The organism is Janthinobacterium sp. BJB401, from assembly GCF_013372745.1.
In the GTDB taxonomy this organism is placed as follows: Bacteria; Pseudomonadota; Gammaproteobacteria; order Burkholderiales; family Burkholderiaceae_D; genus Janthinobacterium; species Janthinobacterium rivuli.
The window spans coordinates 1-54,708 of record NZ_JABXFH010000010.1 but is presented as its reverse complement, the minus strand read 5'-3'; the positions used below and the strand labels follow the sequence as shown (position 1 = coordinate 54,708).

58 protein-coding genes, 1 tRNA gene and 1 other RNA gene (1 of these 60 only partly in view) are annotated in these 54,708 nt (G+C 60.4%); 38 read left to right on the top strand and 22 right to left on the bottom strand.

Annotation, left to right across the window (positions count from 1 at the left end; all coding sequences use genetic code 11):
* The 7 genes from HWE17_RS09235 to HWE17_RS09205 form a co-directional block, all read left to right on the top strand.
* A protein-coding gene (locus HWE17_RS09235) for a tail protein X (RefSeq protein ID WP_035825631.1) crosses the window boundary here: on the top strand, nt 1-208 show its 3' portion. Its footprint begins 2 nt before the window's first position; 208 of the gene's 210 nt are visible here — the last part of the coding sequence; its start codon straddles the left edge of the window (only 1 of its three bases is visible, at nt 1); the stop codon is at nt 206-208.
* Between the two features lie 65 nt (nt 209-273).
* Nucleotides 274-645: a hypothetical protein gene (locus HWE17_RS09230; RefSeq protein ID WP_035820867.1), complete on the top strand. Its 372-nt coding sequence runs from the start codon at nt 274-276 to the stop codon at nt 643-645.
* 8 nt (nt 646-653) lie between these two features.
* The gene (locus tag HWE17_RS09225; protein ID WP_200880315.1) at nt 654-1,205 is read left to right on the top strand and encodes a glycoside hydrolase family 108 protein; all 552 of its coding nucleotides are present in this window, start codon (nt 654-656) and stop codon (nt 1,203-1,205) included.
* Nucleotides 1,202-1,714 (top strand): lysis system i-spanin subunit Rz, encoded by a 513-nt coding sequence (locus HWE17_RS09220; RefSeq protein ID WP_035825629.1) that lies wholly within the window; start codon nt 1,202-1,204, stop codon nt 1,712-1,714. The genes HWE17_RS09225 and HWE17_RS09220 overlap by 4 nt, the downstream gene beginning before the upstream one ends.
* Nucleotides 1,698-2,186 carry a phage tail protein gene (locus HWE17_RS09215; RefSeq protein ID WP_035825628.1) on the top strand — a complete coding sequence of 163 codons (489 nt, stop codon included), beginning with the start codon at nt 1,698-1,700 and terminating at the stop codon, nt 2,184-2,186. The genes HWE17_RS09220 and HWE17_RS09215 overlap by 17 nt, the downstream gene beginning before the upstream one ends.
* Complete coding sequence (locus tag HWE17_RS09210; protein ID WP_035825627.1) at nt 2,183-2,650, top strand: phage virion morphogenesis protein; 468 nt, start codon at nt 2,183-2,185, stop codon at nt 2,648-2,650. The genes HWE17_RS09215 and HWE17_RS09210 overlap by 4 nt, the downstream gene beginning before the upstream one ends.
* A 259-nt stretch (nt 2,651-2,909) precedes the next feature.
* Complete coding sequence (locus HWE17_RS09205; protein ID WP_152598866.1) at nt 2,910-3,215, top strand: hypothetical protein; 306 nt, start codon at nt 2,910-2,912, stop codon at nt 3,213-3,215.
* A gap of 25 nt (nt 3,216-3,240) precedes the next feature.
* Here the strand turns inward: HWE17_RS09205 and HWE17_RS09200 are convergent, their stop codons facing one another.
* On the bottom strand, nt 3,241-4,179 hold the full coding sequence (locus tag HWE17_RS09200; protein WP_152598865.1) for a hypothetical protein: 939 nt from the start codon (nt 4,177-4,179) through the stop codon (nt 3,241-3,243).
* Nucleotides 4,180-4,591: 412 nt separating this feature from the next.
* Here HWE17_RS09200 and HWE17_RS09195 point away from each other — a divergent pair, with 412 nt between their 5' ends.
* From HWE17_RS09195 to HWE17_RS09135, 13 genes are all read left to right on the top strand, one after another.
* Nucleotides 4,592-5,236 (top strand): phage baseplate assembly protein V, encoded by a 645-nt coding sequence (locus HWE17_RS09195; RefSeq protein WP_035825625.1) that lies wholly within the window; start codon nt 4,592-4,594, stop codon nt 5,234-5,236.
* Nucleotides 5,233-5,577, top strand: coding sequence for a GPW/gp25 family protein (locus HWE17_RS09190; protein WP_035825622.1), 345 nt, complete (start codon nt 5,233-5,235; stop codon nt 5,575-5,577). Before HWE17_RS09195 ends, HWE17_RS09190 begins: the two co-directional genes overlap by 4 nt.
* A complete protein-coding gene (locus HWE17_RS09185; RefSeq protein WP_176388570.1) occupies nt 5,574-6,485 on the top strand; it encodes a baseplate J/gp47 family protein in 912 nt (303 codons plus the stop codon). The genes HWE17_RS09190 and HWE17_RS09185 overlap by 4 nt, the downstream gene beginning before the upstream one ends.
* Nucleotides 6,478-7,098: a phage tail protein I gene (locus HWE17_RS09180; protein WP_176388569.1), complete on the top strand. Its 621-nt coding sequence runs from the start codon at nt 6,478-6,480 to the stop codon at nt 7,096-7,098. The genes HWE17_RS09185 and HWE17_RS09180 overlap by 8 nt, the downstream gene beginning before the upstream one ends.
* Nucleotides 7,095-8,972: a phage tail protein gene (locus HWE17_RS09175; protein ID WP_176388568.1), complete on the top strand. Its 1,878-nt coding sequence runs from the start codon at nt 7,095-7,097 to the stop codon at nt 8,970-8,972. Before HWE17_RS09180 ends, HWE17_RS09175 begins: the two co-directional genes overlap by 4 nt.
* Nucleotides 8,973-8,981: 9 nt before the next feature.
* Entirely contained in the window at nt 8,982-9,467 is a 486-nt protein-coding gene (locus HWE17_RS09170) for a hypothetical protein (protein WP_176388567.1), read from the top strand.
* A 42-nt stretch (nt 9,468-9,509) separates the two neighbouring features.
* The gene (locus tag HWE17_RS09165) at nt 9,510-10,685 is read left to right on the top strand and encodes a phage tail sheath protein (RefSeq protein WP_176388566.1); all 1,176 of its coding nucleotides are present in this window, start codon (nt 9,510-9,512) and stop codon (nt 10,683-10,685) included.
* A gap of 56 nt (nt 10,686-10,741) precedes the next feature.
* On the top strand, nt 10,742-11,251 hold the full coding sequence (locus HWE17_RS09160) for a phage major tail tube protein (protein ID WP_070313746.1): 510 nt from the start codon (nt 10,742-10,744) through the stop codon (nt 11,249-11,251).
* Nucleotides 11,252-11,289: 38 nt separating this feature from the next.
* Nucleotides 11,290-11,598, top strand: coding sequence for a phage tail assembly protein (locus HWE17_RS09155; RefSeq protein WP_070313745.1), 309 nt, complete (start codon nt 11,290-11,292; stop codon nt 11,596-11,598).
* An 8-nt stretch (nt 11,599-11,606) separates the two neighbouring features.
* A complete protein-coding gene (locus HWE17_RS09150; protein ID WP_071653863.1) occupies nt 11,607-11,720 on the top strand; it encodes a GpE family phage tail protein in 114 nt (37 codons plus the stop codon).
* A 75-nt stretch (nt 11,721-11,795) separates the two neighbouring features.
* On the top strand, nt 11,796-14,807 hold the full coding sequence (locus HWE17_RS09145) for a phage tail tape measure protein (protein WP_176388565.1): 3,012 nt from the start codon (nt 11,796-11,798) through the stop codon (nt 14,805-14,807).
* A gap of 15 nt (nt 14,808-14,822) precedes the next feature.
* Nucleotides 14,823-15,431 (top strand): phage tail protein, encoded by a 609-nt coding sequence (locus tag HWE17_RS09140; protein WP_176388564.1) that lies wholly within the window; start codon nt 14,823-14,825, stop codon nt 15,429-15,431.
* Nucleotides 15,428-16,699 carry a phage late control D family protein gene (locus HWE17_RS09135; protein WP_176388563.1) on the top strand — a complete coding sequence of 424 codons (1,272 nt, stop codon included), beginning with the start codon at nt 15,428-15,430 and terminating at the stop codon, nt 16,697-16,699. Before HWE17_RS09140 ends, HWE17_RS09135 begins: the two co-directional genes overlap by 4 nt.
* Before the next feature lie 60 nt (nt 16,700-16,759).
* Here the strand turns inward: HWE17_RS09135 and HWE17_RS09130 are convergent, their stop codons facing one another.
* From HWE17_RS09130 to HWE17_RS09115, 4 genes are all read right to left on the bottom strand, one after another.
* Nucleotides 16,760-17,755 (bottom strand): DUF4062 domain-containing protein, encoded by a 996-nt coding sequence (locus tag HWE17_RS09130; protein WP_176388562.1) that lies wholly within the window; start codon nt 17,753-17,755, stop codon nt 16,760-16,762.
* Nucleotides 17,756-18,276: 521 nt separating this feature from the next.
* The gene (locus HWE17_RS09125; protein WP_176388561.1) at nt 18,277-19,473 is read right to left on the bottom strand and encodes a RelA/SpoT domain-containing protein; all 1,197 of its coding nucleotides are present in this window, start codon (nt 19,471-19,473) and stop codon (nt 18,277-18,279) included.
* Between the two features lie 268 nt (nt 19,474-19,741).
* Nucleotides 19,742-20,212 (bottom strand): hypothetical protein, encoded by a 471-nt coding sequence (locus tag HWE17_RS09120; protein WP_176388560.1) that lies wholly within the window; start codon nt 20,210-20,212, stop codon nt 19,742-19,744.
* 461 nt (nt 20,213-20,673) lie between these two features.
* The gene (locus HWE17_RS09115; RefSeq protein WP_176388559.1) at nt 20,674-21,126 is read right to left on the bottom strand and encodes a helix-turn-helix domain-containing protein; all 453 of its coding nucleotides are present in this window, start codon (nt 21,124-21,126) and stop codon (nt 20,674-20,676) included.
* A 73-nt stretch (nt 21,127-21,199) separates the two neighbouring features.
* Between HWE17_RS09115 and HWE17_RS09110 the strand changes: the two genes are divergently transcribed.
* The 9 genes from HWE17_RS09110 (at nt 21,200) to HWE17_RS09070 (ending at nt 25,300) form a co-directional block, all read left to right on the top strand.
* Complete coding sequence (locus HWE17_RS09110) at nt 21,200-21,403, top strand: hypothetical protein (protein ID WP_176388558.1); 204 nt, start codon at nt 21,200-21,202, stop codon at nt 21,401-21,403.
* Nucleotides 21,404-21,413: 10 nt separating this feature from the next.
* Nucleotides 21,414-21,617 (top strand): hypothetical protein, encoded by a 204-nt coding sequence (locus tag HWE17_RS09105; RefSeq protein WP_035820909.1) that lies wholly within the window; start codon nt 21,414-21,416, stop codon nt 21,615-21,617.
* A 37-nt stretch (nt 21,618-21,654) separates the two neighbouring features.
* On the top strand, nt 21,655-21,843 hold the full coding sequence (locus HWE17_RS09100; RefSeq protein ID WP_046682347.1) for a hypothetical protein: 189 nt from the start codon (nt 21,655-21,657) through the stop codon (nt 21,841-21,843).
* Nucleotides 21,840-22,103: an ogr/Delta-like zinc finger family protein gene (locus tag HWE17_RS09095; RefSeq protein WP_070300963.1), complete on the top strand. Its 264-nt coding sequence runs from the start codon at nt 21,840-21,842 to the stop codon at nt 22,101-22,103. The genes HWE17_RS09100 and HWE17_RS09095 overlap by 4 nt, the downstream gene beginning before the upstream one ends.
* A 121-nt stretch (nt 22,104-22,224) precedes the next feature.
* Nucleotides 22,225-22,644, top strand: a complete 420-nt coding sequence (locus tag HWE17_RS09090) for a hypothetical protein (RefSeq protein WP_176388557.1) — start codon at nt 22,225-22,227, stop codon at nt 22,642-22,644.
* Between the two features lie 101 nt (nt 22,645-22,745).
* A complete protein-coding gene (locus HWE17_RS28635; RefSeq protein ID WP_255206175.1) occupies nt 22,746-23,099 on the top strand; it encodes a hypothetical protein in 354 nt (117 codons plus the stop codon).
* Nucleotides 23,089-24,927: a replication endonuclease gene (locus HWE17_RS09080; protein WP_176388556.1), complete on the top strand. Its 1,839-nt coding sequence runs from the start codon at nt 23,089-23,091 to the stop codon at nt 24,925-24,927. Before HWE17_RS28635 ends, HWE17_RS09080 begins: the two co-directional genes overlap by 11 nt.
* Nucleotides 24,924-25,070 (top strand): hypothetical protein, encoded by a 147-nt coding sequence (locus HWE17_RS09075; protein ID WP_176388555.1) that lies wholly within the window; start codon nt 24,924-24,926, stop codon nt 25,068-25,070. Before HWE17_RS09080 ends, HWE17_RS09075 begins: the two co-directional genes overlap by 4 nt.
* Nucleotides 25,070-25,300 carry a hypothetical protein gene (locus HWE17_RS09070; protein WP_176388554.1) on the top strand — a complete coding sequence of 77 codons (231 nt, stop codon included), beginning with the start codon at nt 25,070-25,072 and terminating at the stop codon, nt 25,298-25,300. Before HWE17_RS09075 ends, HWE17_RS09070 begins: the two co-directional genes overlap by 1 nt.
* Before the next feature lie 162 nt (nt 25,301-25,462).
* Here the strand turns inward: HWE17_RS09070 and HWE17_RS09065 are convergent, their stop codons facing one another.
* Nucleotides 25,463-25,807, bottom strand: coding sequence for a hypothetical protein (locus HWE17_RS09065; RefSeq protein WP_176388553.1), 345 nt, complete (start codon nt 25,805-25,807; stop codon nt 25,463-25,465).
* 29 nt (nt 25,808-25,836) lie between these two features.
* Here HWE17_RS09065 and HWE17_RS09060 point away from each other — a divergent pair, with 29 nt between their 5' ends.
* Genes HWE17_RS09060 through HWE17_RS09050 form a run of 3 tightly spaced genes read left to right on the top strand, consistent with a single transcriptional unit; the run spans nt 25,837 to nt 27,370 of the window.
* Nucleotides 25,837-26,049, top strand: coding sequence for a hypothetical protein (locus HWE17_RS09060; protein WP_176388552.1), 213 nt, complete (start codon nt 25,837-25,839; stop codon nt 26,047-26,049).
* Complete coding sequence (locus HWE17_RS09055; RefSeq protein WP_046682344.1) at nt 26,042-26,293, top strand: DUF4224 domain-containing protein; 252 nt, start codon at nt 26,042-26,044, stop codon at nt 26,291-26,293. The genes HWE17_RS09060 and HWE17_RS09055 overlap by 8 nt, the downstream gene beginning before the upstream one ends.
* A gap of 18 nt (nt 26,294-26,311) precedes the next feature.
* Nucleotides 26,312-27,370 (top strand): tyrosine-type recombinase/integrase, encoded by a 1,059-nt coding sequence (locus tag HWE17_RS09050; protein WP_176388551.1) that lies wholly within the window; start codon nt 26,312-26,314, stop codon nt 27,368-27,370.
* 129 nt (nt 27,371-27,499) lie between these two features.
* On the opposite strand, the gene HWE17_RS09045 is transcribed toward HWE17_RS09050, so the two are convergent.
* The 5 genes from HWE17_RS09045 to HWE17_RS09025 form a co-directional block, all read right to left on the bottom strand.
* A tRNA-Ser gene (locus HWE17_RS09045) sits at nt 27,500-27,589 on the bottom strand.
* Nucleotides 27,590-27,736: 147 nt separating this feature from the next.
* Entirely contained in the window at nt 27,737-29,782 is a 2,046-nt protein-coding gene (locus HWE17_RS09040; protein ID WP_176388550.1) for a bifunctional diguanylate cyclase/phosphodiesterase, read from the bottom strand.
* Nucleotide 29,783: 1 nt separating this feature from the next.
* Nucleotides 29,784-30,908, bottom strand: coding sequence for an EAL and HDOD domain-containing protein (locus HWE17_RS09035; RefSeq protein WP_369681716.1), 1,125 nt, complete (start codon nt 30,906-30,908; stop codon nt 29,784-29,786).
* A 264-nt stretch (nt 30,909-31,172) separates the two neighbouring features.
* Nucleotides 31,173-31,802 (bottom strand): response regulator transcription factor, encoded by a 630-nt coding sequence (locus tag HWE17_RS09030; RefSeq protein ID WP_035826133.1) that lies wholly within the window; start codon nt 31,800-31,802, stop codon nt 31,173-31,175.
* Between the two features lie 6 nt (nt 31,803-31,808).
* Nucleotides 31,809-33,182, bottom strand: coding sequence for a cache domain-containing protein (locus tag HWE17_RS09025; protein WP_176388548.1), 1,374 nt, complete (start codon nt 33,180-33,182; stop codon nt 31,809-31,811).
* Between the two features lie 245 nt (nt 33,183-33,427).
* On the opposite strand from HWE17_RS09025, the gene HWE17_RS09020 reads away from it, so the two are divergent.
* From HWE17_RS09020 to HWE17_RS09005, 4 genes are all read left to right on the top strand, one after another.
* Nucleotides 33,428-35,488 carry a carbon starvation CstA family protein gene (locus tag HWE17_RS09020; RefSeq protein ID WP_176388547.1) on the top strand — a complete coding sequence of 687 codons (2,061 nt, stop codon included), beginning with the start codon at nt 33,428-33,430 and terminating at the stop codon, nt 35,486-35,488.
* Nucleotides 35,488-35,688: a YbdD/YjiX family protein gene (locus HWE17_RS09015; protein ID WP_010396213.1), complete on the top strand. Its 201-nt coding sequence runs from the start codon at nt 35,488-35,490 to the stop codon at nt 35,686-35,688. Before HWE17_RS09020 ends, HWE17_RS09015 begins: the two co-directional genes overlap by 1 nt.
* A 245-nt stretch (nt 35,689-35,933) precedes the next feature.
* Complete coding sequence (locus HWE17_RS09010; protein ID WP_176388546.1) at nt 35,934-38,789, top strand: response regulator; 2,856 nt, start codon at nt 35,934-35,936, stop codon at nt 38,787-38,789.
* A gap of 1 nt (nt 38,790) precedes the next feature.
* Entirely contained in the window at nt 38,791-40,950 is a 2,160-nt protein-coding gene (locus HWE17_RS09005) for a bifunctional diguanylate cyclase/phosphodiesterase (protein WP_176388545.1), read from the top strand.
* Here the strand turns inward: HWE17_RS09005 and HWE17_RS09000 are convergent.
* The 7 genes from HWE17_RS09000 to ubiD form a co-directional block, all read right to left on the bottom strand.
* Entirely contained in the window at nt 40,919-42,052 is a 1,134-nt protein-coding gene (locus tag HWE17_RS09000) for an esterase-like activity of phytase family protein (RefSeq protein ID WP_176388544.1), read from the bottom strand. The two genes, HWE17_RS09005 and HWE17_RS09000, sit on opposite strands and share 32 nt — an antisense overlap.
* A 144-nt stretch (nt 42,053-42,196) precedes the next feature.
* Nucleotides 42,197-43,417: a CaiB/BaiF CoA-transferase family protein gene (locus HWE17_RS08995; protein WP_176388543.1), complete on the bottom strand. Its 1,221-nt coding sequence runs from the start codon at nt 43,415-43,417 to the stop codon at nt 42,197-42,199.
* A gap of 10 nt (nt 43,418-43,427) precedes the next feature.
* Nucleotides 43,428-44,018: a recombination mediator RecR gene (recR, locus tag HWE17_RS08990; RefSeq protein ID WP_034786598.1), complete on the bottom strand. Its 591-nt coding sequence runs from the start codon at nt 44,016-44,018 to the stop codon at nt 43,428-43,430.
* A 47-nt stretch (nt 44,019-44,065) separates the two neighbouring features.
* Complete coding sequence (locus HWE17_RS08985; RefSeq protein ID WP_034759121.1) at nt 44,066-44,392, bottom strand: YbaB/EbfC family nucleoid-associated protein; 327 nt, start codon at nt 44,390-44,392, stop codon at nt 44,066-44,068.
* A gap of 42 nt (nt 44,393-44,434) precedes the next feature.
* Nucleotides 44,435-46,753, bottom strand: a complete 2,319-nt coding sequence (gene dnaX / locus HWE17_RS08980) for a DNA polymerase III subunit gamma/tau (RefSeq protein ID WP_176388542.1) — start codon at nt 46,751-46,753, stop codon at nt 44,435-44,437.
* Between the two features lie 238 nt (nt 46,754-46,991).
* Nucleotides 46,992-47,090: signal recognition particle sRNA small type (gene ffs / locus HWE17_RS08975), an RNA gene on the bottom strand.
* 123 nt (nt 47,091-47,213) lie between these two features.
* Nucleotides 47,214-48,698: a 4-hydroxy-3-polyprenylbenzoate decarboxylase gene (gene ubiD, locus HWE17_RS08970; RefSeq protein ID WP_035826120.1), complete on the bottom strand. Its 1,485-nt coding sequence runs from the start codon at nt 48,696-48,698 to the stop codon at nt 47,214-47,216.
* A 586-nt stretch (nt 48,699-49,284) separates the two neighbouring features.
* Between ubiD and HWE17_RS08965 the strand changes: the two genes are divergently transcribed.
* The gene (locus HWE17_RS08965) at nt 49,285-50,094 is read left to right on the top strand and encodes a lytic transglycosylase domain-containing protein (RefSeq protein ID WP_255206174.1); all 810 of its coding nucleotides are present in this window, start codon (nt 49,285-49,287) and stop codon (nt 50,092-50,094) included.
* A 134-nt stretch (nt 50,095-50,228) separates the two neighbouring features.
* On the opposite strand, the gene nusB is transcribed toward HWE17_RS08965, so the two are convergent.
* The 3 genes from nusB to ribBA form a co-directional block, all read right to left on the bottom strand.
* Nucleotides 50,229-50,699, bottom strand: a complete 471-nt coding sequence (nusB, locus tag HWE17_RS08960; RefSeq protein ID WP_034759129.1) for a transcription antitermination factor NusB — start codon at nt 50,697-50,699, stop codon at nt 50,229-50,231.
* 91 nt (nt 50,700-50,790) lie between these two features.
* Nucleotides 50,791-51,273, bottom strand: coding sequence for a 6,7-dimethyl-8-ribityllumazine synthase (gene ribH / locus HWE17_RS08955; protein WP_034759563.1), 483 nt, complete (start codon nt 51,271-51,273; stop codon nt 50,791-50,793).
* Between the two features lie 66 nt (nt 51,274-51,339).
* Nucleotides 51,340-52,455 (bottom strand): bifunctional 3,4-dihydroxy-2-butanone-4-phosphate synthase/GTP cyclohydrolase II, encoded by a 1,116-nt coding sequence (ribBA, locus tag HWE17_RS08950; protein ID WP_035826115.1) that lies wholly within the window; start codon nt 52,453-52,455, stop codon nt 51,340-51,342.
* Between the two features lie 349 nt (nt 52,456-52,804).
* Here ribBA and HWE17_RS08945 point away from each other — a divergent pair, with 349 nt between their 5' ends.
* Nucleotides 52,805-53,230 (top strand): OsmC family protein, encoded by a 426-nt coding sequence (locus tag HWE17_RS08945; protein ID WP_176388540.1) that lies wholly within the window; start codon nt 52,805-52,807, stop codon nt 53,228-53,230.
* On the opposite strand, the gene HWE17_RS08940 is transcribed toward HWE17_RS08945, so the two are convergent.
* Nucleotides 53,227-54,645: a hypothetical protein gene (locus HWE17_RS08940; RefSeq protein WP_176388539.1), complete on the bottom strand. Its 1,419-nt coding sequence runs from the start codon at nt 54,643-54,645 to the stop codon at nt 53,227-53,229. The two genes, HWE17_RS08945 and HWE17_RS08940, sit on opposite strands and share 4 nt — an antisense overlap.
* Nucleotides 54,646-54,708 lie beyond the last annotated feature (63 nt).

Below are 54,708 nucleotides of genomic sequence, written 5' to 3'. Positions count from 1 at the left end.
GCAGGTGCGCACGCGGCAGCACGACACGGTAGACGCCCTGGTGTGGCGCTACCTGGGCGACGGCGCGGGATACGTCGAGCACACCCTGGAAATGAATCCCGCGCTGGCGCGCCACGGCGCCGTGCTGCCGGCGGGCCTGGTCGTCACCCTGCCCGAGCCGACGCCCAGCACGGGCCAGCTTGCTGACATCGTGCAGCTATGGGACTGATCCTGGCATTCACCCTTTTATCCATCATGAAAAATCTATCTAACTTTACCCCGGAGAATCAAGCAATGTCCGCAGAATCGTTTGGTGGTTTCGCCACCCTGGTCAAACTGTACGGCTTCAAGGCCGCGCTGGGCATGGTCGGCGCCGCCATGCTGTACATCGTGCTGCCGCCGTTGAACAGCGACGGCACCTTCAACAAGGGCGAATTCGTCGCCCGCCTGGCCTGCGCGGGCGTATTCTCGTGCCTGCTGGGCGGCACCGTGTACCAGCTCCTGTGCGCCCAGCTCCCCGCCATCGGCGCCATGGTCAACGCGTCCGCCATCGATCTGATCGTCGGCGCCCCCGGCTGGTGGGTATCGCGCGCCGTGGCCCTGTGGTTCCAGCGCCGCAGCGACAAGGACATCGCCGAGCTGGTCAAAGACGCGAAGGAGCATTGATGGTCACCATGGAAAACCCACTCATCGCGCGCATCATCGACGCCATCTTGCGCGCCGAAGGCGGTTATGTGAACGACACGCAAGACAAAGGCGGCGAAACCAATTACGGCATCACCGTGGCCGTGGCGCGCGCCAACGGCTACACGGGGCCGATGCGCGACCTGCCCGTGGCGGTGGCGCGCGCCATCTACACGGCGCGCTACATCACGGAACCCAAGTTCGACCAGGTGCTGGCTCTGCATGCCGGCATCGGCGCCGAACTGATCGACACGGGCGTGAACATGGGGCCGCACCGCGCGGCCGAGTTCCTGCAGCGCTGGCTGAACGGTTTCAATGACACGGGCGCACGCTATCCCATCCTGGTTGTCGATGGCCACCTGGGCGAACAGTCCCTAGGCGCGCTGGCCGCCTTCCTGAAATGGCGCGGCCAGGACGGCGCGGCCGTGCTGCTGCGCGCCTTGAACGGATTGCAGGCGGCGCGCTACCTGGAAATCACGGAAGCCAACAAGACCCAGCGCCGTTTCCTGTTCGGCTGGATCAAGGAACGGGTGGCCATGTGACCGCGACCACATGGCGCCCGCTGGCCGCCTGCCTGCTGTGCGGCGCCCTGGCGGGCTGGATGGCGCAGGGCTGGCGCAAGGACGCCAGCATCGCCGAACTGCAACGGCAGGCGGCCACCAGCAAGACCACCGCCGCCACCGCACTGGCCCAGGCCACGGCCCGCGTGCTCTCGCTGGAGCGCGCGGCCGGCGCCGCCCTGGCGCAGCGCGCCGACCACCTCACCCAGGAGCAAACCCATGCGAAAACTGAACGCGACCATTTCAATGCTGACGTGCGCAGCGGCGCTGTGCGCCTGTCAATCCCCATCGCCGGCGGCCAGTGCGCCGCAACTGCAGATACCTCCGCTGCCGCAGGCCATCGCCACCAAGCGCGCGCCGAACTTGACCCGGCGACTGCGGCAGCTCTTGACGCCATTGCCGGCGACGGCGACGACGCCACCCGCCAGCTGAACGCCTGCATCGACGCCTACAACACCGTGCGAGACACCTACCATGTACAAACCGAATAGCCTGCGCCAGCACTTAGCCGCCGCCATCCCCGACCTGCAGCGCGACCCCGACCGCCTGCTGGTTTTCGCCGACGAGGGCAACGTGGTGGCATCGGCCACCGCCTCCCTCTCCTTCGAATACCGCTTCAAGCTCAACCTGATCGTCACCGATTACGCGGGCGACGCCGACGCCATCATGGTGGCCCTGATCGCCTGGCTGAAAGTCCACCAGCTCGACCTGATGGCCAACGAGGAAACGCGCAAGCACGGCATCGCCTTCGAAGTCGATTTCAACAACCATGAAACGGTCGATATCTCGATCAAGCTGGACCTGACCGAACGCGTGGCCGTCAAGACCGGCGAGGCCGGCCGCCTGGACATCAAACACCTGGCCGAGATACAGCACATGCCGGCCTACGCGGACGAGTTCTGGAAGCTGTATAACGGCGACACCCTGCTGGCCGAATGGCGCACGCCCGAGGCCACGCCATGAGCGGCGACCTGCACGCGCTGGAAGCCTGGGCCGGCGCGCTGCTGGCCAAGCTGCAGCCAGCCCAGCGCCGCGCCATCAATCACAAGGTGGCCATCGACCTGCGCCGTAGCCAGGCGCAGCGCATCAAGGCCCAGCAGGGGCCGGATGGCACAGCCTACCCGGCGCGCAAGCGGCGCAAGGAATTCAAGGGGAAGAATGGACGGATCAAGCGGCAGAAGGCGGCCATGTTCGCCAAGATTCGTACCGCCAAACACCTGAAAGTAAAAGCGACCGGCGACCAGATAGAGGTCGGCTTTTTTGGCTGGGTGGCGCGTGTGGCGCATGTGCATCAGTTTGGCCAGCGAGACCGCTTGTCGAAAAAAGGGCCACTGCACAAGTACCCGGAGCGGCCGCTGTTGGGCTTGAATGAACCGGATCGGACGTTGATACGCGAATCGTTGCTGCGTCACATCGAAAAAAGCTAAGATACTCCAATGTAAACTTCAACTGACATTAGTTATCAAATGAGTTAAAGTTGTGTCGCATTGAACGCACCCAACCACCATTGGCATATAGGAAAGTTATCATTGAAATGGCTATCAATTATGATACAGCCTTAAAACATCACATCAAATAACTACTGAACATAAGTCGCACAGTCAGCATTGCACCATAAAAATATCAATCCCACAATAATTATAAAATTTATTAACTTACAACAATACCGAAAAGCAAGGATATCTTATGAAACGCGTTTTTTGTGCTACGGCGCCAGATGGAGAAAAATTTGATACTTTTTTGAGTATTGGCATTCCGCAACGTATGTCGGAAAACCATTGGAGCTGTGAGGTTTTTATAGATAAAATATTTAACGAGCCAAAAAATGTCGCTGGAGTCGATAGTTGGCATGCCATGCAACTAGCTATGAATATGATATATATGGAATTGAGAATACGTAAAAAATTTGGATGGGGTTTCTCTTGGTTTGACGGAGAGGAAGATGATCTTAAAAGCTTACTTCCCCCACTAGGGCAAAAAGCAGCCGATTAGATCCATCGGCTGCCTTTCAAAAAATTTAATAATATTTAGCGTAACATTCGTTCTCAAGATTGTACCAATATGCGGCCATAGCTTTTTCGAAGCACATCCGCGTACGATTTGCATTTTTGAGACCAACACATCCTTGAACCATTATTCCCCAAGTACGATAATATCCTGCAGTACAAGCAGCCATGCCAACAGGATCTCGAGCTTTTAAGATGTCGCTTGGGGCAACTCCACTTGGCAATGGGTCAGGCACTTGTAATGGGTCACCAAAGATAACTGGAACTATTACGAACCCACCTCCATCGAATGGTGAGTCAGGAAAAGGAGCAGTAATTTCAACTATTGGAATTTCAACATCAACTTCACGCTGTATTGAAATTTCACAGTTTCCCTTGATGCATTTTGAACTAGTTGGCATGGCATCCGAAGACAACTCCAATTCATTGGCAGCGGCGTACACGCGATTCAAGAAACTATTTGCAACGCGTTGGATGTAATTTTTTCTAACTTTTGTCGAACTAAAGACTAACGAAGGAATTCCCGTACGCTTTCTATCAAATGTAATATCTACCCCATTGTAGTTTATCAATCCTACACTTTTGCATCGAACCGATAAATATCGGCCTTCCGCAACACAAAAACTAACGGCTTCGTTAGTAAATGCAAGCCAACTTGCATCATACTTCTGACTAAAATTTCCAAATACTATTTCCGTTACCTTCCCGACCTTTTCCGGAATTTTTACACTTTCACATATCGCTGATTCTTGCCCTGAAAGACATAGTGCAACAACATTGTTTCCCGAATACTGCCCTGTATACCTATCGATGATTGGTTGCGGATTTTGTGCAACACTTGAAATTACAATATCTTGCAGATCTCCCTCTCGCTCATCCAATGAATTAGCAAGCGCACTTGAAAAGATAATATCTAAAATTACAATTAACACAACTAATATAGTTTTCACTCACTCTCCTTTGGCTTTCATTTTTGACAAACGAAAATTTATAGTACCTTACTATTGGATATCAAAAAATCACCAAAAATCACCGAACCAACATTTTCTCATGCAAAAAATAAGGTAAATTTAAATTTTTTCCTCTTAAATTACGCAAGTCAACCAAATAAAATATCACTTCGAAATTATTAAATCTTAATTTGAAATTTTTACGAAATTCATCTAAAAATGCCGCCCTGAACATAAATTCTATTGTGATAATAGATTATCAATGATGCTTCGTACGGGAAAAAATGACGGGGGATAGTGCATGAATATCAAGGAAATTCTAGAGGCATATCAAAGATTTCCATAGTCGCTAAGCCGCATATCAACCCGCCCCCGCGTGCATCCGAACGCGGACTTCGGCAACATGCACTGCATGAACGCCGACCTGTCCGACCTCCTCCGCTTGCTGCAAAACCTGATCCGCCTGGGCACCATCGCCGAGGTCAAAGGGGCCAAGGCGCGCGTACGGCTCGGGCCGACGCTCACCACCGAATGGCTGAAATGGGCCACGCGGCACGCCGGCAACACGCGCACCTGGTCGGCGCCGACAGTCGGCGAACAGGTGATCGTCTTTTCGCCGGGCGGAGACCTGACGCGCGGCATCATCCTGCCAGCGCTGTACTCGCAGGCGTTTGACGCGCCCGAAGCCAGCAACAGCATCCACACCACGCATTACCCCGACGGCGCCGTGGTGCAGTATGACCATGCGGCCCATGCCCTGACGGCCACGCTACCCGGCGGCACTGCCATCATCACCGCCGACAAGGTCACGTCGAACGCACCGAGCACCATTTGCACGGGCGACCTGATCGTCACGAAAAACCTGATCGTCAACGGCGCCACCGCCCTGAACGGCGGCGTGAACGCCAAGGCTGGCGCCGCTGGCGGCGTGGCCATGGCCGTGCAAGGGACGATCAAAGCCAGCGAAGACGTGCTGGCCGGTGCCATCAGCCTGGCAAAGCATCCGCACGGCGGCGTCCGGGCCGGCAGCGACCAGTCGGGCGGGCCACAAGCATGATGGGCATGCACGCCGCCAACGGGCGCAGCCTGACGGGCCTGGGCCACCTGCGCCAGTCGATAACCGACATTCTCACGACGCCAATCGGCTCGCGCATCCGGCGCCGACGCTATGGCTCCGAAGTGCCCGAGCTGATCGACCAGCCCCTGAACAGCGCGACGCAATTGCGCATCTACGCGGCCACCGCCTTTGCCCTGCGCCGCTGGGAGCCGCGTTTGCAGCTCGCCAGCGTGCAGCTCACGCGCGACACGGACGGCGCCATCGCCCTGCTGCTCGACGGCACAGCGAATGGCCAGGGCATCACCCTGTCCGTGCCCGTCAAGCAAGGCGGCGGCGTATGAGCACGCCCATCGACCTGACCCAATTGCCCGCGCCCAGCGTGGTCGAAGTGCTGGACTTCGAAGCCATCCTGGCCAGCCGCAAGACGCACCTGGTCAGCCTGCTGCCGGAAGCCGAGCGCGCGGCCGTCACGGCCCTGCTGGAGCTGGAATCGGAACCGGCCACCAAACTGCTGGAAGAGAACAGCTATCAAGAAACCATCCTGCGCAACCGCGTCAACGAGGCGGGCAAGGCCGTCATGCTGGCCTTTGCCCTCGACGGCGACCTGGACCAGTTGGGCGCCAACGTGAACGTGGCGCGCCTGGTCATCACGCCGGCAAATCCCAACGCTCTGCCGCCCGTGGCCGCCGTCATGGAAGACAACGACGCCTACCGCCTGCGCATCCAGGAAGCGCCGGACGGCCTGTCCGTGGCCGGCCCGAAAGCGTCCTACGAATTCCACGCCCGCAGCAGCGACGGCCGCGTCAAGGACGCGAGCGCCACCAGCCCGGCGCCGGCCAGCGTCACCGTCACGGTGCTGGCCAATGATGCCACCGGCATCGCTAGCGCCGACCTGTTGGCCACCGTGGCGCGCGCGCTTAACGCCGAGGAAGTGCGCCCCCTGGGCGACCGCCTGACGGTGCAAGCCGCCCAGGTCATCGACTACCAGATCGAGGCCACCTTGTTTATCGGCGTCGGCCCGGAAGTGCCGATTCTGCTGGACGCCGCGCACGCCAACGCCGTGCGCGTGTCGCAGCCGCGCCGCCCGCTGGGGCACAGCATCTATCGTTCCGCCTGCAGCGCCGCCGTGCACGTCGAGGGCGTGCGCAAGGTCGTCTTGACCAGCCCGGCGGCGGATATTGAACTGAACGCCACCCAGGCCGCGCGCTGCACGGCCATTAAGCTCAATGTCGTGGTGCTCGATGAATAAGGTTGTGCCGACCCTGCCGCCCAATACCACGGCGCTGGAGCGCGCCATTGCCGTGGCCTGCGCCGAGCTGGTCAACGTGCCCGTGCCGCTGCGCGATCTATGGAACGCCGACCGCTGCCCGGTCAACTTGTTGCCGTTCCTGGCCTGGGCCTGTTCCGTCGACCGCTGGGACGATGCCTGGCCCGAATCGATCAAGCGCGGCGCCATCAAGGCGGCCTATTTCATCCACAAGCACAAGGGCACGATTGCCGCCGTGCGCCGCGTGGTGGAGTCCCTGGGCTATTTGATCCGCATCACCGAATGGTGGCAGACCACGCCACCGGGCGTGCCGGGCACGTTCCGCCTCGACGTCGGCGTGCTGGACACGGGTATCACGGACGCCATGTTTCAGGAAATGGAGCGCCTGATTGCCGACGCCAAACCCGTTAGCCGTCACATGACGGGCCTGGCGCTGTATCTGGAAACTCGCGGCACGGTTTACACCGGCATTGCCGCGTACCACGGCGACGTCATGACCGTGTATCCGTGGATCGCGGAAACCATCGAAGTGCGCGGCACGCTGTTGCAGGCCGGCGCATCCCATACCATCGACACCATGACCATCTATCCATGAGCACATATTTCGCAATTCTGACCCAGGTGGGCGAGGCCAAGCTGGCCAATGCCATCGCCCTGGGCCAAACCCTGAAACTCAAAAAAATGGGCGTAGGTGACGGTAACGGCACCCTACCGGTTCCCGACCGAGGACAAAAGGCGCTTGTGCGCGAGGTGCACCGCGCCGACCTGAACAAGCTGGACAAAGACCCGGACAACACCAGCCAGATCATTGCCGAGCAAGTCTTGCCCGAGAATGTGGGCGGCTGGTGGATGCGCGAACTCGGCATTTATGACGAGGCAGGCGACCTGTGCGCCGTGGCCAACTGCCCGCCCAGCTACAAGCCACTGATGGCGGAAGGTAGCGGCCGCATGCAGGTGGTGCGCATCGTACTGATCGTCGCCAGCACGGCCGCTATCGAGCTAAAAATCGACCCGTCCATCGTTCTGGCCACGCGCAAGTATGTCGATGACCAGGACATTACTGTGCGCGCCTACAGCGACGCGCAACTGGCCAAGCATCTGGCCGCTGTCGACCCGCACCCGCTCCTGGCAAAAGTCACCTACGTCGATCAGCAGGACACCAGCGCACGCACCTACGGCGACCAGCAACTGGCCAAGCACCAGGCTGCTGCCGACCCGCACCCGCTGCTGGCAAAGGTCACCTACGTCGATCAACAGGACACCAGTGCACGCACCTATAGTGACCAGCAACTGGCCAAACACCAGGCGGCCGCCGACCCGCACCCGCTGCTGGCAAAAGTCACCTACGTCGATCAGCAGGACACCAGCGCACGCACCTACGGCGACCAGCAACTGGCCAAGCACCAAGCTGCCACTGACGCGCACCCGCTCCTGGCAAAAGTCACCTACGTCGATCAGCAAGACGCCAGCGCGCGCACCTATGGCGATCAGCAACTGGCCAAGCATCAGGCGGCCGCCGACCCGCACCCGCTTCTGGCGAAGGTCACCTACGTCGATCAGCAAGACGCCAGCGCACGCGCCTATGGCGATCAGCAACTGGCCAAGCATCAGGCTGCCGCCGACCCGCATCCGCTGTTGGCGAAGGTCGCCTACGTTGATCAGCAAGACACCAGCGCACGCACCTACGGCGACCAGCAACTGGCCAAGCACCAAGCTGCCACTGACGCGCACCCGCTCCTGGCAAAAGTCACCTACGTCGATCAACAAGTCACCAGCGCGCGCACCTACGGCGACCAGCAAGTGGCCAAGCACGCAGCGGCTACCGATCCGCATCCGCAATATAAACCGAAAGCTGGTGAAAATTTATCCGGTTTAACTCAACTAAATAGCACAGCAACCATCACGCCGGTCCAATGCGCCGGGATGATCGAGTTTTTTGGCGCAGGTACATTTAGCGTGAATTTGCCATTGATATCGACGCTGCCCAATGGACAGATTGTCGAGTTCGCTAATTTTTCCGGGGGAATCGTTAATCTGTTACGGCAGGGAGCAGATTTTATATTCGTCAATCAATCGGCCCCACAGGTATCGCTGACGATGGCGCCTGGCGATACCTTGCGATTAATCGCCACGACTATTGGCTGGATGGGCATAGGCGGCAGCGCTCAGTTACAGTTTTCGTCGTCGTTTTCATCGTCATTGACGCCTAATGGCTATAAGCAGTTGCCCGGAGGATATATAGAGCAATGGGGAGTGGCATTGGTATCTGCTGCTAACGTCGCGACGCCTGTGACATTCCCTATCCCCTTCACATCCGCAGTTTTACAGGTTGTCGCCGTCATGGCCGGGGCGGCTGCGCCCGGCGCAATTGCAGGCACTGATTTTCAGCCTGGCGCAACTACGCAGTTTAGTTTATTCCAGGGCTCGGCCTCTCAGCAGCCGATGCGCTGGCGTGCAGTCGGCAAATAACAAGGAACGATGATGAGTTTGAAAATCAGGTATTCGGAAATGACAGGTTCATTTTATCCACTCGATATCGATTACGGGGACACTCTGCCCACCGATGCAATTGCGGTCGATTGGGCAGATTTTGACACAGCGATGAAGCGACCGCTCGGCCACACATTTCATTTTGTCGATGGGCGGCTGATCATTGCCGCGCCGGAACCAACGCCATTCGCCGACCAGGCCGCAGCCTATCTCGGCGCGGTTCGCGCCAGCCGTGACGACATATTGAATCGTATCGCTGGCGTCGGATTTGCGGCCATGCAATCAGCTGACAGCGAACTGGTACAGGCAGTCATCGCCGCACGCCAGGCATTACTGGATATCACCACCGTCCCGAACGTAGTTGCTGCGACAGATAGCGACGCACTGGCGGCGGCAATCCATGACGCCTACCTCGCCATTATCGAGAGCGCGCCTGAGCGGCTGCTCCCGGCGTTCACCTCAGGAATTGCCTGAGCCATATTGATCATTTTCTAAATACCACTGACAGGAGTAACCATGCCCACCGACTACCACCATGGCGTGCGCGTCATCGAAATCAACGAGGGTTCGCGCCCGATCCGCACCGTATCCACCGCCGTGCTGGGCCTGATCGCCACAGCCGACGATGCCGACCCGGCAGCATTCCCGCTCGACACGCCCGTGCTCGTCACCAACGTGCTGGCCGCCATGGGCAAGGCCGGCAAGACCGGCACCCTGTATCGCGCGCTGGAAGCCATCGCCGCACAAACCAAGCCCCTGACCGTCGTGGTGCGCGTGGCCGAAGGCGAAACGGAAGCGGAAACCACCACCAATGCCGTGGGCGGCGTGTCGCCGGACGGCAAATACCTGGGCGCCAAGGCGCTGCTGGCCGCGCAAAGCAAGCTGGGCGTGAAGCCGCGCATCCTGGGCGCGCCGGGGCTGGACACCCAGGCCGTCACCAATGCCCTGGCCAGCGTGGCACAGCGCCTGCGCGCCTTCGTGTATGCGTCGGCCTATGGCTGCGCCACCGTCCCGGCGGCCATCGCCTATCGCGGCCAGTTCGGCCAGCGCGAAGTCATGATGATCTGGCCGGACTTTGTCGACTGGAACACCGCCACCGATGAAGAAGCCAGCATTTCCGCCGTCGCCTACGCCATGGGCCTGCGTGCCAAGATTGACGAGGAAACGGGCTGGCACAAAACGCTGTCTAACGTGGTCGTCAACGGCCCGACCGGCATCACCAAGGACGTGTTTTTCGACTTGCAAGACCCGGCCACCGATGCGGGCGTGCTCAACGCCAAGGAAGTGACCACCCTGATTAACATGGGCGGCTATCGCTTCTGGGGTTCGCGCACCTGCGAGGAACAGGGCGGCTTCTTCTATTTCGAAAGCTACACGCGCACGGCCCAGGTGCTGGCCGACACCATCGCCGAAGCGCATTTCGCCTATGTCGACGTGCCCTTGCACCCGTCCCTGGTGCGCGACCTGCTGGAAAGCATCAACGCCAAGTTCCGCGACCTGAAATTGCAGGGCTACATCATCGACGGCCACGCCTGGTATGACGAGCAATACAACGACAAGACGGGCCTGAAAGACGGCAAGCTGGCCATCGATTACGACTACACGCCCGTGCCGCCGCTGGAAAACCTGAAATTCCAGCAGCGCATCACCGACCGCTACCTGGCCGACTTCGCCTCGCGCATCGCTGCGTAATCGCTATCACCACCCTGCCCGCGCCAGCGCGGGCGCATTGAAATACTGGAGAAATTATGGGACTGCCCCGCAAACTGAAAAATTTTAACTTGTTCCAGAACGGCGTCTCTTTCATGGGCATGGTGCCCGAAGTCACCTTGCCCAAGCTCAGCCGCAAGATGGAAGAGTACCGCGCCGGCGGCATGAGCGGCCCCGTGTCCGTTGACTTCGGCAACGAGGCGCTGTCGCTGGAATGGAGCGGCGGCGGCCTGATCGCCGAAGCCCTGAAACAGTACGGCGCCCACGCGCACGGCGCCGTGCAACTGCGCTTTGCCGGCGCCTACCAGGAAGACGATGAGGGCACGGTTGCCGCCGTCGAGGTCGTCGTGCGCGGCCGTTACAAGGAAATCGATATGGGCGGCGCCAAGATGGGCGACGACACCACGCACAAATACACCATGGCTTGCAGCTATTACAAGCTGATGATCGACGGCGCCACCGTCATCGAACTGGACTTCATGAGCGGCACCGAGAACTTCGGCGGCGGCGACACGAATGCGGCCATCCGCAAGGCCATCGGCCTGTAATCCCCTTTTACTTACCACCAAACCACAAGGAAACCACAATGAACAACGATACCCAAAACAGCGCCGTCATCGAACTGGACGAGCCGATCAAGCGCGGCGACACCTTCATCACCTCGCTCACCGTGCGCAAGCCCAAAGCGGGCGCCCTGCGCGGCATTTCCCTGATCGAGCTGGCCAACCTGAACGTGTCGGCCCTGCAGATCGTGCTGCCGCGCATCACCGAGCCAACCTTGACCGCACACGACATCGCCAACATGGACCCGGCCGACCTGCTGGCCGTGGGCGCCGAGGTGGGCGGTTTTTTGGCGAGCAAAGCAGATCGCCTTTCGGTATCCCCGGCGAAGTAGAAGACGCCATGGCCGACATTGCCGGCGTCTTCCACTGGACGCCGGCAGCGATGGACGGCTTTACGATTGATGAACTGATGGCCTGGCGCGAACGCGCCCGGCTGCGAAGCGGAGCGGAATAGATGGCTGGTCGGGATTTGAAACTACAGGTGGTATTTGCGGCACTGGACAAGATTACCGGCCCGCTGAAAAAAATCATGAGCGGTTCCAGCAACACGGCCAAGGCGTTGAAAGCGACCAGCGACCGTTTGCGCGAGCTGAACACCCAGCAGAGAAACTTGGGGAAATTCCGCGAACTGCATAGCGGTATCAATGCGACGCGTACCAAGCTGAAAGAAGCGCAAGACAAACTGAATGATCTTGCTGCGAAAATGAAGCAGACCACGACGCCCACGCGCGCTCTGACGCGCGAATTTAACGCGGCAGTCAAAGTCACGCAGGCATTGACGCTGAAAGGCCGCGAACAAAGCCAGCAATTCCGCGTCCTGCGTACCAGCCTAAAAGACGCAGGCATCGATACGCGCCAACTGGGCAAGGCGCAGGAGTGGTTAAAAAACAGCATCCAGCTGACGAACGTTGAACTGGCTTCGCAACAAAAGCGCCTGGCCGCCTCTGCCGCCAAGCAGCAGCGCGTCACCAACGCCACCCAGCATGCCGACAAGCTGCGCAACAAGGCGGGCAACATGGCCATGGCCGGCGCTGGCGCCACCGCCACGGGCGCCGTCATGGGCGCGCCCGTCATCAAGGGACTGAACGAGGCCAAGCACTATCAAACGGAAGTGGGCCGCGTCAACGCCCTGGGCCTGGGCGACAAAGTGTCAGCCGAGGCCGTTGCCTTTGCGCGCAACATGAAAACCTACGGCACCAGTCAGCTCGACAACCTGCAGCTCATGCGCGACGGCATGAGCGCCTTTGCCGACGTCCACCACGCGGAAATGGTCGCCCCTACCCTGGCCAAGATGAAGTTTGCCAATCACGCCTTCTTTGGCGAGGCCGAAGGCGTCGACAACGAACGCAAGTTCATGGACATGCTCAAGGTGATCGAGCTGCGCGGCGGTCTGGAGAGCAAGGAAAAGTTCGAAGCCCAGGCCAATATCGTGCAGCAGGTCATCACGGCCACGGGCGGGCGCGTCGGCCCGAATGAATGGCTGAACATGATCAAGACCGGCGGCATCGCGGCCAAGGGCTTGAAAGATGACGCCTTTTACTACCAGATGGAACCGCTGGTGCAGGAAATGAGCGGCAACCGCGTCGGCACGTCGCTGATGAGCGCCTACCAGAACTTGTACCAGGGCCGCACGACGAAGCGCTCTGCCAGGAAGCTGGAAGAGTTCGGTCTGATTGGTGACAAGAGCAAGGTCAAGCACGACAAGGCCGGGCAAGTCTCGTTCCTCGATCCCGGCGCGCTGCTGGGCGCCGAGCTGTTCCGCGAAAACCAGTTCGAATGGCTGGAAAAGGTGCTGTTGCCGCAACTGGCCAAGAAAGGCATCACGGAAAAGAAACAGGTTCTCGATGCCATCGGCAGCATCTTTTCCAACCGCACCGCGTCGAACCTGTACTCGCAGATGTATTTGCAGCGCGTGCAAATCCACAAGAACGAAAAACTCAACCGTGGCGCCGCAGATATTGGTCAACTGGACAAGCTGGGCCGCGACTCGGCCGCCGGCAAGGAACTGGAGGCGCAGTCAAAGCTGGCCAACTTGAAACTGACCATGGGCGAGAAAATCCTGCCGCTGTACGCCCAGGGGCTGGAGCTGGCCATCAGCGCCGTGCAGCGCCTGAATGGTTTCATGGAACGCAACCCGACCGTGGCCAAGGTCATGATTACGGCCTTTGCCGTGCTGGCCGCCCTGATGCTGGTACTCGGCCCGCTGATGCTGGGCATTGCCGCCATGATCGGCCCATATGCCATGCTGCACGTCATGTTCGCCAAAATCGGCGTGACGGGCGGCGTGCTCACGCCCATCCTGCGCGGCCTGGGCGGCGCCTTCATGTGGGCCGGCCGCGCCGTGCTGTGGCTGGGCCGCGCACTTTTGATGACCCCGATTGGCATCGCCATCACGGTCATCGCCAGCGCCGCCTTCCTGATCTACAAATACTGGGAGCCGATCAAGGCTTTCTTCGGCGGCCTGTGGTCAGACGTCAAGGCGGCATTCGCCGGCGGCTTTACCGGCATCAATAGCCTGATCGCCGACTGGTCACCGCTGGGTCTGTTCTATCGCGCCTTCGCGGGCGTGCTGGGCTGGTTCGGCATCGCGCTGCCGGCCAGGTTCACCGATTTTGCGGCCAGCATCCGGGGGCGCTTCGCCAAGGGGCTGGCGCCGCTGGCCGGCTTCTTTACCGGCATCTGGTCGCAGATCAAGACCGCCTTTGCCGGCGGCATTGGCGGCGTCAGCGCCCTGATCGCCAACTGGACACCGCTCGCCCTGTTCTATCGTGCCTTCGCGGGCGTGCTGGGCTGGTTCGGCATCACGCTGCCGGCCAAGTTCACCGACTTCGGCGCCAGCATCCTGCAGCGCATCACCGCGTCCTGGGCGCCTATTTCTGCCTTCTTCGCGGATATCTGGTCGCGCCTGCGTACCGTCTGCGCCGGTGGCATGGGCAGCATCACGGCCCTGATTATCAACTGGTCACCGGTCGGCGTGTTTTACCAGGCGTTCGCGGGTGTCATGAGCTGGTTCGGCATCAAGCTGCCGGCGCAGTTCACCGAGTTCGGCGCCAACATCCTGCGCGGCCTGGTCAACGGCATCACCGGCTCCATGGGTGCCGTCAAGGATGCCATCAGCAATGCCGGTTCCAGCACCATTGCCTGGTTCAAGGAAAAGCTGGGCATCCACAGCCCAAGCCGCGTGTTTGCCCAGCTCGGCGACTACACCATGCAAGGCCTGGCCGTGGGCCTGGACCGCAGCGAGGGCGCGCCGATTGCCAAGGTTTCCGGCCTGGCGCAGCGCCTGACGCAATTGGGCGCCGGCATCGCCATCGGCACGGCGATCGCCCTGCCGGCCAGCGCCTTCGACACGCGCGCCCCGCTGCCCGTGGGCGGCTTTGGTGCCGGCATGACCATCCAGGGCGACAAGATCGAAATCACCTTCCATGTGCAAGCCGGCACCGATCCCCAGGCCATCGCGCGCGCTGTGAGCGTAGCGCTCGATCAGCGCGACCGCGAAAAGGCGGCACGCATCCGCTCGTCCCTGCGCGACCACGATTAAAGAAAGAAGCACACCATGATGATGATTTTAGGAATGTTCGTGTTCAGCCTGCCCACCCTCGCCTATCACGAGTTGCAGCGGCAAACGGAATGGAAGCACGCCAGCACGGCCCGCGTGGGCCTGCGCGACGCGCACCAGTACGTGGGGCCAGGCGACGACACGATTACGCTGTCGGGCTGGGTGGCGCCGGAACTGACCGGCTCCCTGTATTCGCTCGATGCGCTGCGCATGATGGCCGACACGGGCAAATCGTGGATTCTGATCCAAGGCACGGGCCGCATACTCGGCTCGTACCGCATCACCAGCATGACCGAGGGGCGCACCATCCTGGACGGCAGCGGCGGCGCGCGCCGCGTCGAGTTCTCGATTACGCTCAAGCGCGACGACGACGGCGTGCTGGCCATGGTCGGCCTGGGCGACATCGGCGACTTGAAAAACATGCTCAGCATCGACGGCATGACCAGCAGCATCGCGGGCGCGGCCAAGAATGCCGTGGGCAGCGTGGTGGGCAACGTGGTCGGCGGCATCACGTCGAAATACGGCGGCGTGGTCAGCGAGATGAAAGACAAGATCGGCGGCACCATCAGCGGCGCCATCGGCAGCGCGGCGGACAAGTTCAAATGAGCGAGCATATCCCCGCCTTCAAGGTCAGCATTGAGGACAAGGATTTGACGGCCATCGTTTCACCGCGGCTGATCAATCTGACCTTGACCCTGTGCCGTGGCGACGAGAGCGACCAGCTCGACATTTCCCTGGATGACAGCGACGGCAAACTGGCCCTGCCGCCGCGCGGCGCGCAGATCGCCCTGGCACTGGGCTGGCAAGCCACCGGACTGGTGGATATGGGCAAGTTCACCGTGGACGAGGTGGAGCACAGCGGCGCGCCCGACACCATCACCCTGCGCGCCAGGTCGGCCAACCTGATCGACACGTTTAAGCAGCAGCAGGAGCACAGCTTTCACAAGACCACCCTGGGCGCCATCATCGAGGCCATCGCCTTTCGCAACGAGCTGGCGTCGGGCGTGTCGGCGCGCCTGCGCGACACCGCCATCGAGCACATCGACCAGACCCACGAAAGCGATGCGGCCTTCCTGCGCCGGCTGGGCAGGAAATACGACGCGGTGGCCACCGTCAAGAATGACACCCTGCTGTTCATTCCCATCAACCAGAGCCGCACCGCCAGCGGCAAGGCGCTGCCCGTCATCCCCATCACGCGCGCCCTGGGCGACGGCCACCGCTACCACAGCGCCGAGAGCGACGCCTACACAGGCGTGCGCGCCTTCTGGCACGACGAGCGCTACGCGCGCCGCCGCAGCGTGGTGGCCGGCGTGCCCGGCAACAGCAAGCGCCTGCGCACCACCTTCGCCAACGAAACCGACGCGCGCGCAGCGGCCGTGGCCGAATGGCAGCGCATCCTGCGCGGCCTGGCCACCTTTGAAATGAGCCTGGCCCTGGGCAACCCGGCCGTGTTCCCGCAATCGCCCGTGACCGTGACCGGCTTCAAGCCCGAGATCGACGCCACCGAATGGCTATCGGTCAAAGTCACGCACAGCCTGGGCGGCAACGGGTTTACCACGCGAGTGGAATTTGAGACGAAAACGGAAGCGGTCGAGGCTGAGCGCGAGGAAGAGAAAGACCCGGACGAAGGTATCACGGGCGTGGTGGCAAGGTGGAAGGACGTGGCGGCGAAGAAGAAAAAATCGGGGCAGGAGCAAGCCGGTGCCAAGGGCACGCTCAAGACGCTGGAGCATCTTTACAAGAGCAAGCAGGCCGCCAAGCGGGCGGCGCTGCATGCGTGGAAGCGTATCGAGGAAGTGCGCGACATAATCGGAGAGAACAGCGAGGAACCCTGGAAACCTACGCAGGCTGTGGCCAGCGGAAAAACGATGTGAATGTATCTCATTTACCTACGCTCAACGGTAGCTTTCGCCTGCGGGTATTTATTAGGATTTCTAGCGCTGTTGAGCTCTTACACTCAGCATGTGCTTTTCTCCTTTGGGGGTAAGTCGCCAATACCTTTCTCTATCAGCTACCGCTCTCTTTTTTATTCCAGGCGCTATATATCCCAATGCCTGAAATTGCACCAATATTTTATCCTCTACAACATATGGAATAACAATTTCTTTAAATGAATTTAATTTTTGCAAATCAATTGACATGCTATGAAAAAAGCATAGCGCACAACGCTGAATCATCTCTCTGTCTGTGCATTCTGCACTCATATTTGCCCCAAAATAAGAAAGCAATTCATCCCATGAGCATTTCAAAATTAAATTCTCCTTTTTTCCAGCTGCATCCTTTTTTAAATCACAACTAAGATACACTAAATCTGCTCCTTGCGAGAGATGTGATATATCTTCTCCATCAGACACCATGACGGCAGCTAATTCTAGCTGTGCAACTTTGGTACGTAATTCATCAAGTTCTCGAAGCATATCTGAGGAGGCAGCATAGCGCCCCGGTATCCAACCTGGAGATGGATGACGCTTCTTGAGCTGAACCAAGCTACGAGATACTTTTCCACCCAAATCTTCTGCCGATGTCCAAAATTTACAGTGTTTAGCCTTAGCTTTTTCCTTAAAAACATCGAGCTTAGCTTGAATTTCTGGATTCTTCTCCGTAACGGTAGAGGGCAACGAATCTGAGTTTTCATGTAGGAAAACTAAAATTGGTTTGCCTGTATCCACAGCATAATCAAACTCCATTTCGGTATAGCTAATCCCAGAAGATGAAACCGAACCATATTTTCCAGCCACTAACAGCATGTAATAATCGCAACCATCTATTACTTCTTTAATTAAACTCCAAGCATCTTCGTCTGTGGCCGGGAAGAGTTCCATCCCGGCAGGAATACAGTCCAATTCTAAAAGAGCATGAATTACCGCTTTGCGCTGTTCAACTAAATCTTTATATGTAGACGATACGAAAACCTGGTGCTTTATATCCATACCCTTACCCTATTGAATTAAAAATTTACAACCTTATAATTATTAAAATATATTTATTTTTATTGCACTAAATTAATGAGAAAACAAATGTCGATACAGAGTCATCATTATTCGCCAGTCGCGGCCGATCTAGTCAGCATAGCATGTTGCTAGTGCAAAAGTATTACGATCAGAATCGCCGCGCCGCTGTTGCCCCAAAAGTGGCCATACAATCCGGCGTGCCAAGCAGCATTTTTATCGTTCTTGGGGGCATGAATTGTAATTAGGAGGCCGCAATCAAAGGTTCGAGGGTCAGGGGTTTGAGGGGCAGGTCTGCCATTCCGACACAGGCCCAGCTATACGAATCCCCAAGCTGAAGTCTCTGCGTAAGTTCAAAGTCAAAATGCATACGCAGCATAGTTAATAGTGCCGTATAAACAATTAGTACAACACAGTTTTCTGTGAGTCTAGACACCAAGGCTAAGATCGTGTCCGAATGGCAGACCTGACCCCGTTACCTTCGTAGATTATTATTTAAGCGGCTAACTTTCTGGATTCTTAAATCTACGTACTAGTTTATCCAGATCGGAATCATGGTTCTTAACCAACTTGGCGAAATATTCACTTGGAGTCAAAGTAGAATTATTGCGATCTACAACTTTCTTCTTTTCACTTTCCAAACGTTCCTCTAAGCTGGTAGAAGATTTTCCATTGTTTGTTAAAGCCAAAAGCTTCGCCAGAGACGTTTGAAAACTATCACCTCCTATGACTGAAGTAGTTGGCCTTACAGATTTCGATATTTCTGGCTTTCCGACGATCGCGATGCGCGCAGAACCTTTTGAACGCTCTATTTCTCGTTTCAAATTAATAATTTTCTCTTTATCGGATTGGCTAATATCTTTCGCTCGACTTAGCTCACCAGCAATTTTCTCCATTTCTTGGTACGCCTCATCTCTATCTGACTGAGCTGCATTTAATTCGGCTTGAATTATCGCACTTTCCTCAGCGTATTCCTTAATGGAAAGAACCATACCTTTAACGAAAGTACCCATTTCATCAGCGCTTCCTGCTAATCTGTTGAAAATCGCAAGAAATGATTTAACTGATTCATCTTTTGAAAAATTTGGATAACGAATTTTGTGATCAATTTCGCTCCAACCTTCTTCAAATATGGTGCGAACCTGGACCTCCGCAAGCACTCGATTTTTCATCGGCGAACTTTCTAGAACATAATGTACAGATCTATAGCCCGCCGGATGCTGCTTAACCTTGAAACCATTCTTTTTTGAAAACTCAGCAGTTGGACGATCATCTCCCTCACGAATATATATAACTGGCGTTTCAATTGTCAGCCATTTTTCTCGAATGGAGGAATCTATAGCCAAATATTCATCCTTAAAAAGATGTAAAGCTCGAATTCCAATTAAATCAGTAACTATAATAAAATAATTATCTACATTGATATCTTCATATTTTTTTTCTTTACTGGCACGTTTTCTGACGATTTTCTCTAGCAAATGGTAAGTTTCCTTTAAACGCCATCGAACAGAATGAACACCGGGAAATGTTTGAATGATGCGAGCGAAGAACTCGGCGGAACGACTTAGAATCTCGTGATTTTTCTCGAAATCATTAGCTATATCGCACAATATTTTCCAATCACATTCACTTTGTTCCCAAGTATCGTCATTTATTTTATGCTGAGATTTAAATTCCTCGAAAGATAATTTTTTTTCCATACATTTCCCACATAAAATAAAGCATCAATAAATTAATAAATTAAATAAGATAACAAGAACATAGCTTAAATATAGAAAATCTAATTTTCATACTTAGAAAAACCAATGCTCTGCCTACACCACCTAAACCACCAAGGTGCTTCTGATTCTGAACTAGCTCAGAAACCTGCGATTTTCATAGAACTTTTTCCATAGAGTATGATTTGCTTCTATCAGATCCCATATGCGCTACCGAACACGTAGGTATAGAATAATGCCAGGGCATCTTTCAACAATTATCCGAAGGCATGTCAGCTGGACAGTCCATATAGTAGTGTTCATCAACCTCAGCAAGCATTGCTTCAACTCCCTTTTCTAGAGCCGCGAGCGTTGGCCGGTCAACAAGCGAAATTTTCGCAATCGTTCCATTACGACTCATTGGATAGGCAAGATCTGAAAACGCTAGATCTCGCTTACGCTTTGTGCCAATCCAATACGATATTGCGACCATGCTGGGCTGTCCATTCCAATCGTATAACACATCATAGGAAGCCACTTTGAAACGGCCAGCCGCACGTTTCTCAACACGGCTAAGCACCTCCACGACAGTCTTGCCATCTGCAGTCTTATGCGCTTTTACTGCGCCAATCCACTGCCGCTCTTCAACAGATGAAAGAGGTACAGTTTTCGCCGCTGAATTTGCCAGAACAGGAGCTGACAGCGTCAAGGCTGCCGCGAGTAGGTAAGTTAATCTTTGCATAATCTTCGTGAAACGCGTACCGGCTCAATACGGCCAGCAACCTGCGAATCGGAGGATAACATTCAGACTAACGCAAAAATACGCAAAATGTCACAAGAAGCTTTTGATGGCGACAAGGTAACAGCGACGGCAGCGCAGCACTTCTGATTTTGGCCGATGCCTGGCATTGACATCAGCGCGCCTGTAGCTAACTCCATGTGCCGCTTACCCAAGTCGGTAGGCCATCAGAAGTTGCTGAGGCACACTCGCATTTAATACCTCGCGCTGTCTCAATGACAACACCGACAGTGTATGCCTTGCCATCAAAATAACATGAATTTTTGACAGGCTTGTCGGCCATGGAAGTAATCGTTTCGCATCTATATTGCGGCCAGCAGCATGCAAAGAGCAAAGGGGCTAGAGCTGCAACTTTCCATCTAACTGCTGACCATATCAACGATAGCCTATCTTTCCGCCGTGCTTTACGTAGATGATTTTTTTTTGCGACCAACGTTGATCGTTTGGGGAGCCGTGACATCGCCATGAATTTGCTGGCCTACTTTGCCATGGAAAACCATTTGCGTATTGCGTTCGACTGTTCTGGAGGGCGACGTAACTGTTGGCTCTCCAATTCCTTCCACAACACCAAGCACACGAGCCTTCCCTCGCAAATCTAGCCGTCGATATCCCGCTAACAACTCGTTCTCGTCGTCAGTCAAAGCGTTACTGGCCGGTAGGCCAAGCATCACATACGACAAGTCGACTCCTATACCTGCCAGCGCCACCATGTAGCCCGCATCGGGTAAGGTCTTTCCTTGCTCATAGTTAATCTGTGCGAGTTTTTTCACGCCACCAATTGCCGCGAACGCTTCTTGTGTAAGACCCAAGCGTGTTCGCTCCTGCCTTAATCTATCACCAAAAATATTTTTATCCATACATCTACGTTGACAAGTATGTTTTGACATACTATAGTTACGCCATCCTGTAGCGATTACACATCATAACATTATGAAAAACGTATCCATAGCGAGGCGTACTGCCAAGGGCGTCACGACTAAGCCCCTTGGCGTTCGTCTGACATCGGACGAGGTGAGCGAAGTCGAAGGCTACGCAGAGAAACTTGAACGCTCCCGTGCCTGGTTCCTCCGCTTCCTGATCCTGCGCGGACTCGCCGACTACAAACGCGAACTCGCCTCCAAACCCACCCACTAAGGACAACGTCATGTACCCCGATGCAAAACGTATCCGCAGCCACCGCGTCATGCTGCGCCTGGACGATTACGAGCATCAGCTTGTTTCCTCGATCGCCAACTACCAGGGCGAAGAGCTTGCGGTGCTGGTTCGCCAAATTGTGATGCGTGAAGCCCTGGCCGTGATCGCCTTGGATGACGCCACCATCGACAGCGTACAGCGTCGCAGCGTTTAAACCGAGTCACTTTTGAGCAACTCTAAAGTTACAGAAAATGCCAGACCATCAAATTAACCTCAATGACGAAGAGCGCGCGGTGCTGGAACTCGTGCGCCAGCGCCAGGGGCTGGCAAGTATCGATCAGGCGGCTGAATGGCTCGTCAAGTCGCGCTTACGCATACAGTCGAAAAACATGACAGGTCGCGGTCGCGCCCTGTACCAAGTGGAAAGAAAGCTGAAATGAGAGTCATCGGCCTGCCCTGCCCGCATTGCGAATACACCGTCCGCGCCGTCAAGAGCCGCACGATGTCCGCCATGTTCAAGGAAATCACCTACATGTGTCAGAACCCTGAGTGCGGGCACTCTTTCGTGGCAGGCCTGGAAGTGCTGCGCACCCTCTCGCTGTCCGCTATGCCCAAGCCGGATATCCGCATCCCGATGTCCCAGCATGCGCGCACAGCGGCCACCAGCCAGCTGGCCCTTGACCTGACTGCGGGCTGCTGATGACTATCCCGATCCTCGCGCCGCCGTAACCCGGCCGCCGTAACTACCCCTCTTTTGCTGTGCCCTGCAGCGCTCCTTTTTGAGCGTGCGGGATTCGTTCAACCTGAAATAAGGAAAACCGATGGAAAACACGCTGCACGCCACCAGTCACGCCGACATCCCGGCAATGCCGAAACCGGGCCGTCCGGCCCTTGAAAAATGCGTCGTGCCTGTCGCGCCAACCTGTTTCCTGTTGCTGGCCAATGCTCAAACTCGCACCCGCACTCCTGACAGCATTGCCGTGCTGTCCGATTATCTCCGCGAGATCGTCAAGACCTATCACGCCTACGGTGCGGCCAATCTGACCTTCATCATCAGCGATCTGCAGGCGCTGCAGCATGGCGGCTTCTTCTTGCCAGACAGCCAGCGCGCCCTGGTAGGTGGCTTGCCCATCGAACTGCGCTACCTGTTCGCCAGCGAATCGGGCGTCGTGCAATGCACCAGCTCGTCGCGCACGCTGACTTACTGGGCCAAGTATTTTGCCAAGGAAGGAGCGCGCTAATGCTGCGCCTGGCCAAAACCTGCGGCATCTGGCTGCTGTCGCTCCTAATCGTCATTACCCCTGACGTGCTGCGGGCCATCGGCGCCATCAAGGACTGAACCATGCCGGCGTCCCTTATTGACAATCACCTGTCCTTCCAGCCTGCCGCCGAGATTCTGGCGGCGCGCGACAAGGACATGCCGACGCCACCGGGCGCCGGGCATGCGCTGGCCGCCATCGCCGAAGCCAAGGCCCGGCTACGCAGCATCAAGCCGCGCAACCTGGCGCCCTTCATGGCCCAGGCTTGGGGATTGTCGCCGCGCGGTGCGCGCCGCTCCGTGCTGATCGCCGCCGGCCTGAACGCCGACCGCTGGGAATCGCCCATCCACTCCTTTACCGAGGAAGAACGCATCGAGTTGCGCGCCGCCACCTCTGCCGCTATCCGTGTATACGAAAGACTGTTGAATGCAATCTAAACAAATCCTGCTGCCTGCCCCGCAGCGTCACGAAGCCTTCTTGCGATCCTCCCAGTTCGCGCCCGAGCTGGCCCGTATCCCCTACAAATGGCGCAACCGCGTCATCACGGCCGCCCTGGCCAAGATGGCCTGGTCGTCCTGGTACAAAGTCTATGAATCCGTCGCCACCGGCTTTGTGCGCGAATTTGCCGACCAGTACGTGCCGGCCGGCGTCGACTTGTCGCAGAGCGATGCCGACATCGTGGCCACCGCTGAGCGCGCTGCCTCTGGCGTCACCAGAATGCTGTGGATGGCCATATCTGAAACGCACGCCCTGCAGATCATGGAAGACGAATGCGCCTCGTATGGCATCGAGCTGCCCGAGTTCGACGCGCTGGCCGACACCATCGCCCGCCTGGTGGATGCCCGCTGGTGGCGCCGTCAACTGCGCAAGCGCGTCAAGCGCGCCTTCGAGGCGGGCAATATCCGCCTGGGCTATGTGAACTATCGCGGCGAACCCTACGCCAGCAACGACGCCGTGCTGTCGCGCCTGGCGCAAAACCGGCGCAACGCGGCAGCGCTGGCCGCCACGCTGGTGCAGAACGAGAACGGCCAGCAATTCAGCATCGCCGAGCTGGCCGAGAAAACGACCGCCAACAAGGCCATCCGGCGCGGTGAGCTGATGTTGCGCATCAACGGCTTTGAGCAGATCGCCCGCGAGTGCGGCGACCAGGGCATTTTCATCACCTGGACGTGCCCATCGCGCTTCCACGCCATGCAGCACAGCGGCAAGCCGAACGACAAGTTCGACGGCTCGACGCCGCGCGAGGCCAACGCGTATTTGGGCAAGATGACATCGCTGTGCCGCTCCGCGCTGGCGCGCCGGGGCATCGGCCTGTACGGCTTTCGCATCGCCGAACCGCATCACGACGGCTGCCCGCATTGGCATTTGCTGCTGTTTGTACGCCCCACCGCAAAATACAAGACGGGCCACCTGCAGGACGTAGCGGGCCGCGCCATCCGCATCATGAAGCGCTACGCCTGGCGCGTGGACCGTGGCGAACCGGGCGCCTTCGCACGCCGCCTGGACGTGAAACGCATCGATTGGGCCAAGGGCAGCGCCGCCGGCTACATCGCCAAGTACGTGGCCAAGAACATCGACGGCGTGGCCGACCACAAAACCAAGGAAGGCTACGTCGTCACGGCCGACACCGAAGGCGATGTCGAGCTGACGCCATCGGCGCGCGTCGAGTCCTGGGCCGCGTGCTGGGGCATCCGTCAATTCCAGCAATGGGGCGGCGCGCCCGTCACCGTGTGGCGCGAACTGCGCCGCATCGAGGAAAGCATGCTCAACGAAGCGCCGGCCGCCATGCGCCGCGCCTGGGATGCCGTGCAAAAGATCGACGGCGAAAAGCGCGCCTGCTGGGCCGAATACTTGCGCGCCCAGGGCGGTGCACTGGTGCCGCGCAAGGAACTGGTCGTCACGCTGGCCAAGGACGAAAAGACCGTCATCGGCCGCTACGGCGAAACGCTGCGCACCACGCCCTACGGCGTGCGCTGCAGCGCCCTGATCGGCGTGGTCTTCAAGTCCGTGCGCCATACGTGGACGCCGGTACAGGCCACAGGCGGGCGCGGGGTGGCTGTTGGGGTTGCCATTCCTCGGACTCGTGTAAATAACTGTACGCACCCCGACCGCCCTGCCCCGGCCACGCCGCCGGCGGCGCCCGTGCCGAACCTGTCGGACGAGGCAAAAACAGCGCTGATTGCCGCCTGGGCGGCCGTCAACGCCTGCCCTTATCCCCGGCTGATCGTCCCTGACTCCCCGCCCCTTGAAGGGGATGGCACATGAGCACCTTTGCCGTGATCGTTCGCACGCAAACCGAACGCTTTGAATTTTTTGAGGTTGCCGCATCCAGCGGCGACGTGATCGACGCCGCCATCGACCGCTACGGCGTGTGCGGCGTTACCGCCAAACTGAAAGGAGCACCGTAATGCTGACCACCCTGACCGATTCACCGCGGCAAATCGCCTTGGGCGACCGCGTGACATTCGATACCGACGAAGGCTACCAGGCCGGCACCGTCAACGACCTGCGCCGCGACGTGGGCAATGGCGAGCTGCATGCATGGGTGGAGCTGGACCACCAGTGGCCGGGCATGTTCCGGGCGGTGCCGCTATCGGCCATCGTTTCCAACCGACCCGCCCTGCCGGTGGCAGCATGATCGCCAACCCAGCCCAAACCGAGCGCCACCACCTGGCCAACCAGACAGCGCCCGTGTACTCGCTGATCCGCAAGTGCTGCGCCTGCGGCAAGGCTAGCACGGCGCGCCAGCTTGCTCAGTATGGCTGCTGCATAGCTTGTAGAAAGGCAGTACGGCTATGAGTTACCTTGACAAAGGCCACCACCCTACCGCTTGGAAGAAAGTTACTACCAACCCCATAAACGCGGCAACTGCTGTCCACATCGTCCATTTCGCAGATTCCTTTGCTGCAAGTGCGGCATCACGCGACGTTTCAGCAGAAATTTTTGCGGCGGTGAGCGCCTCCTCTGTCAACTTGCGTTGGGCGTCTTCTCGAATTTGTTGCTCCCGGCGCTGTTCCTCGCCGATCCATTTTGCGACGGCTAGGCGCGTGTCGCGCTCTTGCGGCGCGTTCATCCATTCAATCGCATACGGAATGCCTTGCGCCTTTAAATTTTTCAAAGTGTCGGCTATCGCTTGCTCATCCATAAATTTCCTTATCAAAAAGAAATCATATCATGGCTGCAATAGAAGCAAATATTAAGCCTGTATCGGTCGCTAGAAACGTGACAGAAAGAAAAAATCAATACAGAGAGTTTTGCCGGCTGCGCGACTACCGCAAACCTGGCGCCGAAGTCCCTCAATACACGGAGGCCGAAGCGTTCGCCTTGGCCACGAGCAAAAGCAAGGCATGCTCGCCCGCAACAACGAAAGCGCAGCCCAATGAATAACCTTTTTGACAATTCGATCCAGTCCGAAACCCTTACTGCGGAAGAGCTGGAAACCATTTCAGGCTGCTGCCGGAAAGTGGATCAGATCAAATGGCTGCAGCAAAACGGCTGGACTTTCATCAAGAACCGCGCCGGCGCACCCATCATCGGGCGCCTGTACGCCAGGTTGCGCTTGAGCGGCATCAATCCCGCCAGCCTGGTAAGCACGCCGGCCTGGGCGCCGGACCTCTCCAAAGTACGTTAACAGAAAAGAAAGAAAACGATGCGACCTAAGAGCACTGGCTACAAACTGCCGCCGCGCATGCTGCGCCGCGTGCGTAAGCTGAAATCGGGCGAAACATGGACCGGCTACTACTACAACGGCCGGGACGACGCCGGGAACCGGAAGGAATACCCGCTGGGCACGGATTTGGTCGAGGCCAAGCGCCTGTGGGCAGAATACGAGTGCAAGCCAGTCCCGACCGACGCCACGCTCATGGAATACGTGTTTGCGCAGTACGTGCGCGACATCCTGCCGGGCAAGGCGCCAAGCACGCAACGCGAGAACTCCAGCTCGTTGAGCCAGCTGCGCCCGGTCTTCGACAACGCGCCTATCGACGCCATCACGCCACAGGACATTGCCCGCTACCGCGACGCGCGCAGCGCCAAGGTGCGTGCCAACCGCGAAATCGCGTTGCTGTCGCATGTGTTCAATATGGCACGGGAATGGGGCTACACCAAGCGCGAGAACCCATGCAGGGGTGTGCGCAAGAACAAAGAGGTGCCACGCGACTTCTATGCCGACAAAGCCGTGTGGGATGCGGTGCGAAACGCCGGCTGTGAAGAGCTGCAGGACGCCATGGACCTGAACTACCTGACCGGCCAGAGGCCTGCGGACGTGCTCAAGATGCGCGACGGCGATTTGAAGGATGGGGCGTTGCAGGTGCGCCAGGGCAAGAGCAACAAGCTGCTGCGCATCGTGCTCGAGCACGACGGCATCAAGTCCGAACTGGCGAAGGTCATCGAGCGCATCCACGCGCGCCCGCACCGGCCGCGCACCACCTTCATTGTCGCGCTGCCGAATGGTTGCCAGGTCAAGAAGTGGCATTTGCGCCTGCGCTTCGATGGCGCCCGGAAAGCTGCGGCGGAACTGGCGCTAAAAGCTGGCGACGAGGAGCTGGCCAGCCGCATCAAGGCCTTCCAGTTCCGCGATATCCGGGCGCGCTCCGCCAGCGACATTGCCGACCTGGGCGCCGCAAGCTCCCTGCTGGGGCATAGTGAAAAAGTCATCACGGAAAAGGTCTACAGGCGCATTGGCCAGGCTGTCCGCCCTACCCGCTAGCGGCGAGTTGCGGAAACCATTTCCGCAAATTTGAGCTAAGTTGCAACTGAGCTTTCGAACGCGGGAATTTGCAAGCGACAGCACAAAAAAAATAAGCCCTTGATAATCAAGGGCTTATTTTCATATTTCTGGCGGAAGCGGTGAGATTCGAACTCACGAACAGTTTAACCCGTCGCTAGTTTTCAAGACTAGTGCCTTCAACCACTCGGCCACGCTTCCAGATGGCAGCATTATACATAAAGGTCAGTGGCTTACCAATGGCTAGCACTCCCGTGGCCTTATTTCCCCCAGCGAAGCGGACAGGAGAACACCCACGGCTCTTCGCCTGCGGGGGCAACGCCTGCGCTGGCACAGCAAAACTGAGCCTTACAGGCCCCAGTTTTCCCGCAGCGCCTTCTCGAACTCCACCGCTGGCAAGGGGCGCGAGAACAGATAGCCTTGCACTTCGTCGCAGCCCGAACTCTTCAGGAAGGCCAGTTGCTCGGCCGTTTCCACGCCTTCCGCGATCACTTTATGGTGCAGCTGCTGGGCGATGCTGATGATGGTGCTGGCGATGGCGCAGTCGCTGGCGTCGGTCGGGATGCCGGTGGTGAAGGACCTGTCGATTTTTAACGTGTCGATGGGGAAGCGTTTCAAATAGGACAGGCTGGAATAACCGGTGCCGAAGTCGTCCAGCGACAGGGCCACGCCCAGCGCCGTGATGCGGTCCATGATGCCGATGACTCTCTCGATGTTGTGCATCAGGGTGCTTTCCGTGATTTCCAGCTCCAGCCAGGCCGCTTCCAGGCCGTAGCGGGACAGGGTCGCCGCCACCCTGGCGGGCAAGGCTGCGGTGAATTCGCGGGCGGAGACGTTGACGGCCAGGCGGATCGGCGGCAGGCCGGCCAGTTTCCACGCTTGCGCCTGGGCGCAGGCCGCTTCCAGCACCCATTCGCCCACTTGCACCACCAGGCCCGTCGATTCGGCCAGGGGGATGAATTCGGCGGGCGGGATCATGCCGTGCTGCGGGTGGTGCCAGCGCACCAGCGCTTCGGCGCCGATGATACGGCCGCTACCCAGCGCGTATTTCGGCTGGTAGTGCAACAACAGTTGCTGCTCGGACAAAGCCTGGCGCAAGCCGGTTTCCAGGCGCATGCGCGCCTGCATGCCCAGGTTCATGTCCTGGCTGTAGAAGGCCACGCTTTCCGCTTCGCCGCCGCTGTCCTGTTTGGCGCGGTACATGGCGATGTCGGCCAGGCGCAGCAGGGTTTCCGCATCCTGCCCGTCTTGCGGGTAGACGCTGATGCCGATGCTGGCGCCCACGCGCAGGTCGTGGCCTTCGATCAGGAACGGCTCCACCAGCGAGGCCAGCAGCTTTTGCGCCACCATGCTGGCCTCGAAGTGCTGGCCGATGTCGAACAGGCCGACGGCGAACTCGTCGCCGCCCAGGCGCGCCACCAGGTCCTGGTCGCGCAAGGCATGGCGGAAACGCAGCGACACTTGCCGCAGCAGTTCGTCGCCGATGCGCCGGCCCAGGGTGTCGTTGATCAGTTTAAAACGGTTCAGGTCGATGAACAGCACGCAGCCGAGCATCTTGCTGCGCTGTGCCACGGAGAGGGCCTGGTCGACCAGCTTGGCCAGCAAGGTGCGGTTGGGCAGGCTGGTCAGCGGGTCGTAATAGGCCAGGTGGTGCAAGCGCTCTTCGGCCAGCTTGCGCTCGGTGATGTCCGTCAGGTAGGCGATGAGTCCGATGGGCTTGTCGTCCAGGTCTTGCAGCGGCGACAAGGACAGGCTGGCCCAGAAGATCTCGCCCGACTTCTTTCGGCGGCGCACCTCCATCAAGCGCCCTCCCTGCTCCAGGAAGGCGTCGTGGAAACCCGTGTCTTCATCGTCGTACAGGAACAGGATGTTGCGCCCTACGGCTTCCACCGAGGTGTAGCCGAACAGGCGCTCGGCGCCCTTGTTCCAGCTGGTGATGTAGCCGGTCAAGTCCATCGTCAGCACGGATTCGTGCAACTGGTCGAGTATCTGCGTCTGCTGCGCCAGCAAGGCTTCCACCTGCGCGTAGGCGTGCGTGGAACGTTGCGCCAGCGAATGCACTTGCAAGACGCCGGCCGTCAGCGATGCCAGGCTGGCCAGGTGGCGACGGTCGGCGTCGCTGTACACACTGCGTCCCGCCACGCTGTAATGGCCGAAGCAATGGCCATCGAAACTGATTTCCTGCAGCAAGGCAGGCGTATCGCGGGGGAAAGGCTCGGGCGGAGCGCCGCCATCGGTGCTGGCCGCGGGCAGGAACTGGCCATGCGGACTGACCATCACGGCGCTGGCGATACGGCCCAGCTCGGCCACCAGCGCGGGGCCGCGCAAACGCACGACGGCGTCGCACAGGGCGGCGCTGTCACCAAGGAAATCCGACACCGGAAACAGGGTCATGCTAGAGGTTCCGGCTGACCTGGATGGCCCATTGGTAGGCCTGCAGCAGGCTGCGCCAATAGGTTTCTCCATCGATGCCGGCGTGGCGCAAGCCTTCGGGCGGCGGCGTGGCGCTTTCGACCAGCGCCAGCAAGGTGCCCAGTTCGCCATTGCGTTCGAGCAAGGCGGCGCTCACTTCCGACGCCAGGTTCAGGGTGGCGATGATCTCTTCCATCGGCATGCCCAGCAGGACGTCGAGCAGCGAGAACACGCCCGCCATGAAGGCCAGGTCTTGCGCGTCGCGGTCGCCGCCGCGCAGCTGGCACAGCGCTTCCATCTGCGCCGCGCGCACGGCCGCCAGCGGCAGCAGCGCGTGGATCTTGCCGTCGTCCTGTTGCCGCGCATACAGCAGCAGTTGCAGCCAGCGCTGCAGCTGGCGCCGGCCCAGCAAGGTGATGGCCTGGCTGAAGCTGGTAATCGGCGCCGTGAAACCGAAGGCGGCAGAATTGACCAGTTTCAATAAATGATAGCTGAGCGATGGGTCTTGCTTGAGCGGCACTTCCAGCTCGTGCGCATCGGCATCGCGGGCCAGCAAGCCCAGCAGCGCCAGCAGGCGGCGCCGCGACGTGGCGTCTTCCGGCTCGCTTTGCTGGCGCGCATGGTGCAGGGCGTAATCGCCGGCAAACCAGCTCACGCCAAGTTCTTGCAAGGCAGCAAACTGCCCCGCGTCGGCGATGTTGTAGGCCAGGTGCGGCCCCGCCAGGGGCAGCAGCTGGTGCAGGGCCGGGTGCGCGCCGGACGCATCAAAGCTCAGCGCGCGCGCATCGACTTGCGCCGCCGTCACGGGACCGGCTTCGGCCCCATCGAGAAGGATGCGATAGCCGGCGTCGCGCCATTGCTGGCATTTTTTCTGGAGTTGCTTGTCGCCGGCAAGATGCGCCGGCAAACGGAAGATGGTGCGTTGCGGCGCCAGTTGCGCCAGCACGGCCTCGTCCACGCCATGCGGGTCGGCCAGGGGAATAATGCAGTCGAGCGGCGCCAGGAAGGCATACGCATCGGCGGCGGCCAGCGCCGCCAGCAGCGGCGCCGTCCAGGCCTGCGGACCATGCAAGGTGACAGCGACCCACTCGTTATGAGCATTGGCCACTGCTTGTAATCCCACCAACGGAAACAGGTTTGATTCAGACGCTGACATCGGTATCTCAGTGTGGGTAGGGCGCCATAGTAAATAAACTGACCAGCATTGGCAACCCTGGCCCGACAGGGATGCCCTCGACAGCGAGAATCATTCTATCCGAATCTCACCTGCGAAACAGTTTAATTTTGGCAATAAATGTTCAAAAAGAACATTCTCCCGCGAGACCCGCCTGCCATGCGGGTGTGGCAAAAATCCGGCACGGCGCGCGCATGCTCAGGCGCTGCCGCCATGCGCGTGCTCGACCGCATATTTGATCAATTCGGCCTGCCCTTCGATGCCGAGCTTGCGCTTGATGTTCAGCCGGTGCGTCTCCACCGTGCGCACGCTCAGGTCCAGCGCGCGGGCGATCTGCTTGTTCGACTGGCCCGCCGCGATGTGCTGCAGCACTTGCTGCTCGCGCGTGGTGAGGAAGGAGTCGTGCACTTGCGGACGAGACAGCTGCCGCGCCAGCGCCGCGCTGTAATAAATGCCGCCCGACATCACCGTCTCGATGGCAAACACAATATCTTTACCAGGAGCATCTTTGAGCACATAGCCGCGCGCCCCGGCGGCGATGGCTTGCGACACATATTCGAGCTTGTCGTGCATGGACAGTATCAGCACGGCAATCTGCGGAAACGCCTGCTTGAACAGCGCCGTCGCTTCGATGCCGTTGATGCCGCGCATATTGATATCCATCAGCACGAGGTCGACCTGGTGGAGGCGCGCCTGTGCCAGCGCCTCGTCGGCCCCGCCCGCCTCGGCCACCACATCAAAATGCGCCACCGCTTCCAGGCGCGCGCGCAAGCCGTCGCGCACGAGGGGGTGGTCGTCCACCAGCAGGATGTTGATCTTCTCGGTCATGGTTCTCTATTTTAATGTGGAGGAAAGCTCAAGCCGCGCCAGCACCACGGTGCCGGCCGGGGACGAGGTGATGCGCAGGCTGCCGCCGATGGCTTCCATGCGTTCCGTCATGTTGCGCAGGCCGATGCCGCGCTGCGGATGCAGGGCGATGCCGTCGAAATCGAAGCCGCCGCCATTATCCTGGATGCGCAATTCCACGGCCTTGCCCGCTTCGAGCAAGCTCACTTCCACGCCGCGCGCGTGGGCATGGCGCTCGCAATTGGTCAGCGCTTCCTGGGCGATGCGGAACAGCACGGTATTCACCATGTCGGGCAAGCCCTCGCCCGCCGCCGCAGGGCTGGCCGTGAAACTGGCTTGCGCGCTGCTGCTGTCGTTAAATTCATGCACCAGGTGGTCGAGCGCGGCGGCCAGGCCCAGGTCGTCGAGAATGGCCGGGCGCAGGTTGTGCGAAATGCGCCGCACCTCGCCCAGCACCTTGTTCAGCTGTTCGGCGGCCCGTTCGAAGGTGGCGGGCGCTTTGTCTTTCTGCTCGGCATTGCCACCCAGGCGCGCGATGCCCGCCTCGATCTGCAATTTGATCGACACCAGCCACTGGCTGATGCCGTCATGCAAGTCGCGCGACAGCCGCGCCCGCTCCTCCTCCTGCGACTCGACCACCCTCTGCGCCAGCACTTTCAGCTTGGCGTCGGCCACCCGCAATTCGCGCAAGTTCAGCACCAAGCCGCAGGCGGCCACCAGCAGGGAGCCGAGGATGGCGATGGCGGCGATCAGCTCCATGGTCGAGCGGATATTGCGCGATTGCTGGGCGTCGACCTTGGCCAGCGCCTGGTCCACGTCGTCCATATAGATGCCGGTGCCCATCATCCAGCCCCATTCCGGCATCAGGATCACATAGCCGAGCTTGGGTGCGGACTTGTTGCTCGACGGCTTGATCCAGTTGTAGCGCTCGAAACCGCCGCCGCTCTTGGCCCGCTGCATCAGGCGCTGGATGGTCAGATTGCCCTCGGCGTCGCGCAATTGCCACAGATTCTGCCCCACCAGCTCGGGCTGGCGCGGATGCATCAGCGACTTGCCCTGCAAATCATAGATGAAGAAATAGCCATCGTCGCCATAACTGAGGGCCGACAGGATGCGCTTGGCCTCCTCTTGCGTGGCGTCATCCTTGCGCCCCGACTGGTACAGGGAGGCGATGGAATGGCTGGCCAGGGTCACGTAATGCTTGAGTTCGGCCTCCTTGCTGGCCAAGTACGCCTGCTGGATGGTGGCGCGCTGCTGCTCGGCCAGGGTGATCGCTTGGTGCCGCACGGCAAACGCGATGGCGCACAGGGCGAGGATGAGCGGCGTGATGGCCAGGAAGATGACTTTCTGTCTGAGTTTCATGGCCTTGCGCGCTCCGGCGGCGTCGATGCTGGTGGGAATGCGTGATTTTACGTCGCGGCGCGGCAATCGGTCTGCGTAGTAATACTGAGCGTTACTGCGTAGTCGTGCGCTTGCATCGATTATACGATTCCTGAATACTCGCCATAAGCTGCAGATACACCCAATTCACACCCAAACTGGCGACGACCAGGCTCGGCAGCACACATCATCGCACGGCACAGCGCCCGTCAATCTCTGGAGGAAGCATGAACCGCATTTTCAAACAGCTCGGCTGGGCAGCGCTTGCGCTGGCAGGCGCCGGGTCCCTGGGCGTCGTCGCCCTGCAACGTGGCGAACCGATCAGCGCGATCTGGATCGTCATCGCCGCCGTCTGCGTCTATCTGATCGCCTACCGTTTCTACAGCCTGTTCATCGCCGACAAGGTGCTGGGCCTGGATGCTCGCCGCATGACACCGGCCTTCAAGCACAACGATGGCCTCGACCACGTGCCGACCAACAAATATGTGCTGTTCGGCCACCATTTCGCGGCGATTGCCGGCGCCGGCCCCCTGGTCGGCCCCGTGCTGGCCGCGCAGATGGGCTATTTGCCCGGCATGCTGTGGATTTTGGCTGGCGTCGTGTTTGCCGGCGCCGTGCAGGATTTCATCGTGCTGTTCATTTCCATGCGCCGCGACGGCCGCTCCTTGGGCGACCTGATCAAGGCTGAACTGGGCGAAATTCCCGGCATGATCGCGCTCCTGGGCTGCTTCATGATCATGGTCATCATTCTGGCCGTGCTGGCATTGATCGTCGTCAAGGCGCTGACCGGCTCCCCATGGGGCAGCTTCACCGTGATGGCGACGATCCCCATCGCCCTGTTCATGGGCGTGTACTCGCGCTTCATCCGCGTGGGCCGCATCGGCGAAATTTCCATCATCGGCTTCGTGCTGCTGATGCTGGCCATCATCGGCGGCCAGTATGTGCAGGAACACGCCGTGCTCGGTCCGATGTTCACGTTCACGGGAACGGAACTGACGTGGATGCTGATCGGCTACGGCTTCATCGCCTCGGTCCTGCCCGTATGGCTGCTGCTGGCGCCGCGCGACTACCTGTCGACTTTCCTGAAAATCGGCACGATTCTCGGCCTGGCCATCGGCATCATCGTCGTCGCGCCGTACCTGAAAATGCCGGCCATGACCAAGTTCATCGACGGCTCCGGCCCTGTCTGGTCGGGTAATCTGTTCCCCTTCCTCTTCATCACGATTGCCTGCGGCGCCGTCTCCGGCTTCCACGCGCTGATTTCCTCGGGCACCACGCCGAAGATGATTGAAAACGAAAGCCACGCCCGCTTCATCGGCTATGGCGCCATGCTGATGGAATCGTTTGTTGCCATCATGGCCCTGGTGGCCGCCTCGACCATCGAGCCAGGCATCTATTTCGCCATGAACAGCCCGGCCGCCCTGATCGGCACCACGGCCGAGTCCGCCGCTCAGGCGATCTCGCAATGGGGCTTCTATGTCACGCCGGAAATGCTGACGCAGACGGCCAAGGACGTTGGCGAGCACAGCATCATCTCGCGCGCCGGCGGCGCACCGACCCTGGCCGTCGGCATGGCGCAGATCCTGTCCGGCGCCATCGGCGGCAAGGCCATGATGGCTTTCTGGTACCACTTCGCGATTTTGTTCGAAGCGCTGTTCATCCTGACGGCCGTCGATGCGGGCACGCGTGCCGGCCGCTTCATGCTGCAAGACTTGCTGGGCAGCTTCGTGCCTAGCCTGAAAAAGACGGAAAACGTCATCGCCAACCTGCTGGCCACGGGCCTGTGCGTGGCGGCGTGGGGCTACTTTCTGTACCAGGGCGTGGTCGATCCATTGGGCGGCATCAACACCCTGTGGCCGCTGTTCGGCATCGCCAACCAGATGCTGGCCGCGATCGCGCTGATCCTCGGCACCTGCGTGCTGTTCAAGATGAAGCGTGGCCAGTACGCGTGGGTCACCATCACGCCGACCATCTGGCTGCTGCTGTGCACCTTGACGGCCGGCTGGCAAAAGATTTTCGACGCCAATCCGCGCGTCGGCTTCCTCGCGCATGCCAAGAAATACTCGGCGGCACTCGATGAAGGCACTTTGCTGGCGCCAGCCAAGTCGGTGGCGCAGATGCAGCAGATCATCTTCAACGATTACCTGGACGCCGGCCTGGCCGCCTTCTTCGTCATCGTCGTCGTCAGCGTGCTGTTCTTCGGCATCCGCACGATTTTGAAGGCGCGCGCCGACAGCCAGCCGAGCACCAAGGAAACACCGTTCCAGGCCTTGCCCACGGTGCAATGATGATCGACGAAATCATCAAGGCTGGACGGTATCTGGGGCAAAGCATGCGGCTCATGTGCGGCTTGCCCGAGTACGACACCTATGTGGCGCACCGGGAAGTGACCCATCCCGGCGAGCCGATGATGACGTATGAAGAGTTTTTCCGCGAACGGCAGGAAGCGCGTTATGGCGGCGCGGGAAAACGCGGAGGGTGTTGCTAATACCGGTAACAGCACCGGGGTCAGACCCTCTTGGGTCTGACCCCAGCTTCTCAGGGGTTTAACCGTGTAAGTCCCAAAGCAAATACTGGGGTCAGACCCGAAGGGTCCGACCCCGGCCATATTTAGTTCCCCTCCCCTCTCCTTCCTTAGACCCACATCAATATCGTGGTGTGTCTTCGCGTCTATATTTTTCCAATAGGAAATTAAAAAACAGTCAACAGGCCGACCGGAGAAGCGCCGCAACCATGTTCAATTTCCAACGCTCCAGCATCAGCCAGAAGCTGACCATGATTTCGGTACTGTCGTCGGGCTGCGCGCTGCTGCTGGTGTTCGTGGCGTTTGCGCTGACGTCCGTGCTCAGCCACAAGAGCGATGAAGGCAAGCAGCTGCTGTCGCTGGCGAGCGTGATCGGCGCGGCCAGCGCGGCGCCCTTGCTGGCGGGAAAATCGGCGCAGGCGCAGGCGGAACAGGTGCTGGCCGCGCTGGCCGCGCGCGACGAGGTGGCCCAGGCGGCCCTGTTCGACAAGGGCGGGCGTTTGTTCGCCCTGTACCGCGCGTCGCAGCACGAAAAGGAGCTGGCGAGCCTGGCGGCGCCGGAAGACATGGACCCTGCCTTGCTGGCCGACATGGCCGTGCAGCCCGTCACGCAAGGCTCGGGCACGACCCTGGCGCCGGCCATGCGCTTGTACCGTCCCGTCTACCGGCCAGGCGAGCCGCAACAGATCATCGGCGCCGTGCTGATCGAGGCCGACCTGAACCACATGTGGCGCGACATCGGCCGCCACGTGGGCGCCATCGGCGGCGCCACCGTGCTGTCCTTCCTGATCGCCGTGTTCCTGGCACGGCGCTTCAAGAGCGTGATCGCCGAACCGATCACCAAGCTGATCGACACGGCGCAAAAAGTGTCGAGCAGCCAGACCTACAGCCACCGCATCGCGCACCAGCGCAGCGACGAGCTGGGCGTGCTGATCGACAGTTTCAACGACATGCTGGCGCAGATCGACAGCCGCGACAGCACCCTGGCCAATTACCGCGACCAGCTCGAGCGCCAGGTGGGCGTGCGCACGGCGCAGCTGGAAAAGGCCAAGGACGCGGCCGAGGCGGCCAGCCAGGCGAAGAGCGCGTTTCTTGCCACCATGAGCCATGAAATCCGCACGCCGATGAATGGCGTGCTGGGCATGACGGAGCTGCTGCTGGCCAGCCAACTGACGCCGCAGCAGCGCCACTACACGAGCATGGTGCAGCGTTCGGGACAGAATTTGCTGGTGATCATCAACGACATCCTCGACTTTTCCAAGATCGAGGCGGGCAAGCTGAGCGTGGAATACATCCGCTTCAATTTCCGCGAATTGCTCGACGACATAGAACACGTGTTCGCGCCACAGGCGGAAGCGAAAAACATCAGCCTGGAATTCGACATCGCGTTTGACATTCCCATCGCCATTTGCGGCGACCCGAACCGCTTGCGCCAGATCATCGTCAACCTGCTGGGCAATGCCATCAAGTTCACGGAAACGGGCAAGGTTACCGTGAAAGTGACCGTCTGCAGCGAAGACGCGCCCAGCGTGGGCTTGCGTTTCGAGGTGCACGACACGGGCATCGGCGTGTCGAGCGAAGCGCAGACGCGCATCTTCGAATCGTTCTCGCAGGCGGACGGCTCGACCACGCGCAAGCACGGCGGCACGGGCCTGGGACTGACGATTTCGAAACAGCTGGTGGAGCTGATGGGTGGCACTATCGGCGTTGATAATGCTTTAACGCAAGGGTCTATCTTCTGGTTCGAAGTAAATTTCGATAAGCGGCGGGTCGACAGCGACGACCCGTCCTTCAACCTGAAAACCACGCGAGGGTTACGCGCCTTGATCGTCGACCACACACCCGCCACGCGCGCCGTGCTGGAGCGGCAACTGGCCAGCTGGCACATCGTCAGCGACAGCGCCGGCACGGCCAGCGACTGCCTGGGCAAGCTGCGCGCGGCCGCCCAGGCGGGCACGCCGTATGCCGTGGCCCTGCTCGACATGGAGTTGCCGCGCACCAGCGGCCTGGCCCTGGCCGCCAACATCAAGAGCGACCCGCTGCTGGCCGACCTCAGGCTGCTACTGCTGAGCACGGAACAGGCGGCGGCCGACCCGGTGCAGCGGCGCGAGGCGGGCGTGGCCTACCAGCTGATCAAGCCGGCCCGCGAATGCGACCTGTTCGACTGCATCGTCACGCCGCCGCGCGTCAGCGAGGGCATGCGCATCCATCCGCCGCACGCGCCCCGTCAGGTGGGCCGGCGCCAGCGCCGCCGCGTGCTGCTGGCCGAGGACAATCCCGTCAACGTGGAAGTGGCGCTGGCCATGCTCGACAGCCTGGGCCTGGACGTGGTCTGCGCGCACAACGGCGAAGAAGCCTTGCAGGCGGCGCAGGCCGAGGATTTCGATCTGATCCTGATGGATTGCCAGATGCCCGTGATGGATGGCTTTGCCGCCACGGCGGAAATCCGCCGCCACGAACAGCACTGCGGCCACGCGCGCGTGCTGCCCATCGTCGCCATCACGGCCAATGCGCTGCAGGGCGACCGCGAAGCGTGCCTGGCGGCCGGCATGGACGATTACCTGAGCAAACCGTTCACGCAGCAGGACCTGGGCCACACGATCGCGCGCTGGATCACCCTGCCGCGCGCGGCCACCGTGCACCACAGCGAAGCGCCAGAGCAACAAACGCCGCCAGAGACGCCTCCCGCGCCGCAGCCCACGCCAGCCGGCCAGCCGCTGAACCGGCAAGCGCTGGAAAACATCCGCGCCCTGTCCGGCACGGATGGCGATGCGCTGCTCGAACGGGTCATCCAGGCCTTCGTCGGCGAGACGCCGCGCCAGTTGAGCGCCATGCGCGCAGCGATTGCCGGCGCCGATGCGGAAGCGCTGCGCAAGGTGGCGCACAGCCTGAAGTCAAGCAGCGCCAACGTGGGCGCCGACGGCCTGGCGCAGCTGTGCAAGGAGATGGAAAAACTGGGCCGCGCCGGCAGCACCGAGGGCGCGGCTCCCCTGCTGCTGCAGATGCAGCAAGCCTTCCTGGCCGTACGCGAATCGCTGAACGCCATCCTCGTGAAGGAACACTGACATGACAGCGCCTCTCTCCCCTCCCCGCGGCCTGGTGCTGGTGGCCGACGACGATCCCGTGATGCGCCTGCTGATGCGGCAGATGCTCACGCAGGTGGGCCTGGACGTGATCGAGGCCGAAGACGGCGTGCAGGCGCTGGCCAGTTACAAGCACAGCGGCCCGGACCTGGTCATGCTCGACGTCGACATGCCGGCCATGGACGGCTTTGCCGTGTGCCGCGAAATCCGCCACCAGGAAGTGGGCGGCACGGTGCCCATCATCATGGTGACGGGCGGCGACGAACTCGAAGCCGTCACACGCGCCTACGAGGTGGGCGCCACCGACTTCATTTCCAAACCCATCAACTGGCCCATCCTCGGGCACCGCGTGCTGTACGTGCTGCGCGCCAGCGACGCCATCGCCCGCCTGCGCATCGCCGACGCGCACAACCGCGCCGTGCTGGCCGCCATCCCCGACACCTTTTTTCGCCTGAACCGCGAAGGCTTTTATCTCGACTACGAACAGGGCCACGACGCCAGCGCCGGCTTTTCCATCACCGACTGCGTGGGCAGCCATATCCGCGACGTGCTGCCGCCCGAAATCGCCGCGCGCCTGCTGGACCAGGCGCACGCCGTGCTGGCCACGCAGCATATCGGCTCGGTCGACTACACGCTCACGCACGAAGACAGCACGCGCCATTTCGAGGCGCGCCTGGTGGCGACGGGGGCCGATGAGGTGCTGGGCCTGGTGCGCGACATCAGCGAACGCAAGCGCACGGAAGAGCAGATCCGCCGCCTGGCCTATTGCGACAGCCTGACGGGCATCCCCAACCGGCAAGCGTTCCTGGAAACGCTGGAGCGCGAGCTGCTGCGCTCGAAAGAATACGACAAAAAATTCGCCGTGCTGTTCATGGACCTCGACGCCTTCAAGCGCATCAACGACACCCTGGGCCACGACGTGGGCGACCATTTGCTCAAGGTGGTGTCCGAGCGCCTGCGCGAAACCATCCGCCCCAGCGACCTGGTGCTGCGCGCCGAACACGAGTTTGAAGCCGTCTTCGGCGGCAGCAACCTGGCGCGCCTGGGCGGCGACGAATTCACGATCCTGATACCCGATCTGGAGCGCGTGGAAGACGCGCTGAACGTGGCGCATCGCGTCAAGGAAGCCATGCGCCGGCCCTTCATGATCGAGGGGCACGAGATTTTCGTCACGGCCAGCATCGGCATCTCGCTGTATCCGGAAGATGGCGAGGACTGCAACTCGCTGCTCAAATATGCGGACACGGCCATGTACCACGCGAAGAACTGCGGCAAGAACAACGCCAAGCTGTACAGCTCTTCGCTGACGATGGAAATCATGAGCCACGTCAAGATGGAAGTGGGCTTGAGGAAAGCCTTGCAGAACAACGAGCTGTACCTGCTGTACCAGCCGCAGATCGACGTGCCCAGCACGCAGATCGTCGGCGTGGAAGCGCTGATCCGCTGGCGCCATCCGGAACGGGGCATCATCTCACCCACGGAATTCATCCCGCTGGCCGAAGAGACGGGATTGATCGTGCCCATCGGCGAATGGGTGCTGCGCACGGCGTGCAACCAGGCCAAGGCGTGGCAAAACGATGGCGGGCGGGCCATCCGCATGGCCGTCAACCTGTCGGCCAAGCAATTCAAGGATGAAAACCTGATGCAAATCGTGCTCTCGGCCCTGGCCGACACGGGCCTCGACGCGCGCCTGCTGGAACTGGAATTGACGGAAGGGACCTTGATGGACGATGCGCGCGCCACCATGGTGACCCTGGAGCAATTGCGCGGCATCGGCGTGTACCTGTCCATCGACGACTTCGGCACAGGATATTCTTCAATGAATTATTTGAAACGCTTCGACGTGCGGGCATTGAAGATCGACAAGAGTTTTATCGCCGGCTTGCCGCAGGATACGGAAAACGCGGCCATCACGCGCGCCATCATCGCCATGGCGCATGGCTTGAAAATGGTGGTGGTGGCCGAAGGCGTGGAGACGGACGAGCAACTGCTGATGCTGGAAGAATACGGCTGCGACATGGCGCAGGGATACTTCCTGGGCCACCCGTCGCCGCACGACACGATCACGGCCATGCTGGCCAGGCAGAGGGGCCAGCTGGCCAGCCTGGAAACTAGAGCACTTCGAAGGCAAGGATTTGCGTGACTTGCTGGGCGTTGAAATTATCGTCGGAAATCATCACCAGGCTGCGGCGGCCGTTTTCCAGGCGCGGGCCCCAGCTGATGCCTTCGATATTGTCGACCCGTGTCAGGCCGGTCTTTTCCAGGTCCAGCAACAATCGCTTGCGCGCCGGCACGTAAGCCGCGCCCGCCAGGGCCGGGATGGTCTGAATGTCGGTGGCGCCATCCGTGTCCATCGCATACACACGCACGTGGTTCGTATACACGCCGTCCGCATGTTCCACGCCGGCCCGCTCCACCACCAGCAACTGGTGATCGTTGACGGCAAGGATTTCCGACACGCCATTGTCCGCTTCCTTGCCCGGCGCCGGCCGCGACGCCACCGGCTCGATAGCATATGCATACTGGCCCAGCACGGTGCCGGCGCGGTCCAGGCGCGTGATGCGCACGACGGAGCCGTTATCGGGCGTGGCCAGCGGGCCATCCTGGTACAGCGCCGCTTCCATGCCCAGCCACAAGCTCTTGCCATCCGACGAGAACGACAGCGCTTCAAAACTCATGTTGTTGCGCGATCCCGTTGCTTCCTGCGAGACCTTGAACATGGCGGGCGTGGGCAAGGTGCCCAGGTAGTGGCCGCCGCTATCGGCATGGCGCACGAATGGGTGCAAGCCCACCTTGCGGTTGCCTTCGCTGCCGTACCACAGGCTGCCGTCCTGCGGATCGACGCGGATGGTTTCGATGTCGGCCACCTGGTCGCCCTGCTCCAATTTTGCATGCGCCAGGTTCGGATAGCGGCTGCCGTCGGGCTGCGTGAAGAAATGCACGCTGTTCAAGGTCACGCCCGTAAACGCCTTGCTGTCGTAGTGCAGCGCGGCACGGTAGAAGCGGGCTGGATTGATTGCCGAGCGGTCATCGCTTTCCATCACCCAGCTGTTGTTGGCCGCATCGTAATCGATGCCGGACAGGCCGCCCACCGAGGTGCCCTCGAACGCGTATTTGAGTGCGATGCGCTGCTCGCCGATCAGGCGCAGGCCCGTGACCGACGCGTCGTGGGGGAAGCTGGCACAGGCAGAAAGGAGGATGGCGGAAGACGCCAGGGCAAGCGCGGTGCGGAAAAATCGATGCATGACAAGTATCAGTGAGTTGCGTAGGTCGGCTTAGCGCACAGCGCGTAAGCCGACAACATTGTTAACTTGGCCGGTGGTGGCGTCGGATTACGCGGCTACGCCGCTAATCCGACCTACCCGACCTACCTTCCCGACATCATCCCACTACACCACCCCATCCGCCTTCAGCCGCGCAATGGCTGCCGCATCAAACCCCAGCGATGCCAGCACCTCGTCGTTGTGCTGGCCCAGGGTCGGCCCCAGCCACTGGGTCTTGCCCGGCGTGGCGGACAGTTTCGGGCTGATGGCGGGCAATTTGACGGGCGTGCCGTCGGGGAACTGGTGCTGTTCGAACATGTCGCGGGCAAGGAATTGCGGGTCGCTCATCATGTCGCGCACGGAGTAGATTTTGCCGGCCGGCACGTCCGCCGCCTTCAGCACGGCCAGCGCGCTATCGATGGTGTGCGTGGCGCACCAGGCGCCGATGGCGTCGTCGATTTCCTGCGTGCGCGCCACCCGGCCGTCGTTGCGTGCCAGTTGCGGGTCGCCCGCCATGTCGATGCGGCCCATGGCCAGCATCAATCGCTTGAAGATGGCGTCGCCGTTGCCGGCAATCACGATGTTTTCGCCGTCGCCCGTCGTGTAGGTATTCGAGGGCACGATGCCGGGCAAGGAGCCGCCCGTGCGCTCGCGCACCACGCCCGCCTGGTCGTATTCGGGCACCAGCGACTCCATCAGGTTGAACACGGATTCATACAGGGCCACGTCGACCATCTGCCCTTCCCCATGTTCGCGCCCACCCGTCACGTCGCGGTGGCGCAAGGCCATCATGGCGCCGATCACGCCATGCAGGGCCGCCACGGAGTCGCCGATCGACACGCCAACCCTGACGGGCGGACGGTCGGCAAAGCCGGAGACATAGCGCAAGCCGCCCATCGATTCGCCGATGGCGCCGAAACCGGGCAAGTCCTTCATCGGCCCCGTCTGGCCAAAGCCGGACAGGCGCACCATGATCAGGGACGGTTTGATCTGCTTGAGCTGTTCATAGCCGAGATCCCACTTTTCCAGCACGCCGGGACGGTAGTTTTCGATGATGATGTCCGCTTCCAGGGCCAGCTGGCGAGCGATGGCGCGTCCCTCGGGCGACTTCAGGTTCAGCGTTAAACTTTTCTTGTTGCGCGCCTGCACCGACCACCATAGCGAGGTGCCATCCTTCAGCACCCGCCAGGTACGGATGGGGTCGCCGCCATCGGGCGACTCGATCTTGATCACGTCGGCGCCGAATTCGGCCAGCATGCGGGCGCAGAAAGGCCCCGCGATCAGGGTGCCCAGTTCAAGGACTTTGATACCTTTTAAAGGACCAGTATTCGCGGAGGGTTCAGTCATAGAGATCAGTTCAGGTTGCCCTGCGGTCGAGCATCGCGCGGGCAATCGTGCCCGCGTCGACGTATTCCAGTTCGCCGCCCACGGGCACGCCGCGGGCCAGGCGGCTCACGCGCAAGCCGCGCGCCTTCAGCATTTCGCTGATGTAATGGGCCGTCGCTTCGCCTTCATTCGTGAAGTTGGTGGCCAGCACCACTTCACCGACCACGCCATCATTAGCGCGGTTCAGTAATTTTTCGAGGTGGATATCTTTCGGGCCGATGCCGTCCAGCGGAGAGAGTCGTCCCATGAGGACGAAATACAGGCCCTTGTAGGTGAGCGTCTGCTCGATCATCAGCTGGTCGGCGGGCGTTTCCACCACGCACAGCAAGCGCTTGTCGCGCTCTTCGTCGAGACAGGTCTCGCACACTTCGTGTTCGGTAAAGGTATTGCACAGGCCGCAGTGATGCACGGCATCGACGGCCTGGAACAGGGCGCGCGACAGCATGGCCGCGCCTTCCCTATCGTGCTGCAACAAATGAAACGCCATCCGCTGCGCCGACTTGGGGCCGACGCCGGGCAGGCGCCGCAGCGCCTCGGTCAAAAATTCAAGCGACTTGGACATGGATCAACCCTGCCCCGTGCCACAGATCGAGCGCATGCGGTAGTGCATCAGAATGGCATTTTGAAGCCGGCTGGCAAGTTCATGCCGCCAGTCAAGCCTGCCATTTTTTCAGCTGACGTCGCTTCCGCCTTGCGCACGGCGTCGTTGAAAGCGGCGGCGACCAGGTCTTCCAGCATGTCCTTGTCGTCGGCCAGCAAGGACGGGTCGATGGAGACGCGCTTGACGTCGTTCTTGCACGTCATGACGATTTTCACCAGGCCGGCACCGGACTGGCCTTCCACTTCCACCAAGGCCAGTTGTTCCTGGGCCTTTTTCATGTTGTCTTGCATTGCTTGCGCCTGCTTCATCAGGCCAGCCAGTTGATTTTTCATCATGAGAATGCTCCGTTCAATTCAGTTTATGAGTTTTGTTAATCATCAATGCAGGGTCGGCGCGGCGGAGCCGGCCGGTGCAGGGGTAATCGTTCCCGGCACAACAAAAGCGTCGAATGCACGCTTCATGTCGAGCACGAAGGGATCGCTGGCGATGGTTTCTTCCGCTTGCAGCTGGCACGCCTCGCGGTGGGCCTGCGCTTCCGCGCTGGCCGTGTACCAGACGGCGCCCAGTTCCGTGTCGACATTGACCTTGCGGCCGAAACGCTCGCTCAGCACGGCCGCCAGTTTTTCCACGTTGGCCGGACTGCGCCACGTGTCGATCGGCACGCGCAGGCGGAACGTGGTGCTGTGGCCGTCGTGCAGGCATTCGATCAGCTCGGCCTGCACGGCCAGCTGCTGGGCTATGCCGCGCAGGGGCAGCACGGCAGCGACGGCCGGCCAGTTGCCGTCCCAGTCCAGGCCCGGCACGGGCGTGATCACATACGGTCCGCTCGGTGCAGCTTGCTTGGCGGCACGCTGCGGCATGATGACGGCCGGCTGCTCGCTGCTTTGCGCGGCGGGCGCCGACACGGCAGCCGAGGCGCTGTCGTCGGAAAATTCGGTGACCCAGGGCGGCAAGTCGTCGTCGGCGGGCGCCTGCTGTGGCGGCGGTGCGGCAGGACGTGCCTGCTGCACGGGCGCTGGCGCTTCCATCACGGCGACCGGTGGCGCATCGTCCCACGGCGCAGGCGCTTTCGCGGCGGCGGGCGGTGGCGGCGGAGCAGCCTGGACGGGTGCAGCCGGAACTGGCGCAACGGCGGCAGGTTCCGCTGCCGGTGCAGGTGCGGCTGGCTTGGGCGCCGACGATGGCGCCGATGGCGCGCTGCCCGGACGGCCTTTCGAGGCGGCGCGGGCCGCTTCCAGCGCCGCATTGATGGCGGCGCGGGCGGAACTGATCGGGGCGCCCGAGGCTGCCGGGGCAGCCGCAGCGGGAGCAGCGGCAGGCGGCGGCACTGGTGCTGGCGCCGGGGCGGCTACAGGTGCCGGTACTGGTGCCGGCGCCGCTGCGCGTGGCGGCGGCGCTTCGCTGCGGGCCATGCTGGCGGCGGCTGCTGCCACCACGGCGGGCGGGGTCACGGCCGCGTGGCTGGCCACGCTGTTCGTGGCGGCGCGGGCGGCCGGTGCCGATGCCCCTGCCGCGGCGCGCGCGGCGGCCACGGCGGCGGGACGGTTGCCTGGAGCTGACGCAGGCGCGGCAGCCGGCACGCCATCGGCGCCGCCTATGCCGGGCCGAAAGGCCAGCATGCGCAGCAAGGTCATGGTAAAGCCCGCATATTCGTCGGGCGCCAGGCCCAGTTCATTGCGGCCATGCACGGCGATCTGGTAAAACAGCTGGACTTCTTCCGCGTCAAACGCGGCAGCCAGACGCACGATGTCCGCGTATTCCGGCAAATCCTGCGGCAAGGCGGCGGGCACGGTTTGCGCCAGCGCAATGCGGTGCAGCAAGGTGCCCAGGTCTTGCAGGGCGCCATTGTAGGACAGGCTGCGCGAAGCCATCTCGTCGGCCACGGCCAGCAAATCGGCGCCATCCTGGTGCGCCAGCGCGTCGAGCAGGCGCACCAGGTAGGACTGGTCGAGCGCACCCAGCATGCCTTGCACGGCGTCGAGCGTCACTTCGCCGGCCGCATACGCGATGGCCTGGTCCGTCAGGGACAGCGCGTCGCGCATGGAACCGTGGGCGCCCTGAGCCAGCAGGCGCAAGGCCGGCTGTTCGAAGGCGATGCCCTCTTGTCCCAGGATATTGTCCAGGTGGCTGATGATGTGGCCGGGCGGCATCTGCTTGAGGTTGAACTGCAGGCAGCGCGACAGCACGGTCACGGGAATCTTTTGCGGGTCCGTCGTGGCCAGGATGAACTTGACGTGCTCGGGCGGTTCTTCCAGGGTTTTCAGCATGGAATTGAACGCGTGGTTCGTCAGCATGTGCACCTCATCGATCATATAGACCTTGAAGCGCGCATTGCTTGGCGCATACACGGCTTGCTCGAGCAGCTGCGCCATTTCATCGACGCCGCGGTTCGACGCCGCATCCATCTCTATATAGTCGACAAAGCGTCCCGCATCGATCGCCGTGCACGCTTCGCACACGCCGCAAGGCTGGGCCGTGATGCCGCCCGTGCCGTCGGGGCCGATGCAATTGAGCGACTTGGCCAGGATGCGCGACAGGGTCGTCTTGCCGACGCCGCGCGTGCCCGTGAACAGATAGGCGTGATGCAATCGGCCGCTGTGCAAGGCATGCGTGAGCGCGCGCACGACGTGCTCCTGGCCGACGAGCGTCTCGAAATTCTTGGGGCGGTATTTACGGGCGAGGACTTGATAGGACATGCTGAGATTTTACCATGCGATTTTGCGGGTGATCCTGCGCGGCGGGCGCAAGCCTCATGGCCGGGCCATTCCAATATGGCAAACGCGGCAAAGCAGCAATTGTATAACATGGCCACGTAGAAACAGGGAAAACACGGCAAGCCCGGCAGTGCTGCGGGCCAGCAAGAAAATGGGGCCGTAAAAGCAAAAAAGCTGCCCTTGGCAGCTTGATTGTTGATCCTGATAAAACATTCCCGAAGGAGGCGAGCCTGATCTGCGGCACTCATGGTTAATAGCCGTGGCTGCTTCGTTCCCGACCTGACCAGGTTAGCCATGCCACGATGCGCAGGGGCCCGCCGGGGACAATTATAACCGACCTGCGTAAGATTGGGAAATTGCCGCGCAGCCGGGCCAAACCCAGAAGCAAAATCTGGGGTCGTACCCTGAGGGTACGACCCCGGCATCTGCCCTTGGGTTGACCTTACAGGCCCAGCTCTTGCCAAATCCCATCCACCTTCGCCTTCACTTCCGGCGTCATGGCAATCGTCGTGCCCCACTCGCGCGTTGTTTCGCCCGGCCATTTATTCGTCGCATCGATGCCCATCTTGCTGCCCAGGCCGCTGACCGGCGAGGCGAAGTCCAGGTAATCGATGGGCGTGTTGTCGACCAGGGTCGTGTCGCGAATCGGGTCGACCCGCGTGGTGATGGCCCAGATGACTTCTTTCCAGTCGCGGATATTCACGTCTTCGTCGACCACGACGATGAACTTGGTATACATGAACTGGCGCAGGAAGCTCCACACGCCGAACATCACGCGCTTGGCGTGGCCCGCGTACTGTTTCTTGATCTGCACCACGGCCATGCGGTAGCTGCAGCCTTCGGGCGGCAGATAGAAGTCCGTGATTTCGCTGAACTGCTTTTGCAGCAGCGGCACGAACACTTCGTTCAGCGCCAGGCCCAGCACGGCCGGCTCGTCCGGCGGCTTGCCTGTATACGTGGAGTGATAGATCGGATCGCGGCGCATGGTGATGCGGTCGATGGTAAACACGGGGAAACTGTCCTGCTCATTATAGTAGCCCGTGTGGTCGCCATACGGCCCTTCCAGCGCATGCTCGTAGCCGCTCGGATGGTTTTCATCCGGATAGATATGGCCTTCGAGCACGATCTCGGCCGACGCGGGCACGCGCAGCTCGCTGCCAATCGCTTTTACCAATTCGGTGCGGCTGCCGCGCAGCAAGCCGGCGAACTGGTATTCGGACAGGCTGTCCGGCACCGGCGTGACGGCCCCTAATATAGTAGCGGGATCGGCACCGAGCGCGACGGCGATCGGATACGGCTTGCCCTTGCTTTGAATCGCGTGCTCGCGGAAGTCCAGCGCCCCGCCCCGGTGCGCCAGCCAGCGCATGATGACTTTATTACGCCCCAATACCTGCTGGCGGTAGATGCCGAGGTTTTGCCGCTTCTTGTTCGGGCCCTTGGTGATCACCAGGCCCCAGGTGATCAGAGGGGCGACGTCGCCAGGCCAGCAATGCTGGATCGGCAGGCGCGCCAGGTCGACGTCGTTCCCCTCCCAGACGATTTCCTGGCACTTCGCGCCGCGTAACTCTTTTGGCGACATATCCCACACGGATTTCACCAGCGAGCCCAGGCCAAGCAGATCCTTGAAATCCTTCGGCGGTTCCGGTTCCTTCAGGCGCGCCAGCACATGGCCGATCTTGCGCAGCTCGCTCACATCTTCCGCGCCCATGCCCAGGGCCACGCGGCGCGTGGTGCCGAACAGATTGCCCAGCACCGGCATGGCGTATCCCGTTGGATTGTTGAACAGCAAGGCCGGCCCGCCTGCGCGCAAGGTGCGGTCGCAAACTTCCGTCATCTCCAAAATCGGTGAAATGGGGGTCGAAATGGGCTTAAGTTCACCCATTTGTTGCAGTTGAGAAATAAAATCTCGCAAATCTGAATATTTCATGTGTTTTTAATTTTTTTTGACGTCGGACGCCGTTGCTGAAGGATCTATGCCAAGTAATTGATTTTATTGGCTTTTGGCACAATGCAAGTCAAAAAGTAAGACATAAAAGTAATAAAGAAACGATTCGTTAGTATTGACTTGATATAAAACGGCTTCTACAATTCGCCCAACTTGAAAGAGCACGCCGGCCCAGAGCTTGATTTTAGCGTTTCTCTTTCATTCACGGAGTCGGGGCTCCACATGACATTTTAAGGAGTGTTTTCAAAAGGCGTCTGCCTTACCCCCGGTAAAAGTTGTATTGCGACTGATCCAATACCAAAACGGGACCGATCAGCTCAAGCAAGCAATGACGGCGTTTCTCGCACGCATCCATACGCGGCGGAAGCGATGATATTTCTGATGCACGGCATTGGCAGTACCCACAACACCGCGACACCGCGGAGGGACTGCCTGTTGACGCGACATTTCGGGGAACTCTATGACTCATCGTAGCACTGAAGCAGCATTGCCTGCTTCAACCGTGGCTGGCCAGCCAGCGTTGGCGCGTTTGCGCGCCCGCGCACAAGCCATTTCAGCACGTGGCGTTTTGACCACGGCACAACACACACTGACAGTGTTCGGCATTTCCGCCCTGGCACTGATCGCCCTGCTGATGTTCCGCCCGGACCTGGGCAAGCAACTGACGCACAGCCTGTTCCCGCTGCCGATGGCGGAAGCGCAAGCCATTGAAGCACCGGCCCTGTCCGCACTGATGGAAGCGCCCGCTTCCGTGCAAACGGCCGCCGCCAGCGACGCGCCGCTGAGCAAGGAAGAAAAAGCCTTGCTGGGCACGCAAAAGCAGCAGCAATGGGTCACCAACTGGCTCTCCAAGCGCTACCGCGTGGCCAACGATGCGACCAATATGCTCGTCTCGACGGCTTACCTGACGGCCCGCGAAATCAAGCTGGACCCGCTGCTGATCCTGGCCGTGATGGCCATCGAATCAGGCTTGAATCCGTTTGCGGAAAGCCCGGTCGGCGCGCAAGGCTTGATGCAAGTCATGTCGAAAGTGCACCATGAGCGCTTCCAGGAAATGGGCGGCGTACAAGCAGCCTTGAACCCGGTCGCCAACATCCGCGTCGGCTCCCTGATCCTGAAAGACTACGTCACGCGTGGCGGTTCCGTCGAAGCGGGCTTGAAAACCTACGTGGGCGCCGCCAACTTCGCCACCGACTCGGGCTACGGCTCGCGCGTGCTGGCTGAATACCGCCGCCTGAAACAAGTGTCCGCCGGCCAGCGCGTACCGACCACGACGCCGGTGATGGCATCGAACACGCCAGCGCCAGCCAAGGCCCCTGCAGCGGAAAGCGGCATCACCATCAAAGTACTGCCTCACAACGAGATCGCCGGCCTGTGACCCTTTAAAAGCCCTCACAGGGGCATCCAAAAAGCAGCACTCGAAAATAGCACCCAATGAAAAAGCCACCGCACGCAAGTGCCGGTGGCTTTTTTACTGCCCTGCGGCAACAGCCGCAGGAACTACTTACTCGATCACTTGCGCTTGTTGGCGTTGACTTCTTCCTCGCGGAATTTCACTGCCAATTTATCCAGCACGCCGTTCACATACTTGTGGCCGTCGATACCGCCAAACGACTTGGCCAGTTCGACCGCTTCGTTGATGACGACGCGGTACGGGATTTCCATGTTGTTCTTCAGCTCGAAAGCGCCGATCAGCAGGATGCCGTGTTCGATGGGCGACAGTTCCGCGATATTGCGGTCGATCAATGGTGCCATGCTTTCGCGCAGCGCCAGCGAATCCTTGATGGCGCCGTACAGCAGCACCGTGAAATGATCGCCATCGGCCTTGTCGAAACCGTGTGCCGCGCGAATATTGTTCACGACGGTGGTCGCGTCTTCATTGTTCAGCAGCCACTGGTACAAGCCCTGCAGCGCAAACTCGCGCGCGCGGTGACGCGGCGTGCGGTTTTTGCTGGGATTGGCGAGCAAATTTTTCTCAGTCATGATTGTTACCTGTTTTTAAATACGTATGTACTGCAGATAGTGACGAATACCACGGTGTGCTGCCAGGCAGCACACTGCGGCGCAAGCACGATTAGTCCTCGTCTGTGTCTTGCAACTCTTCCAGCGCTTGCGCCAGATTGGCCATTTCCACTGCCACGCGTGCCGCTTCGGCTCCCTTGACCAGCATGCGCACTTCCGCCTGCTCGTCATTTTCGGTCGTCAACACTGCGTTGGCGATGGGGATGCCGTAATCGAGACCGACGCGCGTGATGCCCGCGCCCGATTCGTTCGATACCAGCTCGAAGTGGTAGGTTTCACCGCGAATCACGGCGCCCAGTGCGATCAGGGCGTCGAATTGCTCGGTTTCCGCCATTTTTTGCAGAATCAGTGGGATTTCCAGGGCGCCCGGCACGGTCACGTGCAGGATATCTTCATCGGCCACGCCCAGCTTGCTCAACTCTTCCAGGCATGCCGACAGCAAGCCACCACCGACGATTTCATTGAATCGTGCCTGGACGATACCGACGCGCAAACCTTCGCCGGCAAAATTGGTTTCGTATGCTCCTACGGTCATCATATGCCTCTTTATAAGTGATCAGCGGCGGCGCCATGCGCCAGGCTGCTGAATAGTGTTAATTAATTACTGCTGGCCAGGATGGCACTGAAAACCCGTTACTTCCAGGTCGAAACCGGCCATCGACGGCATCTTGCGGGGGCTGGCCAGCAATTGCATCTTGCTCACGCCCAGGTCGCGCAGGATTTGCGCGCCGATGCCGTAGCTGCGCAAGTCCATGCTGGCGGCCCGGCCTTTCGGCTTGGCTTGCGGCGTATCCAGGGCGGCGAACTGGGCAAACAGCTCGCTCGACGTCTCGCCACAGTTCAGCAAGACCATCACACCCCGCTCGGCCTGCTTGATGGCGGCCATCGAAGCGGCCACCGTCCACGAGTGGGTGGTCGCTTCGCTTTCCAGCACGTCCAGCAGGGAAACGGGCTGATGCACGCGCACCAGCGCTTCCAGGCCGGGGGCCAGGTCGCCATGCACGAGAGCCAGGTGGGCCGACGCGCTGGGCTTGTCGCGGAAGGCGATCAGGCGGAATTCGCCGTGCGCCGTGTGCAGGGTGCGCTCGGCAACGCGCTCGACCAGGGATTCCGTCTGGCTGCGGTAATGGATCAGGTCGGCAATCGTGCCGATTTTCAGGCCATGTTGCTCGGCAAACACCAGCAAGTCCGGCAGGCGCGCCATGGTGCCGTCGTCCTTCATGATTTCGCAAATCACGGACGCGGGCGTCAGGCCGGCCATGGCCGTCAGGTCGCAACCGGCTTCCGTATGGCCTGCGCGCATCAGCACGCCGCCTTTTTGCGCTTTCAGCGGGAAGATATGGCCGGGCTGGACGATATCGCTGGGCTGCGTGCCCTTGGCCACGGCCACCTGGATGGTCTTGGCGCGGTCGGCGGCGGAAATGCCCGTCGTTACGCCTTCGGCCGCTTCGATGGACACGGTAAAGTTGGTGCCGTAGGCAGTGCCGTTGCGCGACGTCATCATCGACAGGTTCAGCTCGTCGCAACGCTCTTCCGTCAAGGTCAGGCAGACCAAGCCACGCGCATGCGTGATCATGAAATTGATGGCTTCAGGCGTCACGAAATCGGCGGCAAGCACCAGATCGCCTTCATTTTCCCGGTCTTCTTCATCGACCAGTATCACCATGCGGCCGGCGCGTAATTCAGCGACGATCTCTTCGGTGCTTGAAATAGACATTGTTCATCCTCTTATGACGCCTGGCGAAACCTGCTGCGCGTCGGTTTTGCCGGGCGTTGTTAGTGAAACTAAAAACTGCAACATCAAGTGCGAATATTCCTCAGATTTCCGGGAATTTTCTTATAACCTGCTATTTTAAAGGATTTAGCGCTTGCAGACCTGAAATAAGACAGCTTTGCGGCACGGATGCCGCAGTCTGCATCACAAAGCGCCGCTTCCCCGATCCTGGGCACACGGCGGCGGCAAGGCGCGCGCCGCCGGCCTTGCAAAGAGCATAAGATCAGTCAGTCAGTCACCGCCACGGCGCTGATACCCCACTCGCAGCGACACCCCACACAGGAGCGGCAATATGAAAACCAACGGATCGGCCATCTGGTCAGGCGGCATCAAGGATGGCAAGGGCGCCATCAGCACGCGCAGCGGTGCCTTGCAGGAATATCCCTACGGCTTTGCCAGCCGCTTCGAAGGCAAGCCAGGCACCAATCCCGAGGAATTGATCGGCGCCGCGCATGCGGGCTGCTTCACCATGGCCCTGTCGCTGATTCTCGGCGAAGCGGGCCTGACGGCGGAAAAGATGGAAACGACGGCCGAAGTGACCCTCGACAAGGTGGACGACGGTTTCGCCATCACGGCCGTCCATTTGATCCTGAAAGCGAAGATCCCCGGCGCCGACCAGGCGAAGTTCGATGAATTGACGGCCAAGGCCAAGGCCGGCTGCCCCGTGTCGAAGCTGCTGAAAGCCAACATCACCCTGGACGCGACCCTGCTGTCCTAGATTTTAGGCACGGGCTTGACGGGCTCCACAGCAGCGACGGGCGCCACCAGCGGCAGGCGCGAGTCACTGGCCGGCAATGGCCGGTTCATCAAGCCGGGGTTCAAGGCTGCATTGTTCAGGTTATAGGCGGCGATGGCTGCCGCCACGGACGGATCTTGCGACGAAGGCGGCGGCACGGCCATGCCCGCGTTTTGCGCGGCCAGCTCTTGCGCCTGGGCATTTTTCTGTGCCAGCTGGGCTTGCGCCGTCGCCAGGCCCGCATCGGCTTGCCCCTGCGCCGCGCGCGCCAGCGACTGCGCCCGGTCACTGGCCGCCTGGGCCGCCATTTGCGCGTCGCTGGCGGCCAGCTGCGCCCGCGCCGCATCGTCCGCCGCCGCTTGCGCCCGCTGCTGCAAGCCCTGCTGCTGCACTTGTCCCTGGCGCAGCGCGTCCACCCGTTCTGCTTCCTGCTGCTGCGCCTGCTGATCGGTATTGATCCGTTCGCTGTCCAGCCGTTCGGCCTCCAGGCGATGAGTATTGACGCGCTGATTGTCCGCGCGCTGCGTCTGCAGCAGTTCCGCTGCATCGGCGGCTTGCGTCGAAGGCTGGGGCCACAGCTCCTGCAAGTCCAGGTTCAGCTCTTCCGCTTCCAGTTGCTGCTGCAGTTCCAGCTGCCGCTGCGCAATGGCGATCGTCTGCGGCGGCGCCTCGTCGATGGCCTGCGGCTGCACGGCCTGCGTGGCCGGCTCGGCGCTGGACGGCAGTGCTTCGCCCGTCAAATCCGCCTCGACACTGGCCGCCAGCGGCGCGCCCTGCTGCCGGGCCAGCACGGCACCCACCTGCGCCAGCACGTCCGTTCCCTGTTGCAAGGCGTCCAGGGTGGCATTGCTGTCGGCTGCATACGCGGCCTGCAACGTTATCGCATCGACATCTTCATTGCGCAGATCGATGCCGATGCGGGCCAGCTGCGCTTGCGTGAGCAAGCTGCCGTCCTGCGCCAGCGCGGCGGCCGCATCCGTCGTGCCATCGCCCGACAGCAAATCGTAGCGCTGCGCCAGGCTGCCCGGCGTGTCGCCGGCCGTCGCCAGCTGGCTGGCGTCGATGCCGCTCGTTTGCAGCTGGGCGAACGATTCCGTCAGCTGCCGCGCCAGTGCCAGCAAGTCGTCATTGACATTCACGGGGGTATTGGCTGCCCTAGCTTCCTCCGTGGCGCCCTGCAAGGCCAGCAATTGCCGGCGCGACAAGGCCACGCCGGACAGGAACTGGCCCAGCGGGGAGATATCGACCTGGGTCGATGACAGGATGGCAAGGGCCGCCGCCGCGCCGGAGGACGGCACGGGCAGTGCAGGTGCCAGCGGCGCCAGCGGAACCGTCTCGCCCACGCGGGACGTGGCCGGGATGGTGTTGGGCACGGTTGCGCGCGAAATCGGGTCCATGGCTTTTCCTTTGATTTGGAAAATATCAGTATGCACCAAGACGATGTAGCGCGTATGTTTGCG

Excerpts from the sequence above, each read along its gene's own strand:
- HWE17_RS09230 (WP_035820867.1), top strand. The coding sequence starts at position 274 with ATGTCCGCAGAATCGTTTGGTGGTTTCGCCACCCTGGTCAAACTGTAC.
- HWE17_RS09225 (WP_200880315.1), top strand. The coding sequence starts at position 654 with ATGGAAAACCCACTCATCGCGCGCATCATCGACGCCATCTTGCGCGCC.
- HWE17_RS09215 (WP_035825628.1), top strand. The coding sequence starts at position 1,698 with ATGTACAAACCGAATAGCCTGCGCCAGCACTTAGCCGCCGCCATCCCC.
- HWE17_RS09210 (WP_035825627.1), top strand. The coding sequence starts at position 2,183 with ATGAGCGGCGACCTGCACGCGCTGGAAGCCTGGGCCGGCGCGCTGCTG.
- HWE17_RS09205 (WP_152598866.1), top strand. The coding sequence starts at position 2,910 with ATGAAACGCGTTTTTTGTGCTACGGCGCCAGATGGAGAAAAATTTGAT.
- HWE17_RS09195 (WP_035825625.1), top strand. The coding sequence starts at position 4,592 with ATGAACGCCGACCTGTCCGACCTCCTCCGCTTGCTGCAAAACCTGATC.
- HWE17_RS09190 (WP_035825622.1), top strand. The coding sequence starts at position 5,233 with ATGATGGGCATGCACGCCGCCAACGGGCGCAGCCTGACGGGCCTGGGC.
- HWE17_RS09185 (WP_176388570.1), top strand. The coding sequence starts at position 5,574 with ATGAGCACGCCCATCGACCTGACCCAATTGCCCGCGCCCAGCGTGGTC.
- HWE17_RS09180 (WP_176388569.1), top strand. The coding sequence starts at position 6,478 with ATGAATAAGGTTGTGCCGACCCTGCCGCCCAATACCACGGCGCTGGAG.
- HWE17_RS09175 (WP_176388568.1), top strand. The coding sequence starts at position 7,095 with ATGAGCACATATTTCGCAATTCTGACCCAGGTGGGCGAGGCCAAGCTG.
- HWE17_RS09170 (WP_176388567.1), top strand. The coding sequence starts at position 8,982 with ATGATGAGTTTGAAAATCAGGTATTCGGAAATGACAGGTTCATTTTAT.
- HWE17_RS09165 (WP_176388566.1), top strand. The coding sequence starts at position 9,510 with ATGCCCACCGACTACCACCATGGCGTGCGCGTCATCGAAATCAACGAG.
- HWE17_RS09160 (WP_070313746.1), top strand. The coding sequence starts at position 10,742 with ATGGGACTGCCCCGCAAACTGAAAAATTTTAACTTGTTCCAGAACGGC.
- HWE17_RS09155 (WP_070313745.1), top strand. The coding sequence starts at position 11,290 with ATGAACAACGATACCCAAAACAGCGCCGTCATCGAACTGGACGAGCCG.
- HWE17_RS09150 (WP_071653863.1), top strand. The coding sequence starts at position 11,607 with ATGGCCGACATTGCCGGCGTCTTCCACTGGACGCCGGCAGCGATGGAC.
- HWE17_RS09145 (WP_176388565.1), top strand. The coding sequence starts at position 11,796 with ATGAGCGGTTCCAGCAACACGGCCAAGGCGTTGAAAGCGACCAGCGAC.
- HWE17_RS09140 (WP_176388564.1), top strand. The coding sequence starts at position 14,823 with ATGATGATGATTTTAGGAATGTTCGTGTTCAGCCTGCCCACCCTCGCC.
- HWE17_RS09135 (WP_176388563.1), top strand. The coding sequence starts at position 15,428 with ATGAGCGAGCATATCCCCGCCTTCAAGGTCAGCATTGAGGACAAGGAT.
- HWE17_RS09130 (WP_176388562.1), bottom strand. The coding sequence starts at position 17,755 with ATGGATATAAAGCACCAGGTTTTCGTATCGTCTACATATAAAGATTTA.
- HWE17_RS09125 (WP_176388561.1), bottom strand. The coding sequence starts at position 19,473 with ATGGAAAAAAAATTATCTTTCGAGGAATTTAAATCTCAGCATAAAATA.
- HWE17_RS09120 (WP_176388560.1), bottom strand. The coding sequence starts at position 20,212 with ATGCAAAGATTAACTTACCTACTCGCGGCAGCCTTGACGCTGTCAGCT.
- HWE17_RS09115 (WP_176388559.1), bottom strand. The coding sequence starts at position 21,126 with ATGGATAAAAATATTTTTGGTGATAGATTAAGGCAGGAGCGAACACGC.
- HWE17_RS09110 (WP_176388558.1), top strand. The coding sequence starts at position 21,200 with ATGAAAAACGTATCCATAGCGAGGCGTACTGCCAAGGGCGTCACGACT.
- HWE17_RS09105 (WP_035820909.1), top strand. The coding sequence starts at position 21,414 with ATGTACCCCGATGCAAAACGTATCCGCAGCCACCGCGTCATGCTGCGC.
- HWE17_RS09100 (WP_046682347.1), top strand. The coding sequence starts at position 21,655 with ATGCCAGACCATCAAATTAACCTCAATGACGAAGAGCGCGCGGTGCTG.
- HWE17_RS09095 (WP_070300963.1), top strand. The coding sequence starts at position 21,840 with ATGAGAGTCATCGGCCTGCCCTGCCCGCATTGCGAATACACCGTCCGC.
- HWE17_RS09090 (WP_176388557.1), top strand. The coding sequence starts at position 22,225 with ATGGAAAACACGCTGCACGCCACCAGTCACGCCGACATCCCGGCAATG.
- HWE17_RS28635 (WP_255206175.1), top strand. The coding sequence starts at position 22,746 with ATGCCGGCGTCCCTTATTGACAATCACCTGTCCTTCCAGCCTGCCGCC.
- HWE17_RS09080 (WP_176388556.1), top strand. The coding sequence starts at position 23,089 with ATGCAATCTAAACAAATCCTGCTGCCTGCCCCGCAGCGTCACGAAGCC.
- HWE17_RS09075 (WP_176388555.1), top strand. The coding sequence starts at position 24,924 with ATGAGCACCTTTGCCGTGATCGTTCGCACGCAAACCGAACGCTTTGAA.
- HWE17_RS09070 (WP_176388554.1), top strand. The coding sequence starts at position 25,070 with ATGCTGACCACCCTGACCGATTCACCGCGGCAAATCGCCTTGGGCGAC.
- HWE17_RS09065 (WP_176388553.1), bottom strand. The coding sequence starts at position 25,807 with ATGGATGAGCAAGCGATAGCCGACACTTTGAAAAATTTAAAGGCGCAA.
- HWE17_RS09060 (WP_176388552.1), top strand. The coding sequence starts at position 25,837 with ATGGCTGCAATAGAAGCAAATATTAAGCCTGTATCGGTCGCTAGAAAC.
- HWE17_RS09055 (WP_046682344.1), top strand. The coding sequence starts at position 26,042 with ATGAATAACCTTTTTGACAATTCGATCCAGTCCGAAACCCTTACTGCG.
- HWE17_RS09050 (WP_176388551.1), top strand. The coding sequence starts at position 26,312 with ATGCGACCTAAGAGCACTGGCTACAAACTGCCGCCGCGCATGCTGCGC.
- HWE17_RS09040 (WP_176388550.1), bottom strand. The coding sequence starts at position 29,782 with ATGACCCTGTTTCCGGTGTCGGATTTCCTTGGTGACAGCGCCGCCCTG.
- HWE17_RS09030 (WP_035826133.1), bottom strand. The coding sequence starts at position 31,802 with ATGACCGAGAAGATCAACATCCTGCTGGTGGACGACCACCCCCTCGTG.
- HWE17_RS09025 (WP_176388548.1), bottom strand. The coding sequence starts at position 33,182 with ATGAAACTCAGACAGAAAGTCATCTTCCTGGCCATCACGCCGCTCATC.
- HWE17_RS09020 (WP_176388547.1), top strand. The coding sequence starts at position 33,428 with ATGAACCGCATTTTCAAACAGCTCGGCTGGGCAGCGCTTGCGCTGGCA.
- HWE17_RS09015 (WP_010396213.1), top strand. The coding sequence starts at position 35,488 with ATGATCGACGAAATCATCAAGGCTGGACGGTATCTGGGGCAAAGCATG.
- HWE17_RS09010 (WP_176388546.1), top strand. The coding sequence starts at position 35,934 with ATGTTCAATTTCCAACGCTCCAGCATCAGCCAGAAGCTGACCATGATT.
- HWE17_RS09005 (WP_176388545.1), top strand. The coding sequence starts at position 38,791 with ATGACAGCGCCTCTCTCCCCTCCCCGCGGCCTGGTGCTGGTGGCCGAC.
- HWE17_RS09000 (WP_176388544.1), bottom strand. The coding sequence starts at position 42,052 with ATGCATCGATTTTTCCGCACCGCGCTTGCCCTGGCGTCTTCCGCCATC.
- HWE17_RS08995 (WP_176388543.1), bottom strand. The coding sequence starts at position 43,417 with ATGACTGAACCCTCCGCGAATACTGGTCCTTTAAAAGGTATCAAAGTC.
- recR (WP_034786598.1), bottom strand. The coding sequence starts at position 44,018 with ATGTCCAAGTCGCTTGAATTTTTGACCGAGGCGCTGCGGCGCCTGCCC.
- HWE17_RS08985 (WP_034759121.1), bottom strand. The coding sequence starts at position 44,392 with ATGATGAAAAATCAACTGGCTGGCCTGATGAAGCAGGCGCAAGCAATG.
- dnaX (WP_176388542.1), bottom strand. The coding sequence starts at position 46,753 with ATGTCCTATCAAGTCCTCGCCCGTAAATACCGCCCCAAGAATTTCGAG.
- ubiD (WP_035826120.1), bottom strand. The coding sequence starts at position 48,698 with ATGAAATATTCAGATTTGCGAGATTTTATTTCTCAACTGCAACAAATG.
- nusB (WP_034759129.1), bottom strand. The coding sequence starts at position 50,699 with ATGACTGAGAAAAATTTGCTCGCCAATCCCAGCAAAAACCGCACGCCG.
- ribH (WP_034759563.1), bottom strand. The coding sequence starts at position 51,273 with ATGACCGTAGGAGCATACGAAACCAATTTTGCCGGCGAAGGTTTGCGC.
- ribBA (WP_035826115.1), bottom strand. The coding sequence starts at position 52,455 with ATGTCTATTTCAAGCACCGAAGAGATCGTCGCTGAATTACGCGCCGGC.
- HWE17_RS08945 (WP_176388540.1), top strand. The coding sequence starts at position 52,805 with ATGAAAACCAACGGATCGGCCATCTGGTCAGGCGGCATCAAGGATGGC.
- HWE17_RS08940 (WP_176388539.1), bottom strand. The coding sequence starts at position 54,645 with ATGGACCCGATTTCGCGCGCAACCGTGCCCAACACCATCCCGGCCACG.